This window comes from Pseudomonadota bacterium (assembly GCA_039033415.1).
GTDB lineage: Bacteria > Pseudomonadota > Gammaproteobacteria > Xanthomonadales > SZUA-38 > JANQOZ01.
Window position 1 is genome coordinate 57,672 of record JBCCCR010000023.1, and the last position, 57,413, is coordinate 115,084.

Here is a 57,413-nt window from a genome sequence, read left to right on the forward strand (position 1 = left end):
CTCGCCCGAGTTGCCGAGGACGAGGGCGAGCTGGGCCAAGCCGAAGACTACTGGCGACAAACCTACCGAGTGATGGCCAACACCTATTCAGCCGATCATCTGGTCACCGCTGGAGCCGAGCATGCCTTGGGTGAGGTCCTGCTGAGGCAGGGCAAACTCGACGAATCCTGCGGGCGCCTGGAAAACGCGCTCAAAATCCGCCTCACCGAACTCAGCGACGAAGAGAGACGAGTAAATCAATCGCGTGTGCAGCTCGCTTTGTGCCAGGCCCAACGCGGCGAGTTCGCCGCGTCAGCCCAGCACCTGACGGCGGCTGAGCCACATCTGACGTCCGACGCTGATCGAGCAGCGGCTGAACACGTTCGAAGCTTGCTCGCCGCTCGCCGGTAGGCTCTGGCTCAATGATGTATCCCTAGCGTCCGGGTGGTTGCGCTTCAAAGCCGTCACGAAAGATGCTTTCGGGATCTGCACTGCCCATGACCGATATCGGATCGGACAACTCAGACGTGTTGCCGTCGGCGTCAGTGGCGGTGGCCACGACCACATCCCCGACCATAACGGGCAGAAGCGGCGAGATCGCGATAGACCGCAGCGTCTGAGCGTCAGACAGCGGATAAGCGTCTCGCCCGAGAAGCCTGGCGCCCTCCTCCCCGTCTGCGTCGACCAGAAAGAACTCGACGGTCAGCGGGTAAGCGCTGTTGGCCGGAGCCGAGTCGACCAGGTAGCTGTAGGTGAGCAGCATGTCGCCGTCCCCAACCACGCTAGAGAACTCCGGGTAGTTCTGCAGATTGTTGGCGCCGGCGTCAGCGTCACCTGGGTCGTTGAGGTTGCGCCCGTCATTGCCGATGTCGATTTCCGCGGTCACGTTCCCAAATACCTGGTTGCCGAGAAGCGCGTTGTTCTGGCCTTCAATCTCAAGACCCAGATCACCGTTGAAGGCCACCACGTTGGCGTCTGTGAGCTCGCTACCGCCGATGGTATTGTCCCGCGTGTCAGAACCCGTATCGATGCCGTCAGCGCCATTGCCGAGCATGAGCAATCCGCTGCGGTCAGTGCCGACGAAGTTGCGGCGTACCCGATTGTCGAAGGAAACGTCAAAGAGCAAAATTCCGTCATTCGCGTTAGCGCTTACCACGTTGTCGGCAATCAAATTATCACTGGCGTCCTGAATGAAAACACCGTTGTTTTCGTTGCCGAGCGGCGTGATTCCGTCAGCACCAACCCCAATCAGGTTGCCGATAACGTCATTGCTGTTTGTTCGCTGAATAGAAATACCCTGCAGTCCATTGTCGGCCAGCACGTTACCCGCGCCCTCCGCAGGGCCTCCGACAACGTTGCCGGTCGTAAAAAGCGCAATCCCGGAGGCCCCATTGCCTCGCGGCAGCAAGCCGGTCGCGTCCGTTCCGATCAAATTCCCCTGAATGATCGTATCGTTGGCGTTATTAAAGACCTGGACACCGTCACCCTCGTTAGCACCGATCACGTTACCCTCGCCAGGTGCAGTCCCGCCGATACGGGTCCCTGGGGCATTGCTTAGAAGGATGCCTGGCCCAATACCGCCGCCCGACGGACCGAAAAACTCCACGTTGGGCACCGGGGTGGTTCCATCCGCACCGATGCCAATGAAGTTACCGATCACCAGGTTTTCGTTTGCCGGGTTAGCCTCAAGTACCAAGCCGGCACCACCATTGCCCACGATAATATTGTCGCGAACGACCGATCCGGTTGTTCCCCTGAGGTTGACACCAAAAACGGTGTTTCCCAACGCGGTGTTGCCGCTGATATCGGAACCCACCCGATTGCCCGCGATCAGCACATTGCTGGTGTTTTGCACAAACAGGCCGTCCAGGCCGCTGGCGGCGATAACGTTGCCGACGCTGCCGATGCTTTCCCCGATGACGTGGTCGCTGCCGCCCACAACACTCATTCCCAATTCGTCATTACCGATGCCCTGAGTGCCCGTCGCATCCGTGCCGAGGAAGCTGCAGGTGAGCGTAAAACGGTCTGAGGTTCGGACCCTGATCGCTTCCAGCGGCGCTGAGTACACGCTGAATCCTTTGATCGTTACGTCGTCACCCTGAACCAAAAATCCGACTCCGCCAGCCTGCATTGCATCGACCGATACGTTCAGGGTTGGCGGCCAGGCGCTGCAGTCGCTGCCTGGCTGGGTGCCGGCGTCGACGACGATCTCCCCTGCCAGCGTTGGCAACGCCCCGGCAAGCAGTATCACGTGCGGCCCCGACCCCGGTATCGCAAAAACCACCTCATCGCTGCCGGCAGCCGCGTTCGCGTCCGCAATCGCCTGACGCAGCGTCCCGGGGCCAGCGTCCGCGGTGCTGGTCACGGTGAACGTGGCCGCGTTGGTTAAGCTCGCCAGCGACAGCGCCGCCAGGCTGGTCAGTGTTCTAAAAATCCCGCCGGCCATCGCCTGGCTCCTCGCTTCAGTCTCTAGTGTTAGAGGCGAAAGCGGCAAAGAAACCGGATCAAGGTTGGTCCAGTTTTTTCGCCAACGGGGCGACGAAACCTATGCCTGAACGTGAGCCAATCGATTTCCAGTTGGGAACGGGCTGTGGCCGCGAGCAGGCCGTGCCCCGAAGGATTCCACGGGTCACTCAAAGCCGTCTCTGAAAACGGCGTCTCCGAGCAATACGATATCCACATTCCGAATCTCGACAGGGCCCAGCGGGGAAACCTCAATAATCTGTTCTGGAAAGTTCTCCGACACGACCGTCAGCTCGATCGGCGTTCCGGCCGTTACGAGCGAGCTATATTCGCCGCTCAGCGGATTTGAAGCGGTGATCTGATTGGTACTGGTAAAGATGACTGTTCCCACCGGTCCGCCATCACCATCACTGACGTTGCCGGTGATTCGCGCGCCGAGCTGATTGAATTCCGAAATGTTCATGAAAACGTCATAGGGAAACTCGTTGCCGTTTAACCCGAAACATTCACGGATGCGGATCAGCACCACCTCGCTGTTTTGAGTTACCCCAAGACCGGCGTCGACAATTTCTCGTCCGACCGGGATCGGTACGCCGTTGGGCGCGCACTCGTTGAATTCCGCCAGCGGTTCGGCGTTGGGATCGACAACGCGCGTCGCGTCAAAGATCTGCACATTCGGGGTGATCTGACTACCGTCACCGCAGATTCCTTCGCAGACATCAAACGCAAAGATACCGTTATTGAGCCGAAAGATGATCCAGTCCTCGTCGTCCTCTGCGTGGAACCAGTGTCGATCAGATCGTCGCGTCGTGTCAGCAGCGTTGCTGTCCGGAAACCGGGCCCTCAGCGGTGTATCGTCAACCTCGAAGCGATCGAGTTCAGGCAACGGCTGTCCGGTCGTCGTTATGACGAATCCGTCTCGCCGCCCGCCTGGACGGACGTCGTTCAATCCGTCGCGATAAACATCATCCTCAATTTCGAGTAGATAGGTTGCGGGCGTCGGGGCATTGACCGCCAAATCAAAAGCAATCGTACCGAGGGAGAGGTCGGGGATTTCAGGCCCACTGGCGACACCTTGGATCCGAATCGCCACGCCAATAACCTCGCAAGTGACAACGACGTTTGCAGGCCGCCCAAGACTCCCGCCGCACCGCGTTAGGCTGGGAACCAGATTGATGGTGTCAAACCGGATGAACGCTTCAAAAACGTCCACACCACTCCCGGTGCCTTCGTAGTCAACGTCGATGGATACCCGACTGCCGGGTTCTCCCTCCGTCGACCCGAGCTGGAGCGCCGGTGCCGCCGCCGCATCCTGCCGCCAAAACGCCATGGCCACCACCAGCACAACCGTCAGTTTGAACTTCACGGGAGATTTTTGAAGGGAGCTGACGGGTTGCACGGCCTGCCTGCGGATCGGTGGGCAGTCTTAAGATTTAGCACACCAACCCCGGGCTGGCGAGGCGAACGGACAGAAAACCTGCGATGGATGGAGCTGAAACAGGATTGCCCTTGCACTAAAATCCGAATACCGGTTTCTGCGGGCATCGTGATGCGGCGCCCGGCCCAAATTTTCATGCTACGGAGAATCCCATGAACCCATCGATCACCCTGACGCGAACCTGCCGTAGCCTCTTCGGGCTCTTGAGTCTGCTGGCTCTCACGCTTGGCGCTAGCCCGGTGCTGGCGGATTCGCATGCCGGCGGTGCTGCCGGAGACACCAAGATCGTCCTGATTACCGGCGCCAATCGTGGCCTGGGGCTGGAGTTTGCCAAACAGTACGCGGACGATGGCTGGACCGTGATCGGCACGGCGCGCAGCCCGGCAAAAGCCGACGAGCTGAAAGCCGTGGCTGCCGAAATGTTTCAGCTGGACGTCACGGACCGGGCCAGCATCGCGGCGCTGGCGAAATCCCTGGACGGTCGACCCATCGATATGCTGATCAACAACGCCGGGATTTTTCCGCGCGTGGGTGAAATCGAAAAGGTGGACGCCGATGACTATGCACGGACGCTGCTGGTGAACACACTCGGTCCGGTGTTGGTCACCCAGGCGCTGCTCCCAAACCTTCGCGCCGGTGACATGAAGCACATTGTCAACATCACCAGCCAGCTCGCGAGCATCGAAAACAACGGCGGCAACTTCTACGGTTACCGTGAAAGCAAGGCCGGGCTCAATATGTTCACCAAAACGCTGGCAGCCGAGCTGGAACCAGAGGGTTTTGTTTGCCTCGCGCTCCATCCCGGCTGGGTCCGTACAGACATGGGCGGGCCCAGCGCCACCCTGTCACCGGAGGAGTCGGTCAGCGCAATGCGTGATGTCATCAGCTCGGTGAGCACTGGTGATAGCGGTCAGTATCGCGCCTATACCGGCGCTGTGGTTCCCTGGTAGCCGCTCCCTGGATTGTCGCTAGGCTGAGCCTCTCGGCGACCGGTGGATGGGCCGGTCGCCTGCTCGGAGCTCGCTTCGGATTTTGTCCTAGCTTGCCCCTAGGGCAGCTGTAGGTCCGTGTCGCCCGTCATGGGCAACACGGTACCGCCCGGCTGGCGAAGCTGCCTGCCACTAGCGGTGCCGATCGCACCCGCCAACGTGCGCTCCACTCTAAGCCCAATAACCGGTAGCCCGCCAAGCCTGGCGACCATCCCCTGGCTTGGCCCGCTGGCGACCCGGGCATCGTCGAAAGCGAAACCGCCACGCTGACCGGTGCGGCTCGAATCACCGAAGTGGAGCACCATGCGCCCGTCGGCCCGGGCCTTGACGTCTTCACCGACGCGAAAGGCCGAATCCAGTACCGGATCAGCGCTCACGTTCAGCACCTGAACCGTCCAGGGCAAATTGACGGAAAAGAATACCGGCGGGACCAGCACGTCGCCGACGCTGTTGGCAATTAGCACGGGGACCCGGGTTGGCGCACCTCGCTCGTCGCTGTAGGTCGAGCGGAACGGTAAGATCGGCACCGGCTTGTCAGCTGGGGCAAACGCTTCGTCTTCGAAATAGCGCCGGGTTGGAAACACCAAGATGGCGTCCGTACTGATCTCCAGAGCCTCGCTGATCCGGTAGGTGGCCGCCAGCGAAGCCTGACTCAGCGCGGCGCTGACCGCTTCATCGCCGGATCGCCACAGCAGGTCCACAGACCCCTCGTCGGTAAAGACCGTTGAACGCACGCCGTCCGATTCCTGGCCGCTGTTGGCGTTGCTCAGCTCGGACTCCCCGACATCGGTTGGCGTGGAGTGCTGCTGCCGGGCGCTAAATTCTTTGAGTGCAACGGGCACATATTCGTAGCTGACCCCAGAGGCGGCATCAACCAGCATGGCGCGCCCTTCCAGGCCGCCAGTAGGCGGCAATAGATCGACAGAGGCGTCAATGCTCCAGAATCCGTTTGGCGCAACCCAGGCGGTATGGAGGCCGAAACAGGCGTGATCGTTGGCGAGTGCTGCCGCATCGCCGGTCAGCTCTCCCATTTCAAAAATCTCGGCATACCCCTCTCCAAGCCGGCGATCGACATCAGGGTCGTCGTTGATCAGGTCCGACTGGAGCGCAACACTCGGCGCGCCGTCTGGCAAGACTCCATCGTTTTGGGACAGGATAGACGGCACCGTGCAGGTCGAATCAACGGTACTGACGAAGGGTCGGCGACCGTCGGGTTCAGAACCCAGCAAAGCTGACCAGCTGTCGCCACCCCGGATATAGAGATTGAACTTCAGCACCGCCCGTCCTTGTTTGGCCTCGCGCACCACCACCTTGAGTGCCTTTGGGCGGCTGCTGCCGTTGGTTACGGAAACCACGGTGTCCATATGCCGCGTTGAATAGTAGGGATAGATCAGGACTTGTCCCGTCCCGTTGCTGCTGACCGAGACGGCCGCAGCTTTCGCTGGGAGCAGCAGGATCGCCAACGCGAGCAAAACCGGTTTCATGCCTTACCTTTCGTCAATGCTTGCCGAGTTGACGCGGCAGACGTGAAAAACCCTCCAATCCGCTCGCACGGGTGGAGGGTTGTGATGTCTGATGTCGCGGGCTGGCGACGTCAGCCTGGCAGACGACCTAGAGCTGCTCCATGATGCGAGACAGCAGCGAGTTGAAGTTGAAGATCTCGTCCTCCAATCCGCCCTCCAGGTCGTTGGCCATACCGACGACAACGTAGGGGTCCTCGCCGTTTCGCTCGAGCATCCACGCGTAGGTGTAGACCATCTGACCGCTGGCGCCGGACTCCAGATTACCGCCCTTAAACCAGATACGGTCCCAGCGTTCGTAGAGGTTAGGAAAGCCCGGGGTTGCGCCAAGGGCGCGCTCCACGACCAGCGCAGCGTCCGAACCGGGGTCGTGCTGTCGGTGCTGGGCAAACGCCCCGCAAACGTCCAGCGGACTGGCCTGCCACGTTCCGGTGACAAATTCGGGCTCGTTGAAAAAGCCGCCGCCGTTGGTGGCGATGGAGCCCAGCGGAACCAGCCTGTCCAGCAGGAACTGGCGCTGAAAATTTTCCGTCCCGTTGACATAGCTGGCCGCGTCAGCCGAGCTCACCGAGAACAATAGGTGGAACTGCTCGCTGATGTTGAGCTGCGGCGCCATGAGTTCGGGCCGGGAGTGGCCGTATTCGGCGTGTATCTCGTTGAGCCGGCCTCGACCCACCGCTTCATGAAGAATATCGGTCGCCGTGTTGTCGCTGATGCCCATCATCAGCAGCGACAGCTCGTCGAGCGACACGGCGCTGCCGATCGGCAGGTCCAGCAGCGGACCGCCGGGAGCCCGATCATTCGCGGTTACCGGCAGCAGCTGTTGACGAGTGAGGGACCCGTCGTTGAGCGCTTCGGCAACCCCGGCCAGAATCCAGATCTTGAAGATCGACGCCGTGGCGCGCGGCTCATCCTCGTTGCGGCCGACAACGGTTACGCACTGGTTATTCTGAATTCGAGCGACCAGCAGGCCGGGTGAGGCCGACAGGCTCGCGTATTCGTCTGCGGCCTGCTCGATACTCAGATTCTGATCGTCAGCGAAGACGATCGTGCCAGCACCGAAGCCAAAGTTTTGGTACGAAAAGCTGTTGATCAGACGCGAATTCACGTCGATCGAAAGATTGAGCGCCACCTCGCGACCGTTGGTGCCCGTCACCAGGCCGGAAACGGTCAGCGGAGTCGCGCTGGAGACGTCCGTCAACCTGGGCTGCGGCGCAAGCGACGCGATGTCAGCGAAGAACTCCCGCGTCTGCTCTTCCGAGAAGCTGGCAAACCAGACCGGCGCGAAGTTGTCGCGCAAGGCGGCGTCGCTGGTGTTGCCACCGGCGGTAACTTCGCCAAGCAGCCAAGTCGTGCGGCCGGTCGCATCGTTGTCCGGCAGCAGCACCTCTCCCGCCACGGTTGGCATGATTCGAGCGATCGCCGGATCATTGCAGACGTTCCCGCCGATCCCCACCAGCTGCTGAATCTGCAGGCGGAAATCCACAAAGTCGGCGTCCGTGGCGTCTAGGTCGGCGAAACCTGCGTCGCAGTTAAGACTGAAATTCACCCGTCCGGCCGGCTGACGATCGACGTCCGCTGGATCAAAGTTATCGCCAAACAGGCCGCCCACCGGCTGCACCATATCGAGCTGTACGCTGCCGTTGCCGATGTTGCCCGTGCCAATACCCACCATCCAGGCCTGGTTGCCGGCAACGTCGTAGGTAAACCAGTAGGCCAGCGGTGTCCCGTCTTCCAGCACCTCGACGGCGAACCCTTCGCCGTCGTTGACCGGGTCAAACCAGGAACCGCTCTTGGCAGGCACCAGCGGCTCGCTGGCAGCACCCACCTCCAGCGGCCGCGTGAGGCGCTCCAGGTTCTGGCTGCCGGCTTCCCCGTTGATCACGTAGTCGGCCCGTCCACTGACGTCGGAGGTGAAGGTCAGGGTCAGCTCACCCATGTCCTCACGCACAATGGCCGACGAGTCAAAGCTGGGCCCAAACACGCCTCCGGTCGGCATCAGCAGCTCGTCGATCTGCAGCACGTTACCGCTGGCTGAACCCAGGCCGGTAAACCAACGCTGCTCGCCGGTGCTGGTGTAGGTGAACCAGTAAACCACCGCGGACGCGTCGTCGATGAACTGCACCACAAAGCCCTCTCCATCTCGCGCACGATCGAACCAGGACCCACTCGCGGAGGTATCGGCGACCTTCGAGGCAGTTGGAGACGTCGCGATAACGCATGTGGTGGCGAGCAGGAATATGGCGGCAACGAAGACTGACTTCATGGGGTTCACCGTTGTGTCAGGGTCGGGACTCTACTTGAAGAAGCGCGATTGGCAGCCAATCGGGTTCAGGTGAGGGTCTCATCCCTCGGAGCGGCGGCGCGCCGAAGGCGGTCGTTGATCGCCTCTCCCAGGCCCTCGTCCGGAATTGCCATCACCGCAATCGCCTCAGCGCCCTGCCCGTCCAGTTCCCGCAGCATGCGGTACAGGTTGGCGGCCGCTTCAACCGTATCACCCGTTGGGGAGAGGTTCAGCCCCGGCGGGGCGGTGGGCCCAAAGCTCAGCAGCACTTCACCACGGCGACAGGTCGTGGCGTTCAGCCGCAGCGTGGCCGCTGGCGCGTAGTGGGAACTGAGCTGACCAGGCGCGTTGATGTCGGAAGACACTCTGTCCGCCAGCGGCCCCACCACGTTTTCCAGCGCTGAGCGGCTGATTGCGCCTGGCCGCAACAGCCGAGGTGAATCGTCAGGCAGCACTGAAACGATGGCTGACTCAATGCCGGCCTCGCAGGGCCCCCCGTCGACGACAAGCGCCACCTCATCGCCGAAGGCTCGCGCCACGTCAGCCGCAGTTGTCGGGCTCAGGCGTCCCGACGGATTGGCTGAGGGCGCGGCCAGCGGACCCCCAAACGCATCCAGAAGCTGACGCGTCACCGGATGACCAGGCACCCGCAGGCCGATGGTCCCTAGACCGGCACGCGCCAGCTCACAGCTTTTGCCCCCCTCGTTGGCCGGCACCACCAGCGTCAGCGGCCCAGGCCAAAAAGCGTCAGCCAGAGCAAACGCCCGCTCATCGAGACATCCTTCGGTCGCGGCCATCGCCAAGTCAGCCACGTGGGAGATCAGCGGATTGAACGACGGCCTCCCTTTTGCCGCATAGATGTGCGCCACGGCCTCCGCGCTGGCGGCATCTGCCGCAAGGCCGTAGACGGTTTCCGTCGGTATGGCCACAAGCCGGCCCGCGGCCAACGCGGCCAATGCCGGATTGATGCCATCGGTACCCTCAAAAACGGGTGGGGCGGACATGCGATGCTCGATCATGGGACTCGGGAGAGACTACCGGCAAGCGTCCGAAAATGTAACTCAAGACGCTTCAGCGCTGTTCGGCCCTGCCGGAGGAAAAGACCGGAAAAAGTGGGGTGCAAGTCGTCGGGAATTCGTTATGATGAGATTTCCAGGCCTGTTCGACCACGCCACCCCGAGGCGCATGAGTACACCTTCGCTAGACGCTGAAAACGAGCCCGCCAGGGCAACACCATTCGTCACTGATGACGGCTTCCAGGCAGTCGAAATCCACGACGAGCGAACGATCCCGATCGAGTTTACCGGCCAGGCTGGCGTCTATTTTCGGATCTGGATCGTGAACCTGTGCCTGACGCTGCTGACGCTGGGCATCTTTTCTGCCTGGGCCAAGGTCCGCAAAAAGCGCTACTTCTATGCCAGCGTTCGCATCGACGATTCGCCGATGCAGTACCTTGCGGAGCCGATCCCCATTCTGAAGGGTCGTCTGGTCGCTGCGACGCTGCTGTTTATCTGGTGGTTCAGCAGCAGCTTTTATCTGCCTGCCCTGCCCTGGGTGCTCGGTGCAGGGCTGATCATCGCTCCGTGGATCGTGGCCAGCTCAGCGGCCTTTAACGCGCGCTATTCCGCCTGGCGGAACCTGACCTTCGTCTTTCACGGAAACTATCTGGGCGCGGCGGTCACCATCTACTGGCTCGGCCTGATTCCGATCGTGATCCTGGGTCTTATGTTCGACGGTTCGGACTCGGGGATTATCGGGGAACTGGTTTCTGCCCTCGGGTGGCTCGCGCTGCTGGTGATTCTTGCGGCCGGCGTGCTCTTTCCCTGGTGGTTAAACCGCCTGAAGCGGTTCATCGCCACCAACACGTCCTACGGCACATCGCGCGTGGTTTACGGCGCTCGCGGCGGGCAGTTCTTCGGCGTGTATTTTATGGCTGGACTCATCATGCTCGTGTCCGCGATTCTGAGCGCAATGCTGGCCTTTTTTGTTGGCGGTATCGACCCCGATTCCAGCTCGCAATTATTCCTGCTGACCATTCCCGTCTATCTAGGCTACGTCTTTGCCTTTGCCTACGTGCGCGCCAATGTCACCAACCTGGTCTGGAACCAGGCGCACCTCGGCTCAGTGTCTTTTCTTTCGACGATGAAAGGCGGGGAGCTGTTTGCGCTTTACCTCACCAACGCGCTTGCCATCATTGCAACCGTTGGCCTGGCGATTCCCTGGGCAGTGATGCGCACGATGCGCTACCGCGTCGAACACCTTTCAGCCCGCACCGATCGGCCGCTGTCGGACTTTATCGGCGATGACCGCAGCAATGTTCGCGCGGCAGCAGCCGAAACGGGTGACTTCTTCGATCTGGATCTCTCGCTATGACGGTTCTTGGCGGCTACTACTGCGACGGCAAGAGCGCGTTGCGTCACCCGGCAGAGCTGGAGTTGGCCGGCAACGAGGTCCGCCTCAAACGAGATGAGGAGGTTCGCAGCTTTCCAAGCGCGGAGCTGCTGGTATCCCCGCGCACCGGCGCTCAAAGCCGTCTCCTTACGCTTCCCGACGGCGGGCAGTTCCAGTGTGACGATGTCGAGACGCTCAATCGATTGCCTCAGGTAAGCCCCAGCGAAGGGGTCGTCGCGTGGCTGGAGCAGCGCTGGGGTGTTGCGCTGGGTTGCGTGGTGCTCGTGGCGCTGGTGCTATTTGCCGGGCATCGCTATGGGCTGCCGGCCGCAGCCGAAAGCATTGCGCTGCGAATCCCAATCGAATCAGAGCAAAACCTCGGTGAGCAAGTCCTCGACTCCATGCACGAGTTCGGCTGGCTTTTTCCTTCGCAAATTGACGTGCAGCGCCAGGAAAAGATTCGGGCGCGTTTCAACCAGTTCCGGCGTGGTCAGACCTACGAAGCGTATCTGGACCTGCAGTTTCGCGCCTCTGGTGCCATCGGGCCTAACGCGTTTGCCCTGCCGGGCGGTACCGTTGTCATCACTGACGACCTGGTCCGGCTGGCCGAGACGGACGAGGAGGTACTGGCGATCCTGGCCCATGAAATCGGTCACATCGAGCGCCGGCACGTCATGCGCACCCTCATCCAGAACTCACTGGTGGCGGTGGCCGCGACCGCGGTGACGGCAGACGCGGCGACCCTGACCGCCGCCGTAGCCGGCCTCCCGGTGGTGCTTCTGCAGAGCGAATACTCGCGAGAATTTGAAGAAGAGGCCGACGCTTATTCCTTTGCCTTGCTCCAGGAGCACGGCATATCGCCGGACGCTTTCGCTGACATCATGGAGCGACTGCAGCTACGCTACCCCGATTCCGAAAGCGCACTCCTCAACTTCGTGAGCACCCACCCCCAGACGGAAAGTCGCATCAGCAACGCCCGGAAAGCCGCCGATAAAGACGAGTCGACTTCGGACCAACTTTAGGTTGGATGGTCTCCTCCAAATTAATCCCAGCGAAGCATAAGCCAGGCTTTCGGGACGCGGTCAGTCGAGCTCAGTCGGCGAGCTCAACTTAGTCGCCCCTGTTCTTATATCTGGCAGCACCCCAGATCAGGAAGGAAAAACGGTCACGGGGTCGCCGGTAACCCACCGCGGATACTTGGGCATCACCTGAGTAAACAGCTCGCTCTCGAGAAATCGGTCCAGCCAGCCCCGGACCCACGGTGGCGCCTCCCGGTCGAAGCGGGTGCGATCGATGAACGCAAACTGGCGGACAAACGGCAGGACCGCCATATCAGCGACCGTAGGTCGGTCGTAGAAGAGCCAGCTTGTGCCTTCAGGCGTTGCAGCGATCCGCTCGAGATAAACGTTGGCTTTGGCGCGCTCCTGCTCCGGATCGGAGCTGAAGCGATTGTCATATTTCGTGCGGTCAAGAGCCGCTTTGAAACCACCGTCGTTGTGTTCAATCAGCGCCCGGCCCGCCTCTGGCATATCGAGCCAGCCTTCCGGATCGTGCTGAGCCAGCGCCCAGTGTATGATTTCCAGGCTTTCCTCGAGCACCGCATCAGCGGTGACCAGGACCGGCACCGTCGCTTTCGGCGATGCCGCCACAAACTCCGGCGCCTTATCCTTGAGCACAATCTCCCGCAGCTCGACCTGCAGACCGGCGTAGACCAGCGCCAGGCGAGCGCGTATCGCGAAGGGACAGCGCCGAAACGAGTAGAGTACCGGCCGCTCAGCCACGGACTTGCCCGCGCCGCCGCAGCTGCTTGAATGCCCCCGCGACAACCGCGGCTTCAATCACGGACGAAAGCTGGCTCCCCATACGCCAAAAACCGCTGTGGCTGGCGCCGTCCATAAACAGCTCTTCCGGATTGTCGAACGCTGCGTCCGGTCGCGAGGGTGACTGCGGATCCAGCAGGTCCGCGACGAGCTGCGCAGTCATAAGCGCATTGCTGGTGGTGGGCTCAAAGGCTTCGGTGCCAAAGACCTGCGCGCCAGCGAAGCCCGCCGCGAACAAGCGATTTTTGGTGACCGACTGCGTATAGGTTGCCGGGGCCACGTTGCACGACACGAGCTGACCTTCCGCTCGAGCCACCAGCGACCGCCAACGCTGAATCCGCTTCGCCAGCGTGTAGTTGGGGCCCTGCTGAGTAATCAGGCTGTTGATGATGCCGTAACGTTTCCCGTTCTCCCCCGACACCATCTGCCGGACGTTCGGCGCAAACAGGCGGGATCCGCTGACACTGCGCAGCAGCGAACGGACGGACCGAACGCCCGACGACGCCTCATACCGTTCACGCGATGCGGCGGCGACAGCCTCTGGTACCGCATACACGTCCGTTGGGGTGAGCAAAAAGGCAAGCTGCACCGGATGCGCGTTGCGCTGCGAGACTTCGGCCATGATCGCGTCCATCGCCACGCTCACGCGGACAAAACCACTCCCGTCGCGGTATGCGTAGCCGCCCAGAACCAGCGGCCGATCGAGCTCGATCAGCCAGCGGGAAATCTCCGCTGCGTCGGTCAGGAGGTTTGCGCCGGCCAGCTCGGTCAGCTCCTGATCGGACATATCGTCGGTTTGAGGCTTAGCGAGGGGGAAAATCAGCGTCCCCGCTGAGCGTCGTGCCGCCGCCAGCAGCGGCCCCCAAATCGAACTCCGGTTGAGATCTACGGCAATGACGGTCGCGCCCAGCTCAAGCAAGGTCGCAAAAGGACCCATTTCGGCGCCCGCGCCAAGCAGTACAATCGGTGGGAGCTCCGAAACCCACTCAGGGTTTTCGAGCACGCGTGTGACCGCCTCAGCATGGCTACCTTCAATGATGCCCCGTTCCCGCCACTGCGCGAGCTGCCCCAGCAGATTCACCCCGGTCAGGTGTCGGTTTTGATGAAGCACCGTCAACGGACGACGGTCGGCACCACCGGTAAGCACGGCCGTCTCGAACCGGCGTTCGGTCGGGATCGACATCGCGTCGGACAGCGAAACCGCTTCGCCTTCCCCGGCAAATTGAAAGGTCGAATGAACGGCGGCCAGACCTGCTGCCGCCATGTCGTTTGCGTGGTCCGCTGATGCCATCGCCTGGGCGGTGAGCTGCTCAAAGTATTGAGGGTATCGCTTTCGCCAGTTGGACTCGGCCGATACTCGCGCGGACCCGGCCTCGTCGACGGCACGCATCGCCTCGGCGACGATCGCTTTGCCCGTCGCGGTGGTGCTGCGCCGGCCGCTTTCCAGCTCGGGAAACACCACGCCTCGCTCGGTCATTTCTCTTCCTCTCTCGATCGATTTATTGCGCAAACCGGCCGCTGAGGGCTGCGCGCAAGAACGCGATGATAAGGCATTCAGCAAGCAGGAACACCAGGCCAAAACTGCCAGCTAATTAACAGTTTGGACCTCGTCAGTCGCTACACTTTGCGAAGTGTCACGGGAGTTGATTATGGTTCGAGCTGCACTCGCGGCGATCCTCACACTGGGTACAGGCGGCATCCTCGGCGACGCGGCCGCCACCCTAGTTTTCGAAGACGGATTTGAAGGCGGACCAGTGCAGACCGTCAACGACGTAGTCACCAGCGAAGCAGACGCCTCGCGGTTTCTTAGCTACGCGACGTTTGGTCCCACCATGGACGAGATCACTGCGCTGAACGGCTCCTCGTCCTCAGCGTGGTTTCTCCAGCAGCAGGGGCGTACCCCCAGCAGCTACCTCGACTACGTGTTTGCCGCCCTGCAGGAGCCCGGAGCCACCGACGGTAGCGGACAGCCGACCTTTCAGGGCCGGCGTACGCCAAACCACGCGTTCTGGGAGCTGACAATCACCGGTCCTGATCAGCTGCGCCAGCGTATGGCCTTTGCGCTGTCGCAGATCCTGGTCGTTTCCAACGCGATGAACACTCAACTGTTCGATTGGCCAACGGCGGTGGGTTACTACCAGGACGTCTTGATGACGCACGCCCTGGGTAACTACCGGGACCTGCTGGAAGCGGTGACCTACGCCCCGGCCATGGGGTCGTATCTGACCTACCTGCAGAACACGAAAGGTGACGAGGCCAGCGGCCGGGTGCCGGACGAAAACTACGCCCGCGAGATCATGCAGCTGTTCACGATCGGCTTGGTGGCACTCAACCCTGACGGCTCCCCGATTCTTCAGAACGGCCAGCCGGTCGAGCTCTACGACAACAGCGACGTCACGGGACTCGCTCGCGTCTTCACCGGTCTGAGCCTCGACAGCAACGTGTTTTTCTTCGGCTTCAATGAGCTGAACTCGGGCGCACTGTTTCGACCGATGAAGATCTTCCCGGACTTTCACTCGCCGCTTGAAAAGTCGTTCCTCGGAACGACGATCCCGGCCGGAACCGGTGCCGCCCAGAGTATCGACACGGCCTTGGATCTGCTGGTCGATCACCCCAACACCCCACCGTTTCTGGCGCGTCAGCTGATCCAGCGATTTGTCGCCAGCAACCCACCTCCCGCCTACGTGGCGCGGGTCGCGCAGGCGTTCTCGAGCGGCCGTTTTGTGCTGCCTAACGGCAGCGAGACCGGTGACGGCCGCCGGGGTGATCTGGCCGCAACACTGGCGGCCGTTTTGTTTGACCCGGAGGCCCGCAACCTTCCTGAGACGCCCGACCAGGCCGGCAAGCTACGCGAACCGGTCCTGCGCTTTACGCAGTGGGCCAGAGCCTTTCGCGTCGCAGGCGTTGAGCCAACGGCCATCCCGGTGCTGGATTTCACCGGCGCTACGGAAGATCTGGCGCAGGCGCCCTTTCAGTCGCCTTCGGTCTTCAACTTTTACCGTCCCGCCTTTGTCGCGCCCGGCACTCTGAGCGGCGCTGAGGGGCTGACGATGCCGGAACTGCAAATCGTCAACGCCAACTCGGTTTTTGGCTACAGCAACTTCATGGGTTACTTCATCTCCGGCCAGGCCGCTAGGGATTCAGCCGGCGGCGGAACGGCAGCTTTCGAGCCAAATTACAGCGCGGAGCGGGCGCTGGCGGGCGACCCTGCTACGCTGCTGAACCGGCTAGATCTGCTGCTCAATCACGGCGCCACGTCCGCCGTCACCCGACAGCGCATCATCGCGTTTGTGGAATCCCTGCCGCTGACTCAACCGTCAGATCCTGGCTACGACGGGCCCCTGGAGCGAGTCGTAGCCGCCGTCCAGATGCTGATGACCTCTCCAGATTACCTGGTACTTAAAGCTGAGGAGAACACCGATGCCCCTTAAGCGACGACAGTTTCTCAGCGGGTCCGCTGGTCTGACCTTGGCGGGCTATACGGGCCTGGCGGGGCTCCCATTCACGCTGCCGGCGACGGCGGCGGAGGTGGGAGGCTACCGAGCGTTGGTGTGTTTGTTCCTGCTCGGCGGCCTGGATTGTCACGACACGATCCTGCCCTTCGATCAGGCGTCTTACGACGAATACGCAGGGATCCGGTCTGAGCTTCTCAATCAGTACGGCAACATCGGCGGCGGCTCAACCCGGGACCGCTCGCGGCTGCTGCCGCTTGCCACCAGCGGGGACTTTGGCGGCCGAGAGTTTGCGCTGCCCGAGGAGCTGGCCGGCATCAAGGGTCTCTACGATGCCGGAAACGCAGCGATTGTTGGCAACGTTGGGCCGCTGATCGTTCCGGTTACGCGCACCGAAGTGCTCGCCGAGACCGCGCCGCTGCCCAAACGTCTCTTCTCTCACAACGATCAACAGTCCACCTGGGCGTCCAGCGCACCCGAAGGCGCGCAGTTCGGCTGGGGCGGACGGTTCGCCGACGCGGTGCTCGCTGCCGGTGGCAACAGCCTGCAGCCTGAATTCAGCGCCGTCACGACACTGGCCGATCGCCTATTTGTCACCGGGGCACAAACGGTGCCGTATCAGGTTGGCGTTCGCGGCGCCGCCAGACTGCAGGCGCTTGAGGCGTTGCAGGGTGCTCGAGGCACCCCCGAAGGTGAGGCGCGTTATCAGCTGCTGCGCGAACATTACCTGGCTGCGGGTTTTTCCAGCAGCAATCTGCTGAGCACCGACTACCAGGACTCGATGGCGGGCGCGCTCGTCACCAACGAACTCTATGATTCAGCGCTGGCTGCCGCTCCGCAGCTCTCAACGCCATTTCCGCAGGGCAACCTCGGCGGCCAGCTCGGCGCGGTCGCCCGGAGTATCGCGGCGCGACAGGAGCTCGGCGTCACCCGGCAGGTGTTCTTTGTTGCTCTGGGGGGCTTTGATACCCATTCCAGTCAGGTGCTTCAGCTTCCGGCCCTGCAGCGGGAGATCGACGCGGCGGTGGTGGCTTTTTATGCCGCCATGGAGGAACTCCAGATTGCCGATCAGGTGACCCTGTTTACCGCGTCAGATTTCGGGCGGACGCTGGCGGTCAACGGCGACGGCACCGATCACGGCTGGGCAGGCCATCACTTTGTGGTTGGTCAGGCGGTCAACGGTGGTGCGATCTATGGCTCGATTCCGGAGGCAACCCTCGGCCACAGTCAGGACGCCGGCGGGGGGCGTCTGATACCAACTCACTCGGTCGAGCAGTACGCGGCGCCGCTGGGTCAGTGGTTCGGACTGAACGCGGCGGAAGTAGACGCTGCGCTCCCGAATCTCGCCGGCCAGGGCGGATCGAATCTCACCTTTATCTAGTATCCTGTCATGCTGTCGCGGTGAGAGATCTCGCGCCAGCCGGCGTGCCGTTGGGTGGCGATGACCAGGCCGTAGAGGCTCAAGCCATGGATACCCAGTGAACGAGCGACCCGAGCCGGCGAAGCGAAACCGACCGCGCGCTATGTGGGCGATCGGTGCGCTATGTCTGATTATCATTGCGCTCTCGCTAGCGCTGGGGGCTTATCACAATCTCAAGCCCATGCCGCCAGGCACTGATTTTGAGGGGCCGCTCCGTCCCGCCACCAGCGTCACGTTTCTGGCCGACACCAGCTGGATCGATCAAGCGGGTGACCGCCAGGTGGAACAGACCATCTTTGGCGAGGTGCTCAAGATCATCGATCAGGCAACACACTTCGTGTTGCTGGACATGTTCCTGTTCAACGATTTTCAGGGCGAGATACCTGAGCTCACCCGCCCCCTGTCCGAGGAGATCACCAGCGCGCTGATCCGACAGCGGGGTCGCCACCCGACGCTCAACGTGGTTGTTATCACCGATCCGGTCAACGAGCTCTATGGGGGCATGGAATCACCTTATCTGGCACGCCTGCGCGGAGCAGGAATCCCTGTGGTGACCACCGACCTGAATCGGCTTCGCGACAGCAATCCGCTCTATTCCGGCTTCTGGCGGCTGCTCGTCAAGCCTTTCGGCAACACGCGCGCGGAAACGGTCGCCAATCCGCTTGGCCCCGGCCGCGTGTCCCTGCGTAGCTATCTCAAGCTCCTGAACTTCAAAGCCAACCATCGGAAGGTCATCGCGGCCGACCTTGGCGACTCGGCTGTTGCGCTCGTGTCCTCCGCCAACCCTCATGACGGCAGCAGCGCGCACCGCAACGCCGCGATACGCTTTACCGGCCCCGCAGTGGCAGACCTGGTGACCACAGAAAACGCCGTGCTTCGCCTGTCGGGGGCACCCGAAATCGAGCTGGATCTTGCTGCCCTGCAAGCGCCAGCCACACCCGGCTCTGCTTCGGTTCAGGTGGTGACCGAGCGCAAGATCAAGCGCGCGATACTCAATATGTTGAGTCAGGCCGCCGCCGGTGATCGGGTCCAGCTGATGATGTTCTACCTGGCGGACCGAGACGTGGTGGCCGCGCTGCTCGACGCGCATCGCCGGGCCGTCGACGTGCGGGTGCTGCTCGACCCCAATCGGGACGCCTTCGGGCGTGAAAAAAACGGTATTCCCAACCGGCAAACGGCTCACGAGCTGGCGAAGGCGGGCATTCCCGTACGCTGGTGCAGCACCGCTGGTGAGCAGTGTCACGCCAAGCTGCTGCTCCTGGATCATGCGCAGGGCAGCACGCTGCTATCAGGCTCCGCGAACTTCACTCGCCGAAATCTGAGCAACTACAACCTGGAAACAGACGTGGTGGTTCGGGGCGGGCAGACCCTGCCAGTCTTTTCCGCGGTGCGGGCGCAGTTCGAGCTTGAGTGGAGTAACGCTGACGGGCGTCGCTTCAGCCTGCCATATGAACAGTTTGCTGACCCGTCACCATGGCGCCGCGGCCTTTACCGAGTCATGGAGTGGAGCGGGCTCAGCACGTTCTAGGCAGAGCAAAACGCGATCGGAGAAACTGGGCAATGCCGTCTTCGTCGTGATGGCCGATCACTTCCGTCGCCAACGCTTTGAGCTCAGCTTTAGCGTTGGCCGGGGCGTAGCTTTCGTCAGCCACGGAGAACATGCTTACATCGTTATCGCTGTCGCCGAAACAGATAACCTTCTCGACGCCGAGCATCTCCCGCAGCACCTCAACGGCACCACCCTTGCTGGCGTTGCTGTGGTGGATGTCGATCCAGTAAAGATCATTACCCTCAAAAGCGGGTCCCGAATAAGCCACCAAGTGATCCTCGTCAGCGACCAGCATCGCCACGTTTTCAATGGCGCGGCGCGGTCCGATGGCCGACACGTTGATGATATCCACGTCGGCCGGCAGCATTTCCACGGGGCTTACGGTCAACCCGCGACCCTCAAGGTAGAGACGCTTGAGGTTCTGCTCCGCCTTGCTTCGCAGCGGCGCGTGGTACACGCCATGCACGTCATCGTCTTCGAGCGTAAAGATAAAGGGCGTCACGCCCTGATCAATGCAGGCCTGATTGACGTGACTGAGCTCAGCCGCCGTCAGCACGTTGTGATGGCTGAAATGCGACCGGTCCGGATGCCAGATCACCACACCATTTTTGTACACATGCGGCAGCCCGAAGCCCTGACCCTCCAGCACGCTGCGCGAGGCGTGTAGCGTCCTGCCGGTGGCAACCGTGTAGGCAATGCCGCTGCTCGCCAGCAGCTGCAGCGTCTCGCGCGTGAAGTCGGATATCACCGACTCGCGGTTGAGCAGCGTACCGTCGAGGTCAAATACCACCAGTTCCATGGTTCCAGTATATCGTTGGGCGATGACGATTCTGTGTTTAGGCCGGCGAGATGCGTTGATTCCGGAAATCGATCGCTTAGGAACCAGAACCCGCTCAATGACGCTATGCTGGCTAGTCCGCGCGCAGCAAGTCAGAGCCTGCGATGACTCAACCAATCGACAAGCGTATCGACATCGCCGTCCCCCAGGACCGCGTCTTTGCAGCACTCACCAGCAGCGAGGAGATTCCCCAGTATTTCCCCCTTTCCCGCGTCGAAGCAGACTGGGCTGTCGGCGGTGGGATCAAGCTGTTCGGCGAGGCTGACGGCACTCCCTTCGTCGACCATGGCGTGATCGAGATCCTGACGCCGCCCACCGTTTTTCAGTATCGATATTGGAGCGACAACCACGGCACAGCCCGACAGGCTGACAACGAGGTCACCATTCGCTACGAAACGTCAGATCGCCAAGGGAAAACGCGGCTGACCGTGACCCAGTCCAACCTGCCCTCACTAGAGCTTCGGCAGATGATGGAGCAACAGGTCTGGGATTTTCTTTTGGGAGCCTTGAAACAGTACCTTGAAGGCTAAGGTGACCATCGGACGCAGGCGGGCAGCTCAATCCACAATCGCGCCGTAGACCATCGCTCGAACGTAGGCCTGGTCGTCGAGGCCCAGCGCCGGGAGCAGCTGCGTGATGTACACGACAATCAGTTCTTCCGCCGGGTCCACCCAGTAGGTGGAATGATAAGCGCCACCCCAGCCGTACTCGCCGACGGACCCAGGCACCCCTCGCGCGCCAACGTCTTCCACCACCCAGAAGCCCAGACCAAAGCCTCGCCCGTCGCCGGCGAAAAGCGCCCCCGTCCAGGGGTAGTGGCTGGTTGTCATCAGCTCAACGGATTTACGGCTCAGGATCCGTGCGCCGTCGAGCTCTCCGCCGTTGAGCAGCATCTGCAGAAAGCGGCCATAGTCACCGGCGGTGGACAGCAGCCCGGCACCGCCGGAGAAGCTCTTGCGCGGTCCGTTGAGATAGGCACCCTGCCCGGCGTCAGAGGCCCGCTCAATGCCTCCGCCCTCCTGCGCGGAATACACCACGGTCAGTCTGTCGGCCTTTTCTTTGGGCAGATAAAAATGGGTGTCATTCATCTCGAGCGGCTCAAGAATCTGCGACCTAAGAAACGCGTCCAGGCTCATGCCGCTGACTTCTTCCACGACAACGCCAAGAATATCGGTGGAGTAACCGTAGACCAGTCGCTCACCCGGCTGCGCGTCGAACGGCAGGGACGCCATCTTGGCGACAGTCTCGCGGATCGGCTCTTCGCGGTCGGCAAAGTACCAGCCCACGATACCGGCCTTCTGCCATCGATCGGCTGCCGGCCCTACGCCGTAACCGATGCCGGAATGGTGGGTGAGCAGATCGCGCAGCGTGATTGGCCGGCTTGCCGGGACCACGTCGTAGCCACCGCTTTCTCTTGTCACCGCAACGGTTGTTGTACGAAACTCCGGCAAGTATTTGTACAGCGGATCGGCGATGACCAACGCACCGCGCTCCTGGAGCATCATGATCGCGACAGAAACCAGCGCCTTGGTTTGGGAGGCAATCCGAAAAATATCGTCTTCTTTCATAGCCGCGCCAGCCTCCCGGTCTCGAAAGCCGAATGACTCCAGGTAGGCCACCTTGCCGCGCCGGGCAACCAGCGCCACACCGCCGCCCAGCTCCCCTCGATCAACATAGCCTTGAATGGAGTCGCTCAGCGCCTCGAGTCCGGCTCCCGAAAGGCCGGCGTCAGCCGCGGGCATTCGCCCAAAAGACTCCGCAAGCGCGACGCTCCCGCCGACAATCGTCACGCTCAGCGTGGCCAGGGCAGCCCACAACCATAAGCGAGGCAGGTTTCGTTCAGGCTTAGTAGGTCTGGTCGTGCGGTGGGTCAGAGTGGACGTCATGGGTTGTGCCTTTCGCCGATAAGACCCGGCAACTGACCGGGCAGATCGTCGCATCCTACCTCACCCGGCGCTGGGTGACGCGGCCTGCAGCCGGCGACCTGCAAGCCAGACAATCGCGACGTTGGCCATCAGCCCCCACGCGCCCGACTCAACCCCCAGCGGGGAATCGCTCGCCAGCCAGCCGACGCCGGATGAAACCCGGAGCAACAGCACCACCGCGAGCCCTGTCGCCAGGCCGCGGAGCACCGCGCCGCCGCTTGGCGGATGCCGCTGAACCGCGCCAAGGATGGCGGGTGCCGCCTGGCAGAGCACCTCCAGCTTGACCACCGTCAGCTGCCAGATGGTCTGCGGCAGGTGGATGGCCAGCGTGGCCATAGCGGCCATCACCAGCCAAGAAAAAACCTTGCCCGTCAGCGTCAGCTGGGCCTCGGACGCTCCGGGTCGCCAGCGTCGGTAAAAGTCCTGCGTAAACAGCGAAGACAGCGCTAGAAGCGCTGAATCGATCGTCGACATGATGGCGGCCAGCGCCGCCGCCAGAAACATGACAAACAGCCAGCGCAGCGTCGGCACCGCTTCGATCAGATCCGCCAGCAGCGCCAGCGTAATGCCCTCGCTGGCGGCCCGGTCGAGGCCAGGAAGGACGGCCGCTCCGGTCAGGCCGATAGCGAGCACCAGGGTGATCGTGAGCAGGGGCATGACCAGCATCAGCTGGAGCGAGCGACGCAGGACTGCCGGGCTTTTCGCCGAAAAAATCCGCTGCAATGCCTGCGGATAGACCGCGGCGCCGAAGGCCACCACCAGTATGATGCTGGCATAACCGGCAAGCCTGGTGGCATCGGGTGGCTCCCAAAACTCCGGCCGCTGTTCCTTTAGCAGCTCCAGCAGCCGGGGCACGCCGTCGTAGTGCATATTAATCGCCACGAAAAAGGTGATGCAGCCAAGCAGGAGCAGTAGTCCCTGAATCGCGTCAGTCCAAGCGACCGACCGCATGCCGCCGAGTGACTCGTAGATCACCATGATCAAGGCCGCCATCCAGATGGCGCCGGCAAGGCTGACGTTCCCGTCGGTGACGGCGTAAAGCACCTGACCCACGGCCTTGAGGTTTGCCAGGATATAGCTCGCCAGAACCACCACAAAAACGACGTTCAGCGTCGCCAGCAGCGCCTTATGACCATACCGGTCGCGAATCAGATCACCGGGCGTGAGGTAGCGACGATGCGTCGAGAGGCGCTGCAGGCGCGGTGCGAAGAGCCAATAAACGCCGACGATACCGAGCATAAAGGTGATGGCGCTGAAAAAGGTAAAGCCCTGGCGATAGGCGTTGGCCGGATAACCGACCAGCGCGTTGCCGCTGTATTGGGTGGCGTACAGGCTGAAAAAGAGCGTGGGCAGGCCCAGGCCGCGCCCGGCGAGATAGAAGTCTTCCAGACTGTTATCGCGACGCGCCCGTCGGCCCAGCCAGCCGATCAGCAGCAGCGATGCAAGATAGCCCAGCAGAAATGCCTGGCCGGAAGTGCCGAGCATCAGGGCCGGTCTGACCGATCGACGACCGGACTGGGTTCATCGTCACCGCCATCGTTCCAGTGGCGCTGCAGCAGCCATCCAACGACAACAGCGTAGACCACCGATGCCAGCAGCGAGAACGCTGCCCAGGCGGGTATACCGGCAACTTCGCCATTCAATCCTGGCCACCATGGGACGGTCAAAAGCAGCAGCGCAACGGCGGCCATCGCTCGGGGACCAAAACCAAGTCCGCGATTCTTCATGTCACTGGGCCCGAGGCGCTGCGCGCAAGTCTGTGCCCTCGATGTCCTCTACGAGCTGGACGAATGCCGGATGCTTCCGGGCGCCGTCGTAGAATGGCAGCTTCGGCTCCATGAACGAATGCTCGCGGTTGGGTTGGACCATCGCTTCGCGCAGAAACTCGACGACGTCTTTCGCGGCGCCTGCGATGTAAAGGGCCGCCGTGCGAAAGACCTGGCGACGGGAAAGCTCTCGAAAAAGCCCCCGCCCCGCGGACACCTGCTCACTCATGGCGGCCATGATAGGGTAAATGTAATCCTGAGTGTTGGAGTAGGGCCGCGATAGTCGTAACCTTGGGCGTGTTAGCAAATCATAGGAATCTGTCCGTGACGATGAAACGAAACATGACCGTAGCGGCTGCCGCCTTACTTGCGCTCCTGATTTCCGGCTGCGGAGATTCCGGTGGCGGTGACGCGCCCGCTGAGACTGCGGCCCCGGCGAACGAGAACGACGCGTCGGCTCAGGCCTCGGCCCCGGCGCCCGAGGAAACCACGCCAACAGCCCTGCCACGGACACCGGCGCCGGAGGGAGCCCGCGCGTTTATCGTCGAGCCGGCCGACGGCGCCGTCGTTTCGTCACCGGTGAAGATCGTTTTTGGGGCAGAAAACATCCAGGTCATTGCCGCCGGTAACGATGCACCGGGCAGCGGGCACCATCACCTGATCATCGACGCACCGCTGCCCGACCTCGATAAGCCGATTCCGGCCTCGGACAATTACCGGCACTTTGGGGGCGCACAGACGGAAGCAACCGTCGAGCTGGAACCCGGCCAGCACGAACTTCGGCTGCTGTTTGGAGACTACCTGCATATTCCGCATGACCCGCCCGTCTATTCGGAGGTAGTGACGATAAGCGTACAGTAAGCGGCTTTGGATGCATTCCCGCCAGCAGCACCGAACGCCATCGGGGTTAAGGATTCGAGTTAAGCCGGCGTTGAATGACCCTGGCAGTCGCGCCGACTACCAGGTCTCCGCCGGCTGAGTCTTTTCCCCAGGCATTGGCCAGCGTCGCGTGGTGGACCACTCCAGACGAGACGGGTTTCCGGGCCTACGCCGCGGCTTGGATCGTGCTACAGCATTGCCAGATAGTCGGGCAGCTTGACGGCTGCCAACACCACCGACACCACCAGGCAAGCCAGTAAAATCCCGTTGCGCCAGCCGCTGGCCGTGTGTTCACCCATCACGGCCTTTCGATTCAGCAGGATCATCATGGCGATGATCACCATCGGGATCACCAGCACGTTCACTCCCATTAGAAGCACCACCTTGAGCAGCGCCGGAAAGTCCCAGACCGGCGCCAGGATCGCTGACGCAAGAGTCACCACCACAACCAGCCGGCGATAGAGCTTATTCTGTGGCGTGTACGACCAGTCCTTATCGAGCATATCCAGGGTGAGATAGATCACCACCTGTACGCAAATCACGAGCGTAGTCATTGCCGCGATAAACAGACCAAACGTGAAAATCGGAGGCCCCATAAAGCCAAGGACCGCCGGGAAGGCCTGGGTCAGAACCTGGCCCGCCGCGTTTACGGTCTCAATTTGAGCGTGATCGGCCAGCGGGTAGAGCGCAAAGCCACCGGCAATCAGGATGAACATGGCGTAGGCGCCGAAAATCACGCCAAGGTTGAGCACCGACTTTCGCAGGTCGGCCTTTAAGGTTGTCGCGCTGCCGCCGGCGTCGGAGCTCAGGTACGGAATTGCGAGCAATGCGCCGGGAGCGATGGCGGCTCCCACGATGGCGATGATGGAGCTGGTGCTCATGCGGACCCGATCACTCTCGCCAACGGGCAAGTCATCAGGGATCGTGGGAACAAGACCCACCACTATGTCGCCGAACTCGCTGAAACTGCGCAGGGCGATGAGCAAAAAGCAGAAAAACATCAGCACCATGAACCCCGTCATGGTTTTCTGTAGACGATCGTAACCCTGCGACAGCACCAGCCACAGCAGCAGCAGCGCAAGTCCAACGCAACCGCCCCATTCGAACTGCTGATATCGGGCCAGCACGCTAGGAGCAGCATCAGCACCCGGTGGGTGCATGCCAAAGAGCGACAGAAAAGCTGACGTCATGACCGAGAACTGCCCCATGGCGACCAGCACGTGTATCGGAACGTTGATCAGCAGAAAGAGCCAAGCGACCGTCGGGTGAAGCTGCCGGCGCACCAGCGTCATCATCCCCACGCCGCGATTGACGCTGCCAATGCGCGACGAGGAGTCGACGGCCACCACGAACAGTGGCAGCATGAACAGAACGACCCACAGCAGTTCGTAGCGAAACCAGGCGCCTGCCAGAATCAGGGAAGCCACCGCACCGGCCCCCATCGTGCCGGCCGCAATAACGGCGGCTGGACCGACAAGGCCCTGGAACAGCCGGTAGATTGCGTTCATGAAGGATGGAACATGGTCGCGGCGGCTTCGGGTCCGGCTAAAGAACCGCACGAGTCTACAGGCTCACCCGGTGCCGGACACCGCAATTGCGCGGAAAGCAACAAAATGAAACAGCTCACGTCATGTTGCCGAATCGACGTGTCTGTAAACATACGGTGCGGACGTTTTTTTCATGAAAGGATGACTACGATGACATCACTGTCCTTTAAACGTATCGATCATGTGTCTCTGACGGTTGCTGAGCTTCAGCCCGCCATCGATTTCTATACAAAGATATTCGGCGCCGAGCTTGCGTACGAAATGGGCCCCTTCGACGCCGCCGAATCACCCGTGATGGATGACGGGAGAGACTGGACCGAAGCTCATATCAACGTGCCGGGTGCCCGGCTTAGCATCGCGATGCTGAAGATGCCTTGCGGCCTGGGCATGGAGCTGTTTCGCTATGACAAGCCGGACGACGCGGCCAATGCTCCGCCACGCAACTGCGATATCGGCAGCCGCCATCTCTGCATCGAGGTGGAGAATCTGGATGAGTCGGTGGCCTTTTTGACCGAAAATGGCTGCACCCCGATGGCGGGGTCCATCGACATGGCCGGAGCGCCCTGTCCCGACAGCCGGTCGTACTATGTGCTGGATCCCTTCGGTCATCAGCTCGAACTCGTCCAGTACAGTTAGGAGAACAAGATGACACGCGAAGCCATCAATCCCGAGTCGCTCTACGGCAGCGTTCAGTACGGCTTTTCTCACGCCGTAAAGTCCACCGGGGGCACCACCATTCACTGCGCTGGCCAGGTGGGCTGGGACAAGGACTACAACCTCGTCGGCGAGGGTGACGTCGGCGCCCAGGCTCGTCAGGCGCTCAGCAACCTCAAGGAGGTGCTGGCGGCATCCGGTGCGGGTCCCGCGGACGTTGTGCGAATCCGCACCTACGTGGTCAATCACAGCCCGGAGATGATCGATCCAATCGGCGCAGCGCTGGGCGAGTTTTATGGCGATATCGTCCCGGCCGCCAACACGTGGATCGGCGTTCAGTCGCTCGCGCTGCCAGGCTTTCTCGTCGAAATCGAGGCGACCGCGGTCGTCGCGTAAGTTCACTCGCGAAGCAGGTTGGCTCGGGCCCCGGCGGTCACGGATCGATGACCGACGTTGACGTTGCGGTCATTGGCGGCGGCCTGATCGGCTGCGCCTGCGCCATGCATCTGGCCAAAGGCGGCGCCAGCGTCGCCTTGCTCGAACGGGGCCAGCTCAACCAGGGCGCGTCCGGTCAGAACGCCGGATCGCTGCACTTTCAGCTAGAACATCGCCTTCTGCAGGACATCGACGGCCAGCGCCGCGAGCTCGAACACTATGTTGGCCTGACACGGATCGCCATCGACCAATGGCGTCACATCGACGACGAGGTCGGCTGTGAAACCGAGCTGCACATGAATGGCGGCATCATGGTCGCCGAAACGGCGGAGCAGGTCGCGCTGCTCGAGCGTAAGGCTGAGATCGAACAGAGTCAGGGCCTGGAAGTCGAGCTGCTCGACGGACCCGAGGCGCGTCGACGGGCACCCTACCTCTCCGACTCGGTGCTGGCGGCGCTCTACTGTGAGGTGGAGGGTCACTGCAATCCCCGACTTCTGACGCCGGCTTACGCCGCCGCTGCGGGTCGTCATGGCGCACGACTGATCAGCGGCGCGTTGGTCAATACGATTCGCCGCAAAAACGGCGTCTGGTGGCTGGGTTTCAACCGGACGGCAGACCGCGGGGCTACGGAAACCTTGAGCGCGAACGCCGTGGTTAACACGGCGGGGGTAAGCGCGCCGGCGATTGCCGCGCTGGCAAATCTGCACCTGCCGCTGTTCCCCGTGGCGTTACTGATGAACTGCACCGAAAAGGTCGATCCGCTGCTGCCCCATCTGGTGCAGCATGTCGGGCGGAAGCTGTCTTTGAAACAAACGCACGCCGGCAATCTGCTGATCGGCGGCGGCTGGACAGCCCGCCTTCGCCAGAGCGCCGGAACCTGGTCCAGCACCTCCCCACCGGAGCTGTCGCTGGACTCGGTGATCGGCAACCTGCAGACGGCAGGCGACGTGGTGCCCGTCGTCAAGTCGCTGCGCCTGCTCCGGAGCTGGACCGGCATGACGGCGATCACCGCCGATCAGCTGCCGATTATCGGTGAGGTGAGCCTGGCGCCGGGATTCTACGTGGCCGCCGGCGGCTCAGGGTTTACCTATGGACCCACCTACGCACAGCTGCTGAGCGAAGAGATCCTGACCCAGAGGTCCTCCTTTCCGCTCGACCCCTACAGCCCCAACAGATTCCAGGGGCTGAACGCTTTTATGGGGGCCTAGACATGCCGCGCAGCAGCTCTACCGACATCACCCGCGGCGAGAACCTGGAGCTGACGGTCGATGGCCGGCGCATCCGGGTTTGCGCCGGGGAAACGCTGGCAACCGCCGTGCTCGCGAGCGATACGCTTACCTTCAATCGAACCGGCGGTCAGCAGCCGCGATCTGCTTACTGCAACATGGGCACCTGCTTTGAATGCCAGGTGCGCGTCGCGCCGGCGCCAGGCACACGCTTTCGCTGGCAGCGCGCATGCATGGTGCCCGCGCAGGCAGGCATGGTGGTGCTGACGGGCGTCTCCCGCCAATCCACTGGCGAGGAACATGACGGCTAGGGGCGCAGAGACCGAACTGGCGATTGTCGGCGCGGGCCCGGCCGGCATGGCTGCTGCCGTCGTCGCGGCGGAACACGGCGCGAGCGTTACCGTCATCGATGAGCAGCCGGCCGCCGGCGGGCAGTATCTGCGACAGCCGCCGCGGGAGTTTGGCGTCCGCAACTGGCTTGGCGGGCCAACCTATGAGGCCGGGAAAACGCTGCTCGAGCGGGCGGAATCCCTGACGAACGTAAGTTGGCATCTGCGTACAAGCGTCGCCGGTTTGCTTCGACGGGAAATGCCGGACCGCGGTTTTGAGGTGATCCTGGACCGTTATCCGATCGGCGACCAGGATTCGCTCACCACGCTCGAGGCCGAAACGGTCCTGCTGGCACCGGGCTGTTTTGACATGCCCGTGATGTTTCCGGGCTGGAATCTGCCTGGCGTGATGGCCGGCGGCGGCATTCAGGCGTTTATCAAAAGCCAGCAGTTTGTTCCCGGCAATCGGTTTCTGTTTGTCGGCAGTCACCCGCTGCAGCTGATCATCGCAGACCAGATTCTTCAGGCCGGCGGTGAGGTTGCAGGGGTGCTGTTTTCGCAGAGCCGTGCCAGGGCCCTCGCGTTGCTGGCTCACCCTGGAGTAATGCTCGCCAACCGCGACAAACTCTGGCAAACCGCGGAGATCATCGGGCGCCTGAAGAAGGCCGGTGTCCCGGTGGAGTTTAGTCAGACCCTGGTGTCCGCCAATGGTGCGGAAAAGCTGGAAAGCGTGACCGTAGCGCCGGTTGCGCGTGATGGTACCGTCCGCGCAACGCAGTCGAAACCCATAGCGTGTGATCGACTGGGCGTCTGTTTCAGCTTTCTGGCCTCCTCCGAGCTTGCCCGAATGGCCGGCGCGAGGTCGCGCTGGCACGCAAGCCGGGGTGGACTCATCGCTGAAGCCAGCGCCGAGCAGTGCAGCTCGATTGACGGCCTGTACGTGGCCGGCGAGATCACGGGGGTGTCCGGTGCTGAGGTAGCGGCGCTCGAGGGTGAGGTCGCCGGCTATCACATCATGGCCAGCCTCGGAAAACTGCCGCCCCAGCGGGCGCAGTCTTTGGCCGGTTCCGTGCAGCGACGGCTGAAAAAGGCCCGGGGCTTTGCCGACCTGCTCAACCGTCTCGCCTGGCCGGGCCAGGCGCTGCTCGATAGCCTGATGAAAGCTTCCGTCACCTTGTGTAAATGTGAGGAGGTGACCGTTGGCGATGTGGAGACGATGCTGACGGCCAATCCTCATATCCGCACCGCCAACGCCGCCAAGCTCCTGTCCCGGACGGGCATGGGGCTATGCCAGGGTCGCTACTGCCATGCTGCGCTCACCCGACTAATCGCGCGCCACCGCGGGATACCGGAGGACGCGGTCGGCGAGTTCACCGCCCGCTTTCCGAGCAAGCCGGTTGGAATCGATCAGCTGATCGAGCTGGGGCGATCGCAGGACAACATGTCCACGGACTGACCTTCGAACGTCAAGCTGCCGGGAGAAACGGCATAGTGGCCTCAATCTTTTGCAGAAGACGGACGGCTGCCACCGGCAGCTGCCGACCCAGGCGAGTGATGACGCTGGCGCTCGTGTGCATCAGCGCCGGGTGGTCGATAAGCACCGCGGTCAGACGACCCTCAGCGACCTCGGTGTGGGCGGCAATGCCCGGCAGGAGGGTGATCCCGTTGCCGGAGCGGGCAAACTCCTTCAGAACCATCAGTGAATTGCTCTCGAGGACCGGCTGAAAAAACACGTGCTCCTGAGCCTCCACCTCGCTCAGGACCTGGCTGATCCGAAAGGCGGATTCCGGCATGGCGATGCGCTCGTCCACGAGGTCCTGGAGCGTGACGCTGGAGCGCTTGCTGATTGCATGACCTGGGCTCGCAATGACCTTGATTGGCTGATCCGAGGACGCGCGAACCCGGATTTTTGCGTCCGGCTCCGGCTGGAACACCATGCCCATGTGGGCCTCGTCTTCCTGCACCAGTCCGACCACCTCCGCCGTTCCTCCGGTGCGGACGACCAAATGAATATCCGGATACTGCGCCATGAATCGGTCCAGCACGTTGGACAGCAGATCGCCAATCAACGCCTCGCCCACCGCGATCTTCACCGTACCGCCCTTGAGGTGATTCAGATCGCGGATCTGCGACACAAATGCCTCCTGCTGCATCGTGAACTCGCGGTAATAACGCAGCGCCAGCTCACCCGCTTCGGTCAGCTTGAGCGGGCTGCGGTTGCGTTCGATGAGCGGCGCGCCCAGCTCCTCCTCAAGCTGAGCGATCTGACGGCTAATCGAGGAAGGCGCCACGTTCAGGTTTTCGCTGGCGGCTCGCATGGTGCCGCCGCGCACCGCCTCGGCCAGTGATCTCAATCGGTTGTCGTGAAGTCGAGACATGCCGCCTACCTGGAATCTGTTGGGCTCGCGCGACCGGCGAGCCTGCGTGTTGCGCTAATCGCAACAGATTTCAATATAACTTGTTATTGATAGATCATTCAACCGCTCGTAGCCTGAAGAACGATCAATAAACATGTTAAGCGCTGAGCAAAAAATCCCTAGCTATCCGACCGTTACAAAGGGCTGACTCTCAACAGTGGATCGAAACTCCGTTTCTTGGCGCGGCTACCTGCCGGCGATCACCACACCGTTCGACGAAGACGGTGCGCTCGACCTGAACGCGCTAAAACGTCTTCTGGAGTGGCTCGCTCAGGAGGGGATGCACGGGCTCATTGTCGCCGGCACAACCGGCGAGTGGTTCAGCATGGACAGCGGCGAGCGAGCGCAGCTTTTCGGCTGCGTCGGTGAGGTTCTCAACGGGGAGATGCCGCTCATCGCGGGCTGCAACGCTTTCACCGCAGACAAGGTGCTGGCCAACGCCGACACGGCGGCTCGCTGCGGCTTTGAGGGCATCCTGGTCACGCCGCCACCCTACGTTCGCCCCTGCGAGCGGGAGGTGATCGCCTTCTACGAGGACATCAATCGGCGCTCGCCGCTACCCATCTGTGTCTACAACTGGCCGCCGGGTACCAACCTGGATCTGAGCAAAGCCACTCTTCGAGCACTGGCGCAGCTCGACAAGGTGGTCGCAATTAAGAACTCAACCGGCGATCGCGATCATTTTCTCGACGTGATGCGAGCCCTGCGCGACCAGGTTCGAATCTTTGGTATTCCAATGAACCAGGACGGTGCTCAGCTCGTGCTGGACAACGAGGCTGACGGGACCATGGGTGCCGCCGGCGTTCTCGGCAGCGCTCAGCCCGATTTCTTCAACGCGCTGTGGGCCGGTGATCGCGAGCGCGGCCTGGCCGCCGCTGCCCAGGACGCTCGGATCATGAGTGACTGGTTCAACATCGACTACACGGCGAAGTTCGGATCGGCCCAGGCCGTTTTCAAAACCGCCCTGAATCTGCAAGGCCTTCCCGGCGGCTGTCCACGCCGGCCGATTCTGCCGCTGTCCGATGAACACACCGCCCGCGTACGAGAAACGCTCGCAGACCTTGGGAGGCTGTAGACATGATGATCACTCCCGTCCTATCAATCTTCCGACGAGTCGCCGTCATTCCATACCGAGTGTCGCTGGCGCTGCTGACCGCGGCCACGTTTGCCGGCACCGGGTGTAGCCGGCAGGACAGCGCCGAGCAAATGCCGGCATCCGCACAGACGGAGCTCGCGGCACCGACGGCAACCGACGCAATGTCGCAGCTGGATACGCTGATCGAACAATTTGTCGAGAGCCAGTCCGACAGCGACCAGGAGATTGGGCTGCGGCCCGTGACCGCTGAGGCCTTCGAAGCGGAGATCGACGAAATGCGCACGCTCCTGGCCGCAGTCCGGGCGGTCGATCCAGCGGGGTTAAGTTTTGAGGCTAGCATCGACCAGCGAGTGCTGATCGGGATGCTCGATACCGACGCTTTCGCGGCGAGCGATCGGCGGCTCTGGGAAATCGACCCATCGATTTATGTACCCGCGGGCCAGGTGGGCCGGCTGCTGGAGCCCGAGTCGATTCAGTCTCCGGCCGAACGAGCCGAGGCGCTTGCGGCCGTATTGGCCGACATACCCGAACACGTCAGACAGGCGAGGATCAACCTCAAAAATCCGCCGCAGCGGTTCACCGAAAGCGCCATCTTCAAGACCGCAGGCACCATCAAGAGCCTGACCGAAGACGCTTCGACCCTGGCCACTGACGCTCCGGCTGGGGTGGATGCGTTTAACGATGCACTCAGGGAAGCCATCGAGGCCCTGGAAAGCTTCCAGGCGTACCTTGAGACAGAGCTGTTGCCCGCTGCGAACGGATCGTGGGCGGTCGGCAAGAATCACTACGACTATATCCTGAAAAATCGCTGGTTCTTTGATCTCGACGCCGACGACATTTTGGCGCGCGGCCAGTCTGGCTTCGCCGAGACGGAAGCACTGGCACAGCAGGTCGCAAACCGTATCGAGCCTGGCAAACACTGGGCCGAGGTTTACGAGACCCTGAAGGACGATCACCCGCCGATTGACGGGATCAAGGCGGCTTATCAAGCATCGATCGACGAGGCTCAGGTATTTATCCGCGAAAACCAGATCGTCACCCTGCCGGATGGGGAGCGGGTTGTCACGCTCGACACGCCGCCGGCCATGCGACGTTCCTCTCCCTTTGGCACGTTTCAGTCGGTAGATCGTTTCGGCACCGACCTCGAAGGCAAGCTGCTGCTAACGCCGATCGAGGGCTGGATGTCCGAGAGCCAGCAGGCTGAGCGGGTACGTTCACACCACAACGCCTGGATACCGGTAATCGCTGTCCATGAGGCGTATCCGGGCCATCACACCGACGCGCTTAAGACCCGAGAAAACCCTCGGCTCCTGCGCAAAGTTGTGGGCGAATCGATCTTCGCGGAGGGCTGGGGCCTGTTTACCGAAGAGCTTATGTACGAGCTTGGCTTTCTTCAGGGAGATGATGTTCGCCTGACACAGCTGCGCAACAGGCTTTGGCGAGCGGCGCGGGTGATCCTCGACGTGAGCCTCCACACGGGTCGCATGACCTTCGACGAAGCGGTGGATTTCCTGGTCGAAAAGGTGCGCTTCGAACGCTATGCGGCCGAGCTGGAAGTTGGCATGTACACCGAACGGCCCACGTTCGTGCTGGGCTACCTGATTGGCATGCAGGAAATCATCGACATTCGCGCAGACTGGATCGCCCGCTACGGCGAGCCTGACCCGCCTTCCGAATTTTATGACGCGCTGCTGAGGATTGGATCCATTCCGCCAGTTCTGGTTCGCGAGTCGCTTCTGGCCAGGGACGAGCCACCGTCAGCGCAGGCTGATGGACCTTAAACCCAAACTGACCACCAGGCAGTTCCCAATTGAGGAAGAAACCATGAAACGCAAAAGAGCAACGACGCAAGCACGACGAAGCACCCGCGCGCCCCGGCGGTTGTCCTGGACTTCGGTCCTGCTGACGCCCGTGGTCGGTCTCGTTGCCGCGCCCAGCTTCGCTCAGGACGACAGCGAGCTATCACTGGAGGAGGTGGTCGTAACGGCCCAGCGCCGGGATCAGAATCTGCAGGATGTCCCCATCGCGCTCTCAGCGTTCACCGCAGACAGCATCGAAAAGTTTCGGTTTGACGACGTGGGTGATTATGTCACTCAGGTTCCCAACGCCAGCTTCATTAGCAACGGCGCGCGATCACGGCGACAGATCAGCATTCGCGGCGTCACCAATTTTCTGGGTTTTGTCGGCACCTCTACCACCGGATTTTATATCGACGACTTCAGCATCGCAGGCAGCACGATCAATCCGCCAATCATGGATATCGAGCGAATCGAGATTCTTCGGGGTCCACAGGCCACCTATTTCGGGCGTAACGCGCTCGGAGGGGGAATCAGCATCACGTCGAAGAAGCCTACCGACGAATTTGAAGGGTCGCTCATGGCCGACCTGTCCAGCTTCGATACGATTGACGTGGAAGCGGTGGTCAACATCCCGATCAGCGACACCATCTCAACCCGGTTCAACGCCAAGAGCATTACCTCTGACGGCAATATCGAAAACATCAATCCCGTCGGCGGCGGTAACGACTCTGACTATGAGTACATCAAGGGAGCGGTCCGCTTTACCCCGTCCGAAAACCTGACCATCGACGCCTCCTATCTCTATGCCGGCGAATCGGTTGGCATGCGTGAAGGCGTGCCGTCTGGCGTATTTTCCAACTTTGCCGGCAACGTCCTTTACTCCGGTCAGTTTCCGGATCGCGATGGTGACGGTGCCTCAGATCCGTTTGTGGATGAGGTCGGTTTTTTCCCAGGCAACCGGGATCGGACCAACTTCAATGCGGACCAGAAGGTGGGCACCACCGTCCGCAACGCGGTGTTTCGCGTCGACTACACTCGAAACGATTTGCTGTTCACGTCGATCACCGGCTTTGTCGATTCTGACTTTTTCTTAAACGGCGACATCGACGGCAGCAGCCGAGACTTCTTTAACGAGTTCCGCAACCTGGAACGCGAGAGCATCAGCACTGAATTTCGCGTCCAAAACACCAACCCCAACCGACTCCAGTGGAATCTGGGTTTTCTCTATGCCGAGGACGACGGCAAAGACACGAACCGGACCTTTGTCGGCGCCGAGCAGGTTTTTGGACTCCCGGAGTTCTTCCTGATCGACCGCGAAGACTCCACCAGCGCGTCTGACACCTGGGCGATCTTTGGCCAGCTTGACTACGATGTAACCGACCGCTTGACCGTCTCTGTCGGCGGCCGCTACAGCGAAGAGACCAAGCGATCTGACATTTCCGGATTCTCCGGTGGATTTCAGCAAACGCTCTCGGTGGAAGATACCTTTGACGACTTCTCCCCGCGTCTCGCCGCCACTTACCAGGCCTCGGACGACATGACCTTTTACGCAACCATCTCTAAGGGGTTCAAATCCGGCGGCGTGCAGATTGCGCCGAACCCGGACGCTGAGACCTTCGATCCGGAGGAGCTGTGGAACTACGAAATTGGCATGAAAGCCGACTTCTTTGACAGTCGGCTGCGTCTCAATGCGGCAGCGTTTGTGATGGATTGGGAAGACCTGCAGGTGTCATTCCAGGAGAACCTGATCGACGATAATGGCGACTTCATCCTGTTTGGCGGAGTTAACAACGCAGAGTCCGCCACCTCGCGGGGGGTCGCAATCACCACCACAGCAATCCTCAGCGACAGCCTGCTTGTGAACGTCAACCTCGGCTATCTGGACGCCGAATTCGACAGCTTCACCGCCTTGATTGACGGCGCGAACCGGGTCCTGGACGGCCGGGTGATACCCAATTCTCCCGAACTGACCGCCAGTGCCGACGCTGAGTACAACTTCGATTACAACGCGGAGTGGTCCGGATTTGGGCGTCTTGAGTGGGTGTATCGCGACGAAATCAAGCCAAACACGACCTCGCTCATCTACGAGGGATTTCCATGGGATGTGCCCAGCTACGATTACTTCAACCTACGGGTCGGCGCCGAGCGCGGCAACATCCGGATCGTGGCCTACGCGGAGAATCTGTTCGATAGCAACTTCTACACAAACGCCTACCAAAAGGCGTTTGCCGGCGGCCTGTTTATCGAGCCATCGTTCCGGCGTGTCGGCTTGCGGGCAACCTATAGCTTCTAGCCCGCCGTCGTTTTGCGCCGCAGGCATGAGCTGAAAACCAAGAGGTACTCGGGATGACCAATAACGCGGATCACACCCCACAACGCCGCCTATTTGCCTGGCAGCTCCCGGGCATTGTCGTCCTGACACTGGTGCTGAGTATTGCCTCGGCGCAGCCTGCCAATCGTTTCGCCCTGGTCGGAGGCACCGTCGTCGATGTTGACGGCGGTGCCACCACCAAAAACGCCGTGATCCTCATTGAGGGCGAGCGGATTGCTGCCGTCGGTCCTGCTGACGAGGTTGAGGTGGCAGACAACGTGCAGCGTCTCGACGTCAGTGGTCATTGGCTCATTCCCGGGATGATGAACATGCATGTCCACCCGGGGCTCAAACTGCCGGGCAGGATGCAGGCTGCGCTGGCCAACGAGTCGGAAGGCGCACTGACGCTTCGAATGGCAAAAGCGGCCCGGGAGTCGCTACAGGTAGGCGTTACGACCATTCGCATTCCGGGGGACGAGAGGCACGGCGACATTGCGCTGATGCGATCGATCAACAAAGGGGAATCCGACGGCCCCAGAATCTTCAGCGCGGGCGAAGCGATCGTCATCACCGGCGGCCACGGCTCCGAAGCCGGTCTCGAGTACGCTGACGGGCCTTACGAACTGGTCAAGGCCGCGCGACGCGAACTCAGTGCCGGTGCGTCCTGGGTGAAGATTCTGATCTCCGGAGGCATCGCTACCGAGGGCGGCGGCATCGCGGAAGCGTTGATGACACCGGAAGAAATTGGTGCCGTTATCGACGCGGCGCACCGGTTTGGCGGCAAAGTAGCTGCCCACTCGGGTTCACCAAAGGCTACCAACATTGCGGTCGACGCCGGAATCGACAGCATCGAACACGGCTATTTCCTGGACCGCGCAACCCTTCGGAAAATGAAAAAGAACGGCACGTGGCTGGTGCCCACCATCGTGGTCAGCCAACCCGCAACCGCGCCGTTTTTTGAGCGAATCGGTTCTCCGTCATGGTATCTCGCGCGCCGAAACTCCGTGGGCAAGCTGCATTGGCAAGCGCTGGAAATGGCGATCGAGGAAGGCCTGAACATTGCCCTGGGCACTGATCAGCTGCCCAGCGAACCCAACGACGGTACTTTTGCCACGGCGCGAGAAGCGCAGTACTACGTAGAGGCGGGCATGACGCCGCTGCAGGCGCTACAGTCTGCCACCATCAATCCGGCCAGGATGCTGGATGCCGAAGCCAGCATCGGCTCGCTCGCGGAGGGCAAATACGCGGACATCGTGGCGCTGCCGGCAGACCCCACCGAGGACATCAAGGCGCTGCGTGACGTCCGCCTAGTGATCAAAGGCGGCAAAATTTACCGCAACCAGCTGGCCGATGACTAAAGCTTTTGCTGGAAGTAGCTGGCGATCTTCGTGTACACGTGCTGCCGCGCGCCCTCGATGCCGTGGTGTTCGTTGGGATACACCATCATGTCGAACTGTTTGCCCGCCTTGATCAATGCGTCAGCAAACTGCAGCGTAAACGCCCACTTGACGTTCTCATCCCCGGTGCCGTGAATCAGCAGCAAATCGCCTTCGAGACGGTCGACAAAATTGATCAGGTTGACCGCGTCGTACCCCGCCTGGTTCACGCCTAGCTGGTCCATCCAGCGCTCAACGCCCACCGCCTGATAGTTCTCCAGATCGATGACCGGGGCAACGCTGACCCCAACTTTGTAGTGCGGCGAGCCTTTGGTCATCATTGCCGCCGTTAGGTAGCCTCCGCCGCTCCAGCCCCAAAATCCGAGCCGCTCCGAATCAATAAAGGGCAGCTTTTCGAGATATCTCACGCCCTGCAGCTGATCGAGCACGGCCCATTTGCCGTACTCGCCGTAGGTGAGGTTCTTCGCTTTCTTGCCGCGCCCCGCGGTCGTACGATTGTCCATGCAAAAGACGATAAACCCCTGGGTGGCCATGTAGCGATGCCACAGATCGCGCTGCACGCCCCGGGAGCTGCCCCAGCGGTTGACCACCATCTGCGAGCCGGCGTTACCGTAACCGTACGCGACCACCGGATACTTTTTGCTTGGGTCAAATTCCGGCGGCTTGATCATGTAGGCGTTGAGCGTGATGCCGTCGTCGGTGTCGAACTGAAAAAACTCGGGGTTGGGGACCGCGTAGCGCTCGAGCCCGGCGGGCGAATTTTTGAGCAGCAGGCGGCCGGATGAGCTCGTCGGCGTTTTCAGAGTAAAGGTCCACGGTACGCTGGCGCTCGAATACTCTTGAACGACGTGGCTGAAATCTGGCGACGGACTCCAGTCATACCATCCCGGCTTATCGGTCAGCTTTTCTGTCGGTCCGCCATCCAGCCGGACCCGGTATACGTGCTGATCAATAAAGGAGTCCTTCTTAGCGGCAAAATAGAGAAATCCCGCAGACTCATCGAGCCCGATCAGCGAACTGATTTCCCAGTCACCTTCTGTAAGCTGCCGCTCACTCCCCTGGTAGTCGTACACGTACGCGTGTCGGTAGCCGCTTTTCTCAGAGGTCCAAACAAACCGATCGCTGGCGTCAAAAAACGTAAGGTCTGTCGTCACATCGACCCAGGCCGGGTCCTTATCGGTTACCACCACTCGCGACTTACCCGTCGCGGTATCGGCGAACAGCAGGTCGAGCCTGTCGTGATCCCTAGTAAGCCGCTGGATGGACAAGGTTCCCGACGAGCGTGTCCAGTCGATGCGGGGCAGATAATCGTTGGGGTTGTCACCGACATCCATCCAGGTGGTTTCCTTCGATTCAAGGTCGTAAACCCCCAGCTGATAGACCGCGTGTTTTTCATCGGTGTTGGGATATTTGAGGGGTCGAACCTCCGGATATTTGCCGAGCTCGTCAATCATGTACCAGACTTTGACGTCGGTGACGTCGAGTCTCAGGAACGCCAGCTTTTTGCCGTCCGGCGACCACTTCCAGGCGTCCAGGAAGCCGAACATGGTGCTGCCGTAATCAAAAATGCCGTTAAACACGTCAGCGCTTCCGTCCGTTGTGACCGCTACTGCCGCACCATCCGCCAGCGAGGCGATATAAACGTTGTTGTCCAGTACATAGCCAACGTGAGTGCCGGAGGGCGACAGAGCCACGTTGCGAAGACCCGAGTTTCCGTCGGCCAGCGCCAAGGTAGAACCATCCGTCATGCGATGAATAAAGTGAGGCGCCTCGATGACGCTATCCCAGGTTCGTGACTTTGGGCCGCTGATCAGCAGATGACTCTGGTCTGCGGTCCACTCAAACGAAGACATCGCTACGGGACTTCCGTCATGCATCACGGCGTCGGCCGACAGCCGCCGCGTCTCGCCCGCGCGATCGATGCGCTGCTCGATGATCTCCAGCAAACCGCTGTCCGGATCGGGGCGCGCAAAGCTAAAAGACTCACCATCCGGGTGCCAGCGCAGATTGTTTATTCGCTGCATCGCAAAATCTGGACCCGAAAAAATGCTCTCCAATGGCAGCCCCGGATTCTGCTGCGCAAACACGGCAGATGAGGTCAGGAGGAGACAGGCGGCTAGAAAGCGTTGAAGGTAGGTCAAGCTCATGGCGGCGTCCTGAGGCTGAAGCAACACTGAGTCAACCCAAGATAGTGAACGCCCGACGGGCCCGCAATTGCCCGCTAGCGTCGATCTTATTGCGCTGCCCGCAACGGCCTTGTCGCCACGACTGATTGCGGTGAACATAAGGGAAGATACGCGAGGATTAGGTTATGAAGTTAAGGCTCTACGCTGCGCTTCGGGTCTTGGCCCTAAGCGTGCTCGGCAGCACCGCCACTGCCGTTTTGGCGGACAGCCCGGCTGGCGCCTCCCTTGCGGACCAACCACCCGTCGACGCCTTCGAGGGCACCATCACTTTTCTGTACTACGACGACCTGGCAGCCGCTACTCATTTCTACGGGGAAACCCTGGGCCTGAAGCTCACGATGGACGAACCCTGGGTAAAGATCTTTCGGCTCACCGAAGGATCCTCGGTCGGGCTGGTGAAAAACGGCCACGGGTTCCACGAGGTGAAACCGGACAAACCCGTGATGCTCAGCCTGATTACTTCGGAGGTTGATCGTTGGTACGAGCTGCTCAAGCGCGGCGGCGTGCCCGTGATCAAACCACTGCCGGCGCCTGACGCCGGCCCCGATAGCACCGGCGCCCCGATCCGCGGATTCATCGTGAGCGATCCTGGTGGTTACACGGTTGAGGTTTTCAGCTGGCGGCAGCCCGACGCCGGCTGACCCGCAACTCACCGGGATTGCACCGGGCGCACGACCTGCGCTGCCGCTATGCAACGACCGGTCCCCTATAGTTGGCATGAACAACCGACCGCGGCCGCTGAGGCGCAGCAAAGGTAATCATCGCGATGAGACATCTGACAGTCCTTCAATCGACCCTGCTGATGATGTTTGGCCTCGGGCTCTTGTCCTGCAGCTCCGAACCTGACGCAACCCCGCCAGCGTCCCAGCCGGAACCTGCCACTGCCGAACCGCCCGCCGGACAGAAGATGCCGGAGACCATCGCGAGTCTGGAAGCAAAGACGAGCGGCCTCTGGCGCTACACGGGGCTTACAACCCGCGACGGCACCGACCTGCCCCTCACCGGCATATTCCTTTTCAAGGACGGCTTGTTTCTGCAGCAGGCGGTTTTTAACAGTGAACCGTTCGACCAGGCAGGATCTATGGCCCACGCCGGTCCGTATCGGGCGGAGCCGGAAACCGGTTCGATGCACCTCGTGGCCGAGCAGACCATCAGCCTTGACCCAACTACCGCCAGCCCGATCTCGTTTACGCCGGACACCGATCACGACGTTACCGTAACCCGCGCGGACGAACGCCTGACCCTCATCTTTGGCATGGGAACCAGCACGGTTCAGGAGTTCAGCAGGGTAGGCCCTGGTGAGGGGCAGCTTTACCGACTGGAAAACGGGGCGCTGGCATTGGTCGACAACCATTTCATCCTGGTCGACGGCAGCGAGAATCAGGTCACGAGCGGTTATGGCACCTACGAGCAGGAGGGTGAAAGCTTAAGCCTCCAGGTCATCCGCTGGTCCGAGGCCGAGACCGACTCCGCCACCAACCTGATGGACGTGGCGCTTGAGGCCACGTTCGACGGACAGTCGCTGGTTCTGGCGGACGGCCGCGCTTTCAGAGTTTCCGAAGAACCCTGATCCGGAGCCTGTCCCTATTGCTCCCCATTGCTCAGGGCAGAATTGGGTCCTTAACGCCCGTCATTTCCCAGCGTCCGAGCGTGATGGGAATGCTGTCGATGCGATTCAGCTCGTCGAAAAACGTTTTCATGGAAAACGTCGCGCCGCGCTCTTCTTCAACGCGGGCATAGTCGGCTAGCGTTTGCTCGAGCAGGTATTTTCCGGTCACGTAGCTGGTGCCGTAACCCGGCTGACGAAGATAGAGGTGCTGCTCGAAGATCAGGAGCTCCTTTTCGGTTTTCATCCAGCCTCGGGGTGTCCACTTCATGTGCACGCCCCCGGCCTCCTCCATGGTCATCTCGTTGGCATGCGCGTAAAGCGACCCAAGGCCCCGCGCCGCCCGCTGGGCCAGCAGGATCCACACCAGCTCGCGTGAGCGCGGACTGTCTTCGTAGAGCCCCGCATGCATAAACATCTCCTCAACGCCGGTCGCCGTGCCTTCGTTTCGGCTGTCAAAGATGTTGTACAGCAGCGCACCCTGGCGCACCGGGCTGGGGTGAGGCGTGCGGTCCATCCGGGCCAGCTCCCACCAGTGGTAGAAATGAGTGAACAGCGGCGCCGGATCGTAGTGTGCGGTGATCCAGAAAAAGTTGCGTGTCTCCTTGGGGACAAATTTGCCCAGGTGTGCGCGCAGGGCCGGGGCCATGTAGTCGGTCACGGTCACGATCTCTTTGCGCTCCACAAAATTCATGATGCGCTGAACGGCCTGCTCAGCCTGGGCGTTGTATTCCTCCGGGTTGCTCGCAGCGCTGAGGGGCGGAAGGCCCAGGTTGCGCTGTTCTTCGAGCCGCAGCGACGACCAGGCGCGCGCGAGCTCTCGCTCAAGCAGACGGACTTCGTCTTCCCAGGAAAGCGGAACGAGATGGACGTTTTGCAGGTACCAGGTGTAGTTTTCTTTGCCGATACCCGACGGGCCGGTCTTGGTCAGGGCCTGCGCTTCCAGCCAGGTGATCAGGTCACTAGTGGCTGACCCGGCTTGATCGATGACCGTCCTTAGATCTTTGCTGGCGCTGTCTCCCAGCCGAAACTTGAGACTTTCGAGCGCCGCACGCTGCGCGCGAATATCCCGGATCCCGGTAATCCACAGATCGCGGGCATTGCCCGTCAGGTTGTCTTTTGCCTGCTTCATCAGCGGGGGTATGACCGCCAGCTCCCGGGTCAGCCGGTCCTCCTCAGCCGTAGACAGCGGAAACTCATAGGTCCACAGCTCAACAACCGCGTGATGAGTTGGCCCTTCGTGGGCAGGAACGTCACTGCGGTATAGCCAGATCGATTTATAGAAGGCTGGGTCACGTGCCCAAGGCTTTAGCACGCGCTGATTGAAGTCATAGCCATTCATCTCAGCGCGAACGAGATGCCAGTCCACCTGCTGGGGGACTGGCCATTGTTCGATCGTAAACTCGTTGAGCCTTGCCTGGAGCGCCCGAAACTGCGGGTTCCGAGCGTCGAAGCTCGCGGCCGTGTAGTCCGGGGCACCGCTGAGCACCGGCGGAGACTCGAACTCCCGCCACTGCTGGAATAAGGTCAGGAGCTCGTCATAGCTCGGCGTCGACTGCGCCATAGTGGCCTGGCAAAGGAGCAGCAGCCAGGCCGAAATCAAGAGTCTCATCGTGGTTCGGTTCCTAGTTTTTGATGACCGCGCAGGGTCCGTCAGAGCCTGGGGTCGGCTCATTGGCGAAACCGTCCAGCGCCGCCAGCCAGTTGCGCTCCATAATCGCCAGCGTCTGGCGACCCTTCTCAGCCGTTGCCAGCGTCGGGTCTCCTCGAATACCGCTTCCTGGTTCACCCGACAGCTGGCGCGCAGGCAGTTTGCCAGGGCGGTAACCTGGGTAGGTTTTGGGTGGAGCGCCCATCTCTGGTGAGGCTTTCGACATATCGACCTTGTCGGGCTGAAGCACCAGGTTTACCGACGTTTCGATCTCGTCAGCATGCCCGCCCCACTCCTGCTCCTGGAAGCGCTCGACCTCGCTGGTTTCCAGATCATCCCAGGACACCACCAGCGCCGGCACGCCACAGCCGGCGCGGATTTCCCGCGCGGCCACGGAAATCGGCAAACCGGTGGCCTGGCGAATGCCGGTATTGAGAAACACCACCCGCTGGGCGCCGCTGGCAACCAGCGACTTGGCGGCGAGATACATGTACTGCTGAAAGATCGCCGGGTCCTCGATTTCGGTGCTGGGAAACTCGCGAAAGGCGGGGAACCATCCATAGAGGATCGGGGGGGCCGCGACCACGTCTCGCTGGCTCACGGCAACAGACACCAGATGTTCCAGCACGACCCGATCCGCGTTCATCGGCAGATGCCTGCCGTGTTCTTTTGCTCCGCCGGCAAACGGCAGGATGACCAGCGGCGCGCTGACTAAACGCTCGCGGGCCTCAGGCCAGGCCAGGTCCCCCAGGTAGACACCCTGAGCGTTAGCGCCGTTCATTGATAGCAGCAGCGCCAACGCGAGCGAAGCCGCAGTGCGGGTCATGCTTTTCATAAGCAAACTTCCTTGGGTCATCGTTGCGCAGACGGCGTGAAAAGCGTGCTGCCAATGGGGCTACTGGCGATAGGAATCGTCCTGGCGATCGAGCTTGCGGAGCAGTCCCGGCCAGACAAGGTCGGCACCCAACCCTTTGGTCACCTGCTCAGCCTGTGCCTGAATGCCGGCAACAATCGGCGCCGGCACGTCGACCAGCGGCTCTCCGCCCGACTGGGCCAGCAGCTGAATCTGGCACGCCGTTTCCAGCAGATACATCTTCAGAAACGCGTCCGCCACGCTGGTTCCAACGGTCAGCAGCCCGTGGTTGCGAAGAATCAGGAAATCGTTGTCGCCGAGATCGGCCGTGAGCCGCGGCTTTTCCTCGTCGTTTAACGCCACGCCTTCGTAGTCGTGATAAGCGAGGGACGAATACGGGAATAGGGACGTCTGCGACAGGGGTCGGAGCCCGCTTTCTTGCGCTGAAACCGCGACCCCCGCCTTGCTGTGGGTGTGCAGGACGCACGCTGCGTCATGACGAACCTCGTGCACAGCGCTATGGATCACAAATCCGGCCGGATTGACCGGCCAAGGGCTGTCAGAGAGTTTGCTACCGCTGGCGTCTACCTCCACCAGACAGCTGGCGGTCATTTCCTCGAACATCATCCCGTAAGGATTGATCAAAAACGTCTCGCCGTCCGGCATCCGCGCCGATACGTGAGTAAACACCAGATCGTCCCAGCCATAGAGCGCAATCAGCCGGTAGCACGCGGCAAGATCGACTCTCAGCTGCTCACTTGGATGGGTCACCGAATCGTCCTCTCGAAGTTTGGATGATCAAGCGTTCACCCGGCCTTCGGACGGGTGCTGCATATCGCCTAATCCTAACCCAATTATCCGCCTTGACGGCTACGCCCGGTGAGTCAAAGCCAATGTTTATTGAAAATGATTCTCATTTGTAATAATCTAGTGTCATTCCGCCGTTGGATCAGGAGCACCGCGCATGTACCTACTTGGCCGATCCCGTCCCGAGACCCGACATCGATGGTTAGTGCGGCTTGGGCTGGCGGTTGGCGTTCTTTCGGCCTACGTCTGGTCTTGGACCTGGGTTCTGTAAGAGCCCACCCATTCAAAAACTGCGCACCGCTGACGTCGGAGCCACATGATCAATACCGATCGCGCGGCCGGCTAGTCTGCCGATTGCAGCCATCGGACGCGACCGGGACAATGGAGCCCGGATTCCAACGCGTTTTCCCATGGACAACTCAAGCAAACCCGTCGCCTCGGCGCTCGAGGGGCTCAGCGTCGACGAGCTTCGCCGGCTCGGCTACCGGGTGATCGACATGATTGTCGAGCACCGAGAGGAGCTCCGGGACAAACCCGTTCATCGCCAACGGTCGCGGAAATCGTTGGACGACGCCCTACCCCAGTCGCTGCCGCGCCAAGGCACCGACCCGGACACCGTCCTCGATCTGGTGGCAACGGAGATTCTCACCGCCATCGCCCACACCGACCATCCGCGCTTCTTTGGCTATATCCCCAGTCCAAGCAACTACATCAGCGTACTCGCTGATGCCCTGGTCTCAGGCTTTAACATTTTCGCTGGCCACTGGATCGCCGGCTCTTCCGCTGGGGCCGTCGAGGCGACAACCCTCAAATGGCTGGCAGAAATCATGGGCTTTCCGGCCAGCGCCGGGGGCGTTTTTCTCAGCGGCGGCTCTATGGCTAACCTCAGCGCCATTCATGCGGCGCGAAGCGCATTGACTGGCCCCTCCGCCGGTCACGACAGCCAGCTCACGCTCTACGCCACCGGCCAGGCCCACTCCTCGATCAGCAAAGCCTGCCACATCCTCGGTTTCGCCCCGGAACAACAGCGGACGATACCGGCGCAACCCGATCAGACCATGGACTGTGCGGCACTGGAAGCGACATTGTCGGAAGACGTCGCCGCGGGTCGACGACCGCTGCTGGTAGCAGCCACGGCAGGCACGACCAATACCGGCGCGGTGGATTCCCTGCGTCGGATCCGGGAGATTTGCGATCGTTATCAGCTCTGGATGCACGTCGACGGCGCTTACGGCGCGGCCGGGCGGGTCTGCCCCGAGCTTCATGAAACGCTGGATGGTATCGAGCTGGCAGACTCCCTGACCCTCGACCCACACAAATGGTGGTTTCAACCTTTCGAAATCGGCTGTCTGCTGCTCCGAGACGGCAGCCTGTTAAGGAACGCTTTTACCGTGCAGGCGGAATATCTGCGCGAATCGCACGCGGCCGCCAACACCGGTCCGGGTGACCCCACCCGGACGCTCGAAGACGAAATCAACTTCTATGAGTACGGCCCCCAGCTTACTCGCTCCTTCCGCGCACTCAAGCTTTGGATGTACCTGCTCACTCAGGGCGTCGACCGTATCGGCGAGATGATCCTGCAGGGGGTCAACGCGGCACAGGAGGCGGAGCGGCTCATCAGCCAATCTCCGAGCTTCCGGGTGGTGACGCCGGCGAGCCTGGGCATCGTGACCTTTGCACCCAGCGATCCTAAGCGGAGTGAGAAGGCGCCGATCCAGGCCGCGGTGAAGGCGCTGCTGGCCGACGGTCATGCGCTGATCATGACCACCGAGCTGGATGATCAGACCGTCTTTCGTTTCTGCCCGATTCACCCCGACACGACATTTGAGGACATGAGAGGCAGCCTAGACCGCCTCGCAACCTACCTCGATACCGATCGACCGGCCGACGAGGCCTGAACACTCAGCGCTTAGCAGCGTGTCGAAAAACGCAGATTATCGACACGCTGCGTTCGGCACATGGATGTGCCGGCATTTTCGATGGCTAAGAGCCATTGAAAATGTGAGCCAAGTGAAAATCGCATTTTTCACTTGGCGTCGTTGCCATCTGAATGATCATGGGCCATGGATGGCTTTTTCAACATCCTGCTAGTCCGACAGATAGCGCTTAAGCCATCCGTTCACCGCGTTATGCCATTGGATGGAATTGTTGGGCTTCAGCACCCAATGGTTTTCGTCAGGAAAGTACAGAAACCGACTCGGAACGCCTTGCCGCTGGGCGGCGGTGAAGGCGGCGATTCCCTGGGTGACCGGCACGCGGTAGTCCAGCTCGCCATGGATGACCAGCATCGGCGTTTGCCAACGATCGACAAAATTGAGCGGATTAAAGGTTTCGTAATTTTCTGCAACCTCATACTGCGGCCCGCCGTTTTCCCACTCGGGAAACCACAGCTCCTCCGTTGCGTAGTACATCATCCGGGTATCGAACACCCCGTCGTGATTGACCAGGCAGCGGAACCGATCGGGCCAGTTGCCCGCAATCCAGTTCACCATGTAGCCGCCATAAGACGCGCCCAGCGCGCAGACCTTGTCACCATCCAGAAAATCATAGCGTTCCAGCGCAGCCGCCAGACCCAGCTTCAGGTCCGTCAGCGGCGCGCCACCCCAGTCACCGCTGATGCTGTCTGTAAACGCCTGACCGTAGCCCGTGGAACCGTGAAAATCGATAAACACTGCGGCAAAACCCTGGCCGGCATAGGTCTGCGGATTCCAGCGGTAGTGGAAGTGATTGCCGAAACTGCCCTGGGGCCCGCCGTGGATCAGGAAAGCCACGGGATACCGCTTGCCGCGCTGGTAGCCAGCAGGCTTCACCACCCAGCCGTAGACCGTCTCGTCCCCAGCGCCGGCAAAGCTGAACTGCTCATACTCCCCCATCTCCACGTCAGCGAGCTGCGGCTGGGAAAGCCGGGTCAGCTGACGGGGTAGGGATTCACCATCCTTAAGCGCATAGATTTCGCTCGGCGAAGCCAAACTGTCGCTGGCAAAGACGGTCATGCCGGGGCCCACGTCAACAGCGCTGACGTAGCCGGGCCCGGTCAGCTTGACCGGATCACCGCCGCTCAGATCGATGCGCCAAAGCGTCTTGTTGCCCACGTCGGTGGCGTTCGCCAGCAGTGACTGGCCGTCAGCAGCAAAGGTCAAAGACGAGGGCGAACGATCCCAGCCCGGTGCCAGCTCGCGCGTTTTGCCGCTAGCCAGGTCTCGAACCATAACGTGGAGTCGATCCGCCTCAAAGCCGGGTCGCTTCATGGCCAGATAGAACAGCGACTTGCCGTCCGGGCTCAGCACCGGCTGCGTATCCCAGGCGCGATTGTCTTCCGTGAGGTTTCGCGTTGCGCCATCACCATTCATCGGCGCGCTGTAGATATCGAAGTTGGTCGACGTGGGCTCCTTGGCATCGCGGAGACGCGCGGCAAAGTACAGCGTTGAGCCGTCCGCGGAGACAGCGTATTCCTCGCTGCCACCCCAGACCCGAGACGGCACGTCAGCGTCCACCGCGCCCGTCAGCAACACCGGCTCCGCGTCGGCGGCGACCCCGTCGCTCAGCGACACGGCAAACAGGCGCGAGCGCTTTTCGCTCAACCAGTAGTCCCAGTGGCGCATAAACAGCTGATCGTAGGCCTGGCCACTGGTGGGCAACTGATCGGCAGCGTTGTCCCGCTCGACCGTGCAGGCCAGCGTTTCACAGTCGAGGTAAACCTCTGTGGACACCACCAGCTTGCGGTCATCCGCCGCCAGACGAAACGTCCCGACGTCCAGGGCCAGGTCCGTCACGGGCTGCGCTTCGCCGCCGCCGACGGCAATCCGCCAGACCTGTGACGACCCGCTGCGGGACGAGAGAAAGTACACATATCGACCGTCCTTCGACCAGGCCGGGCTCGAGTCGGACGCCTCGTGAGACGTCAGCCGGCGCGTCTCCTCCCGATCCGTTCGTGCAAGCCACAGGTCGTAGCTGCCTTTATCCGCATCCATATCGGTGCTGCGTAGCGCAAACACCACGTGACCGGCATCCGGGGACAGCTGCGGCGCGCCCACCCGCTTGAGCCTCACCAGATGCTCCACGGAGAACGGTTCGGCCATCGCCAGCAGCGGCTGCAGGAGCAGACTCAGCGCCAGCACCAGCACCCAATACAGTTGTTGCCTAGAGAGACTTTTCACTTGACCTGCCACCTCTTGTGTTCAAATTAAATTCGCCGCACTGGCCGGTCTCAACCGGTCCGGGGCGTAGCCCGCCATTACGCGACAGCCTGCGCCACGCGTCAACCGGGCCGGAGCTCGTCTATGCGTCTCCCCGCTCCAGGGTGAGGCAGCACACCGCTTCCCCATCCACCTGCCAGATGCCGGGTTCCTGCAACGACACACGGTCCACACTGGACCAGCGCAAACGCCAGGTGCGGTCAACCCACCGCTCGGGCAAAACAAAGCGCTGCAGATGGTGCTGACCGTTGATGATCAGCGCCAGACCGTCAGCCATATCCCCTGACTCGTCCGAGGTCCCGCGCAGCCAGCTGAATGCGCGTAGTCCGTGCCATTGGTCCGCCGCCAGTACGTCACCCTCGGGGCTCAGCCACCGGATCAGCTCGGGCTCGTGGCGATACTCGTTGTCCTGTAGCGGCACCAGCTGGCGTCTCAGGTGGAGCAAACGACGGACACTGGAGAGAAACGCCGGGTCATCATCGCTTCCGTCCCAGCTGACCCAACCGATCGGGTTGTCCTGGGCATAGGCGTTGTTGTTCCCCTGCTGCGAATTGCCAAGCTCGTCCCCCGCCAGCAGCATCGGGACTCCCTGCGCCAGCAGCGTGGTGGCTAGCAGATTTAGGCGACGTTGACGCCGCGGTTCGGTGAGCTCCTCCGCCGGCCCCTCCACGCCGAAGTTGTCGCTGAGGTTATGCTGATGACCGTCTCGATTTTCCTCACCATTCGCCTCGTTGTGTCGCTGCTGGTACATCGTCAGATCAGCCAACGTAAAGCCATCGTGGCTGGTGACATAGTTGATGCTCGCATGGGCGCCGCGGCCGCTGTCTTCGAACAGGTCTGCCGAACCGTGGAGGCGACGGGCCAGCTCGGCCGCCGTGTCCCGGTCGCCCCGCCAGAACGCCCGCAGCGTATCCCGAAAGCGGTCGTTCCACTCCCGAAAGGGCGGAGGGAAGCCGCCGAGCTGATAGCCGCCTGGACCCACGTCCCACGGCTCGGCAATCAGCTTCTGGTGACGCAAAACGGGGTCGGACGTCATGGCTTTTAGCAGCGGATGATCAGGTCGAAATCCGGCAGCGTCTCGACCCAGCGTCGAGGCGAGGTCGAACCGAAAACCGTCGACGCCCATCACCTCGCTCCAGTAGCGGAGGCTGTTTAGAACAAGATCACGGACAACCGGGTGATCGACGTTGAGCGTATTGCCGGTCCCGGTGTCGTTGATGTACTGGCCGGAGTTATCGGGATGCGTCCGGTAGTAGGCCAGATTATCGATACCGCGGAAGCTGAGCGTTGGCCCGTCGGTGCCCCCCTCGCCAGTGTGGTTGTAAACCACGTCCAGGATGACCTCGAGACCGGCGTCATGCAGCGCGTCGGTCATCGCCCGGAAACCCGACGGCGCTTCGCCGCCGAGATAGCGACAGGCCGGCGCAAAATAATTGATGCTGCTGTAGCCCCAGTAGTTGGTCAGCCCCAGCGGAAACAGGAAAGGCTCATCAAAGATGGCATGAACCGGCAACAGCTCCACCGCCGTGATGCCCAGTGCCTTCAGGTACGCCAATACCTGCTTGTTGCGAAGGCCGGCCACAACACCGCGCTCGCGTTCGCTGAGCTGGGGAAACTGCATCGTGAAACCACGCAGGTGCATCTCGTAAAGGATGGACTCCGACCAGGGCGTTGCCGGCCGACATACCGGCGTCATGTCAGGCGGTTGCGTGACCAGCGACTTGGGCACAAAGGCTGCGCTGTCGTGCGCGCAGCGTTCACCCGCAGACGACAGCGTCCTGAGCGTTGGCGACCAGACGGCTTCTGCGGTCAGGGCACGGGCATACGGGTCGATGAGCAGCTTGGCAGGATTGCAGAAGAGCCCGCGGTTGGGATCAAAAGGACCGTGGACGCGATAGCCGTAGGCCTGACCCGGCTGCACGCCGGCCAGATACCCATGCCAGCGTCCGCCGGTCGTGCTGTGGAGCTGGAAACTTTGCTGCGGTTCGCCGCGAGGATCAAACAGGCACAGCTCAACAGCCTCAGCGCAGGTCGAAAAGAGCGAAAAGTTGGTGCCGCTGGCGTCGGCTGTCGGGCCAAGCGGGCCGGCGCTGCCGGTCTCCAGATTGAGCTTGCGGTGAGTCAAGATGACTGAAGCCAAAGCCCCGCGAGCGGCGGCACGGTCAGGACCAGGCTGTGATCACAGGAATCACAGGGTTCAGCAAGTGACGCCAGCGGCCGGTTGTAGAGATTGCTGCCGCCGAACTCCTCTCGATCGCTGTTCAGAATTTCCCGATAGGTGCCGGCGATGGGAACGCCCAGTCGATAGTCGTGCCAGACCATCGGCGTAAAGTTGAACACACAAACCACGGGTTCGCCGGTGTCACCCTGGCGCCACCAGGAGAAAACGCTGCGATCACGATCCTGCCAGTTGATCCAGCTGAATCCGTCCGAGCGGCAGTCTCGCTGATGAAGCGCCGGCAGATCCCGGTAGTGCCGGTTGAGCACACGGACCAGCGCCTGGACCCCGCGCGGCCCCGCTTGCGCTAACCGCCCCCAGTCAAGCTCATGATCGTGATTCCACTCGGCTGCCTGGGCCAGCTCGCTGCCCATAAACAGCAGCTTTTTGCCGGGGTGGGCAAACATGAACGTGAGGTACGCCCGAAGACTGGCCAGCTGCTGCCACTCGTCCCCGGGCATGCGGCCGAGGAGCGAGCGTTTTCCGTGGACAACCTCGTCGTGCGAGAGCGGCAGGACAAACCGCTCGTCAAACGCGTAGACCAGCCCAAACGTCATCCGGTCGTGGTGATGCGACCGATAGAGCGGGTCCTGCCCCATGTAGCTCAGCGTGTCGTTCATCCACCCCATATTCCATTTGGCGGTGAAGCCGAGCCCCCCGTCGGCCACCGGGTGTGACACGCCGGGCCATGCGGTGGACTCCTCCGCGTGGGTTTGAGCGCCGCGGCTCTGCACCGCCTGATTCACACGCTGCAGCAGCGTGACAGCCGCCAGGTTCTGGTTGCCGCCATGCTCGTTGGGCACCCACTGACCGGCTTCTCGGGAATAGTCCAGGTAAAGCATCGAGGCCACTGCGTCGACCCGCAGTGCATCGATATGAAACTGCTCGACCCAGTAAAGGGCGCTGGCGATCAGGTAGTTTGCCACCTCGGTACGGGTGTAGTTGAACACCATCGTGCCCCAGTCGGCATGTTCACCCATCCTGGGGTCCGCATACTCGTACAGAGCGCTGCCGTCAAAGCGGCGCAGGCCGTGATCATCCTTTGGAAAATGGGCGGGCACCCAGTCCATGATCACGGCGAGGCCCGTCTGATGAAGGGCGTCCACCAGGTGGCGAAAATCATCCGGCGAACCCCAGCGAAAGGTCGGGCTGAACAGGCCGATCGGCTGATAGCCCCAGGACCCTTCAAACGGATGCTCGGTTACGGGCAGGAGCTCGACGTGGGTAAATCCGAGCTCCGTGACGTACGCTGGCAAAACGTCAGCAAGCTCACGATAACCCAGCGGCCTGCCGTCCGGGTGGCGCCGCCAGGACCCAAGGTGCACCTCATAGACGCTCATCGGCTGATCCAGCGAAGTCCGGTGTGGGCGGGTTTTGATCCAGTCCTGATCGTGCCAGCGGTAGGTGCTGCGATAGACGCGCGAGGCATTTCCAGGCGGCCCCTCGTGACTGGCCGCCAGCGGGTCGCTTTTGAGCGGCAGCACCCGGCCCTCCGAGTCCATCACCTCATATTTGTAAAGCTCGCCGTGACCGATGCCCGGGATGAAGATTTCCCAGATGCCAATCCCGACATGGTGCCGCATCACGTGGCGCCGACCATCCCAGAGGTTGAAGTTGCCGACCACGCTGACCCGCCGCGCGTTGGGCGCCCAGACGGCAAAGCGCGTGCCCGCGGTCCGCTTCACGCTCATGAGCTGCGACCCGAGAACATCATAGAGACGCTCGTGAGTGCCTTCGCCCAGCAGATGCTGATCCATCTCACCCAGGGTCGAGGGGAAGCTGTAGGGATCATCCATCGTCATGCTGGCCCCCGCTTCGTCGGTGCAGCGCAGCCGGTAGCGCCGGCGACGGGGTGGCAACGTCGCCTCAAAAAGCCCCCCGGGGTGAAGCCGGTCCATCAAGGCCAGGACGGCCCCATCAAGACCCAGCAGCTCAACCTGAACGGACTGCGGCTGGAACGTTGTGACAATCCATTGTCCCTCCCGCTGGTGTGGGCCGAGCACCGAAAAGGGATCCCCGTACTGACCCTCGGTCAGCGCTTGGAGCGCAAGCTCTTCCTGGTGGTTTCTCAATGTGTTCCGTGTGGTTCGTCGCCGGAGCTGCGCAGTGTCGCCCGCCAGCGCGCGCTTGACCAGTCCGGCGAGACGGCGGTCAGACTCCCCGCATGCCCGACCGTTTCTTGCTCAGCCTGCCAGCAGTTCCGTTAGCCTCTTCCGGGCCGTGAACAGTCGGCTGGCGACGGTGCCTTCGGGTATCCCGAGCAGTCCGGCCACCTCTCGGTGTGACATTCCTTCCACCGCGACCAGGCCAATGATCATGCGGGAGGTCACGGGCAGCCGCTGCAGCGCGTTGATCAGGTCGATCGGAATGGGTGCGTCAGCTCGGACTTCAGTGAAGCTCGGTTCGCGGACAGGACGGCGTCGCGCAAGCCAGCGGGTGGCCACGCGCAAGGCAATCCGGTAGATCCAGGTGCTGAGGCGCGCATCACCGCGAAAGGCCCTAAGGCCACGAAACACCGCCAGAAAAGTCTCCTGACTGATGTCCTCAGCATCCGCCGGGTTGCACGCCATGCTGAGGGCCAGGCGATAGACCTGCGGATAGTGCTCCCGGAAAACCTGGTCCGGATCGAGGGCGTAGGTCTCGACAGTTTCCAGGCCTGTGGTGCTACTGGTCATCTGCGATCAGTTCCAGCTCTCGCCTGAGCGACGGTCGCACCACCAGCAGCTGATACAGGGCATAAACCCAGATCAGTAGAGCCGTCACCAGGTAGATCCATCCGCGATAGTCGACAAGCCCGTGACGCCATAGAACCCAGGCCGTCAACAGGCTGAACTGAAAGGCCACCAGCTGGGCCAGCAGCGTCTGCCGCAACTCGCGACCCACATCCGAGCGCCAGCGGGTCAGCATCTGCCGGGCTGATCCCAGCTCCGCCAGCTCGCGCGCCTCGCGCGAAAAACGTAGGGCCGTCCACGCCAGCAGCACGGTGGTAAAGGTCAGCGCAAAATAGCCAAACGGGTCTCGCTGCGCGATAAAAACCCCGGTTGCCAGCGCCGCCACAGCCGTGGCGACCAGCGCCAGGAGCACCACCCGTCGACGGCCGGCCAGCTGGCGTGAAACGCCGCTGCGGACCCGCTGCGCCGCCGTTTCGGTCGTGACGTTGCGCAGCTGCTCGAGCTGCGTCTCCAGGGCTGAGTCTTGTCGTTCGCTCATCGTTCCATCTCCTGTTTTACCGTTAGAGACGAGCGCGAGCGAATTCTTTCATCGGATTGGCATGTCGCCGCAGGACTATGTCGATAGCCAGGGCGGCAAACGCCGAGCCGCCGGTGTTCGATCAGGCGATAAAGCCACCGGACTGGCGTTGCCAGAGCGTTGCGTAGAGCCCCTCCTGGCTGACCAGCTCCTCGTGACTGCCCTGCTGAACGATCGAGCCATCTTCGATCACAATCAGGCGATCCAGGGCGGCGATGGTGGAGAGCCGATGCGCGATGGCAATCACGGTTTTGCCGCTCATCAGTTCACTTAAATTTTCCTGGATCGCCGCCTCGACTTCCGAGTCTAGCGCCGAGGTGGCCTCGTCGAGCACCAGGATCGGCGCATCCTTTAGAAACATGCGCGCGATAGCAATACGTTGCCGCTGACCACCAGAAAGTTTGACGCCGCGCTCGCCGACGTGCGCCTCATAGCCCGCGCGGTCGCTGGCGTCGGTCAACCGTTGAATAAATTCATGGGCGTTCGCCCGCCGCGCCGCTGCCTCGATTTCCTCTTGGGTTGCCTTGCGCCGACCGTAGGCAATATTGTCACCAATCGAGCGGTGCAGCAGCGAGGTATCCTGGGTCACCACGCCAATCTGGCGTCGCAGCGATTCCTGATCTACCGCCGCGATGTCCTGTCCGTCGATTCGAATCTGCCCACCCTGCAGGTCAAAAAGCCGCAGCAGCACATTCATCAGCGTGGTTTTGCCTGCCCCGGAGCGACCGACAATGCCCACCTTTTCGCCCGGCGCAATCGACAGATCCAGCGCCTCGAAAACACCCGCGTCCTTGCCGTAGTGAAACCGTACCTGATCGAACTCAATACCTCCCTGCTCCACCACAAGCTCCGGAGCGTCGGGTTTGTCTCGTACGGTCTGCACCTTGGCAATGGTGCTCATCCCGTCGTGCGTCATGCCCAGATTTTCAAACAGCTGGGACATCTCCCACATGATCCAGTGAGACATCCCATGGACCCTCAGGACAATCCCGACGGCCACAGCCACCACCCCGGCCGTGGCCCCGCCACCCTGCCAGGACCAGATGGCGGTGAAGGCCACCGCAAACAAAAACAGCGCATTGATGATCTGCAGGGACACTTCCATTTTGGTCACCAAACGCATCATGGCGTGCACGGTGTCCATAAACCCCACCATGCTGTCTTTGGCGTAGCGTTCCTCCTGGCCCGCGTGAGCAAACAGCTTGACGGTCATGATGTTGGTGTAGCTGTCGACGATGCGACCGGTCATCATCGAACGCGCGTCAGCCTGCGTTTCGGCGACCTTGCCCAGCTGGGGCAGCAGGCGCGCCAGCAGCGCAACATAGGCCAGGAGCCAGCCCACAAACGGGGCGGCCAGCCAGAGGTCAAAGCTGGCCACCAGCAGCAATCCGCCGACAAAATAGACGCTGACATAGACCGTCACGTCTGCGAGCTTCATAACCGTCTCGCGGACGCCCAGGGCCGTCTGCATGACCTTTGTGGCGATGCGACCGGCAAACTCGTCCTGGTAGAAGCCGAAACTCTGCCGTAGCAGGTAGCGATGTGCCTGCCAGCGGATCCTCATCGGGTAGTTGCCGATGATCGTCTGGTGATGGATTAGACCGGCCGCCAGCGACAGCAGCGGCAGGGCCAGCAGAACCACGGCGGCGTAGAAGATCAGGCGGGGTTTTTCGCGTTCCCAAAACGTGGCGCGGTCGGCGTCCGCCAGCCAGTCGACCAGATTGCCAAGAAACGCAAACAGGGCCACCTCCGTCAGCGCGGTCAGCGTTGCAATCGCCGACATCAGCAGCACCCACGGCCAGACGCCTCGGGTGTAGTGTAGGCAGAATGCCAGCAGGGTCGACGGCGGGCGCTCGGGCGGTTCCGGCGGAAATGGTTTCAGCAGATTCTCAAAGTAGGAGAACATCGGGCGAGCGTCCTGGGTCAGCCGTCAGGTAGTTTAATCGTTTCTAGCCAACCGGCGTGCCGCGGCTGCCAGCAGTCCGCGGGAATAAATCTTGTGAAAGCCAAGCAGCGCTGAGAAGACCCAGCCCAGGGTCGAACGCCCGCGGTCGCGATCGACTTTTGGCAGCACGGCCGAGCCAAACCACAGATCGGTGCCGCCGCCGGCAGCGCTGACGCGGAGCCAGGAACGAGTCCGGCCGCCAAGGTCTGTCAGCAGCAGCTCGTGCTCGCGGCGCGCCTCAACCGTCCAGACCGCAAAGTCTTCCCGCTGCGCGGCCGCGAGTTCGGCGACCTGCTGGTCGGTGGACGGTCGCCGAGCCGCGAGCCGAATCAGCCAACGCTCAAGCCGGAATAGCGGGCTGGTGTAGAACGCCCGGACGTAGTCTTCCAGGGAAACCGACTTCGCACAGCGCAGGACGAAGCAGTCGGTGTAAGGCGGTTTACCGGGCTTTTCCCAGCCGTTCGCATAGCGCTGCAGCAGCGCGTCATCCGGCAGCGGTCGAAGCTCGACGCTCATAACGTTCAGGCCCTCGTGTCGGTCATCAACACGCTGCTAGTGTCCTGTTTGGCAAGTTCATTGTATTTCAGCGCGTGTCCACAAGGCCCTGGAGTTAGGCGCGAGCCGCCGGCCAGGGTGATTCCCTGGCCAAGGCTCGCAACGCCGCTCCAGGCCTTGTGGTGCGCGCCCGAAGGGAGCCCCCTTGGGCACCAATAACCGCGTTGCATCGCTTGCCAAGGGCTACGGCCATTGCCGGCGCGATGCGCCTTGTTCTTGGCGC

General features: G+C 61.6%; 46 protein-coding genes (1 of these 46 only partly in view). 21 read left to right on the forward strand and 25 right to left on the reverse strand.

Features of this window, described 5'->3' with window-relative positions; genetic code table 11:
* A protein-coding gene (locus AAF358_18210; GenBank protein MEM7707497.1) for a serine/threonine-protein kinase crosses the window boundary here: on the forward strand, nt 1–390 show its 3' portion. Its footprint begins 2,052 nt before the window's first position; the window shows 390 of its 2,442 coding nt (coding positions 2,053–2,442); its start codon lies beyond the left edge, outside the window; it ends in the stop codon at nt 388–390.
* Nucleotides 391–412: 22 nt separating this feature from the next.
* Here AAF358_18210 and AAF358_18215 read toward each other — a convergent pair whose 3' ends face one another.
* Together AAF358_18215 and AAF358_18220 are read right to left on the reverse strand one after the other, a co-directional pair.
* A complete protein-coding gene (locus tag AAF358_18215) occupies nt 413–2,425 on the reverse strand; it encodes a right-handed parallel beta-helix repeat-containing protein (protein ID MEM7707498.1) in 2,013 nt (670 codons plus the stop codon).
* 183 nt (nt 2,426–2,608) lie between these two features.
* The gene (locus AAF358_18220; protein ID MEM7707499.1) at nt 2,609–3,808 is read right to left on the reverse strand and encodes a hypothetical protein; all 1,200 of its coding nucleotides are present in this window, start codon (nt 3,806–3,808) and stop codon (nt 2,609–2,611) included.
* Between the two features lie 224 nt (nt 3,809–4,032).
* Between AAF358_18220 and AAF358_18225 the strand changes: the two genes are divergently transcribed.
* Nucleotides 4,033–4,830 carry an SDR family oxidoreductase gene (locus tag AAF358_18225; GenBank protein MEM7707500.1) on the forward strand — a complete coding sequence of 266 codons (798 nt, stop codon included), beginning with the start codon at nt 4,033–4,035 and terminating at the stop codon, nt 4,828–4,830.
* 98 nt (nt 4,831–4,928) lie between these two features.
* Here AAF358_18225 and AAF358_18230 read toward each other — a convergent pair whose 3' ends face one another.
* From AAF358_18230 to AAF358_18240, 3 genes are all read right to left on the reverse strand, one after another.
* Nucleotides 4,929–6,353 carry a hypothetical protein gene (locus tag AAF358_18230; protein ID MEM7707501.1) on the reverse strand — a complete coding sequence of 475 codons (1,425 nt, stop codon included), beginning with the start codon at nt 6,351–6,353 and terminating at the stop codon, nt 4,929–4,931.
* A gap of 127 nt (nt 6,354–6,480) precedes the next feature.
* Nucleotides 6,481–8,655 carry a serine hydrolase gene (locus AAF358_18235; GenBank protein MEM7707502.1) on the reverse strand — a complete coding sequence of 725 codons (2,175 nt, stop codon included), beginning with the start codon at nt 8,653–8,655 and terminating at the stop codon, nt 6,481–6,483.
* Nucleotides 8,656–8,720: 65 nt separating this feature from the next.
* Nucleotides 8,721–9,677: an L-threonylcarbamoyladenylate synthase gene (locus AAF358_18240; GenBank protein ID MEM7707503.1), complete on the reverse strand. Its 957-nt coding sequence runs from the start codon at nt 9,675–9,677 to the stop codon at nt 8,721–8,723.
* A 136-nt stretch (nt 9,678–9,813) separates the two neighbouring features.
* On the opposite strand from AAF358_18240, the gene AAF358_18245 reads away from it, so the two are divergent.
* Nucleotides 9,814–11,046, forward strand: a complete 1,233-nt coding sequence (locus tag AAF358_18245; GenBank protein MEM7707504.1) for a YjgN family protein — start codon at nt 9,814–9,816, stop codon at nt 11,044–11,046.
* A complete protein-coding gene (locus tag AAF358_18250; protein ID MEM7707505.1) occupies nt 11,043–12,086 on the forward strand; it encodes a M48 family metallopeptidase in 1,044 nt (347 codons plus the stop codon). Before AAF358_18245 ends, AAF358_18250 begins: the two co-directional genes overlap by 4 nt.
* Nucleotides 12,087–12,212: 126 nt before the next feature.
* On the opposite strand, the gene AAF358_18255 is transcribed toward AAF358_18250, so the two are convergent.
* Nucleotides 12,213–12,845, reverse strand: coding sequence for a glutathione S-transferase (locus AAF358_18255; protein ID MEM7707506.1), 633 nt, complete (start codon nt 12,843–12,845; stop codon nt 12,213–12,215).
* Entirely contained in the window at nt 12,838–14,361 is a 1,524-nt protein-coding gene (locus tag AAF358_18260; GenBank protein MEM7707507.1) for a hypothetical protein, read from the reverse strand. Before AAF358_18260 ends, AAF358_18255 begins: the two co-directional genes overlap by 8 nt.
* 172 nt (nt 14,362–14,533) lie before the next feature.
* Between AAF358_18260 and AAF358_18265 the strand changes: the two genes are divergently transcribed.
* The 3 genes from AAF358_18265 to AAF358_18275 all read left to right on the forward strand — a co-directional run bounded on the left by AAF358_18265 (nt 14,534) and on the right by AAF358_18275 (nt 19,284).
* Nucleotides 14,534–16,315, forward strand: a complete 1,782-nt coding sequence (locus AAF358_18265) for a DUF1800 domain-containing protein (GenBank protein MEM7707508.1) — start codon at nt 14,534–14,536, stop codon at nt 16,313–16,315.
* On the forward strand, nt 16,305–17,717 hold the full coding sequence (locus AAF358_18270) for a DUF1501 domain-containing protein (GenBank protein ID MEM7707509.1): 1,413 nt from the start codon (nt 16,305–16,307) through the stop codon (nt 17,715–17,717). Before AAF358_18265 ends, AAF358_18270 begins: the two co-directional genes overlap by 11 nt.
* Nucleotides 17,718–17,814: 97 nt before the next feature.
* Nucleotides 17,815–19,284 (forward strand): phospholipase D-like domain-containing protein, encoded by a 1,470-nt coding sequence (locus AAF358_18275; GenBank protein MEM7707510.1) that lies wholly within the window; start codon nt 17,815–17,817, stop codon nt 19,282–19,284.
* Here the strand turns inward: AAF358_18275 and AAF358_18280 are convergent.
* Entirely contained in the window at nt 19,271–20,104 is an 834-nt protein-coding gene (locus tag AAF358_18280) for an HAD family hydrolase (protein ID MEM7707511.1), read from the reverse strand. The two genes, AAF358_18275 and AAF358_18280, sit on opposite strands and share 14 nt — an antisense overlap.
* A gap of 143 nt (nt 20,105–20,247) precedes the next feature.
* On the opposite strand from AAF358_18280, the gene AAF358_18285 reads away from it, so the two are divergent.
* Nucleotides 20,248–20,673 (forward strand): SRPBCC family protein, encoded by a 426-nt coding sequence (locus tag AAF358_18285; protein MEM7707512.1) that lies wholly within the window; start codon nt 20,248–20,250, stop codon nt 20,671–20,673.
* 27 nt (nt 20,674–20,700) lie between these two features.
* Here the strand turns inward: AAF358_18285 and AAF358_18290 are convergent, their stop codons facing one another.
* From AAF358_18290 to AAF358_18305, 4 genes are read right to left on the reverse strand one after another with little or no spacing between them, the layout of a single operon-like run.
* Nucleotides 20,701–22,029 (reverse strand): serine hydrolase domain-containing protein, encoded by a 1,329-nt coding sequence (locus AAF358_18290; protein ID MEM7707513.1) that lies wholly within the window; start codon nt 22,027–22,029, stop codon nt 20,701–20,703.
* A 60-nt stretch (nt 22,030–22,089) separates the two neighbouring features.
* The gene (locus AAF358_18295; GenBank protein MEM7707514.1) at nt 22,090–23,553 is read right to left on the reverse strand and encodes a sodium:solute symporter family protein; all 1,464 of its coding nucleotides are present in this window, start codon (nt 23,551–23,553) and stop codon (nt 22,090–22,092) included.
* Nucleotides 23,553–23,795 carry a hypothetical protein gene (locus tag AAF358_18300; protein MEM7707515.1) on the reverse strand — a complete coding sequence of 81 codons (243 nt, stop codon included), beginning with the start codon at nt 23,793–23,795 and terminating at the stop codon, nt 23,553–23,555. The genes AAF358_18295 and AAF358_18300 overlap by 1 nt, the downstream gene beginning before the upstream one ends.
* Nucleotide 23,796: 1 nt before the next feature.
* Nucleotides 23,797–24,072, reverse strand: coding sequence for a hypothetical protein (locus AAF358_18305; GenBank protein ID MEM7707516.1), 276 nt, complete (start codon nt 24,070–24,072; stop codon nt 23,797–23,799).
* Nucleotides 24,073–24,164: 92 nt separating this feature from the next.
* On the opposite strand from AAF358_18305, the gene AAF358_18310 reads away from it, so the two are divergent.
* Nucleotides 24,165–24,695 (forward strand): DUF4399 domain-containing protein, encoded by a 531-nt coding sequence (locus tag AAF358_18310; protein MEM7707517.1) that lies wholly within the window; start codon nt 24,165–24,167, stop codon nt 24,693–24,695.
* 206 nt (nt 24,696–24,901) lie between these two features.
* On the opposite strand, the gene AAF358_18315 is transcribed toward AAF358_18310, so the two are convergent.
* Nucleotides 24,902–26,221 carry a divalent metal cation transporter gene (locus tag AAF358_18315; protein ID MEM7707518.1) on the reverse strand — a complete coding sequence of 440 codons (1,320 nt, stop codon included), beginning with the start codon at nt 26,219–26,221 and terminating at the stop codon, nt 24,902–24,904.
* Nucleotides 26,222–26,410: 189 nt separating this feature from the next.
* Here AAF358_18315 and AAF358_18320 point away from each other — a divergent pair, with 189 nt between their 5' ends.
* The 5 genes from AAF358_18320 to AAF358_18340 are packed head-to-tail and all read left to right on the forward strand — an operon-like array spanning nt 26,411 to nt 30,360.
* Complete coding sequence (locus AAF358_18320; GenBank protein MEM7707519.1) at nt 26,411–26,896, forward strand: VOC family protein; 486 nt, start codon at nt 26,411–26,413, stop codon at nt 26,894–26,896.
* 9 nt (nt 26,897–26,905) lie between these two features.
* Nucleotides 26,906–27,310, forward strand: coding sequence for a RidA family protein (locus AAF358_18325; protein ID MEM7707520.1), 405 nt, complete (start codon nt 26,906–26,908; stop codon nt 27,308–27,310).
* 47 nt (nt 27,311–27,357) lie between these two features.
* Complete coding sequence (locus AAF358_18330; protein ID MEM7707521.1) at nt 27,358–28,557, forward strand: FAD-dependent oxidoreductase; 1,200 nt, start codon at nt 27,358–27,360, stop codon at nt 28,555–28,557.
* Between the two features lie 2 nt (nt 28,558–28,559).
* Nucleotides 28,560–28,886: a (2Fe-2S)-binding protein gene (locus AAF358_18335; GenBank protein ID MEM7707522.1), complete on the forward strand. Its 327-nt coding sequence runs from the start codon at nt 28,560–28,562 to the stop codon at nt 28,884–28,886.
* Entirely contained in the window at nt 28,876–30,360 is a 1,485-nt protein-coding gene (locus AAF358_18340) for an FAD-dependent oxidoreductase (GenBank protein ID MEM7707523.1), read from the forward strand. The genes AAF358_18335 and AAF358_18340 overlap by 11 nt, the downstream gene beginning before the upstream one ends.
* 10 nt (nt 30,361–30,370) lie before the next feature.
* Here the strand turns inward: AAF358_18340 and AAF358_18345 are convergent, their stop codons facing one another.
* Entirely contained in the window at nt 30,371–31,282 is a 912-nt protein-coding gene (locus AAF358_18345; GenBank protein MEM7707524.1) for a LysR substrate-binding domain-containing protein, read from the reverse strand.
* Nucleotides 31,283–31,478: 196 nt separating this feature from the next.
* On the opposite strand from AAF358_18345, the gene AAF358_18350 reads away from it, so the two are divergent.
* From AAF358_18350 to AAF358_18365, 4 genes are read left to right on the forward strand one after another with little or no spacing between them, the layout of a single operon-like run.
* A complete protein-coding gene (locus AAF358_18350) occupies nt 31,479–32,396 on the forward strand; it encodes a dihydrodipicolinate synthase family protein (GenBank protein ID MEM7707525.1) in 918 nt (305 codons plus the stop codon).
* A gap of 2 nt (nt 32,397–32,398) precedes the next feature.
* Nucleotides 32,399–34,198, forward strand: coding sequence for a DUF885 domain-containing protein (locus AAF358_18355; GenBank protein MEM7707526.1), 1,800 nt, complete (start codon nt 32,399–32,401; stop codon nt 34,196–34,198).
* Between the two features lie 43 nt (nt 34,199–34,241).
* Entirely contained in the window at nt 34,242–36,509 is a 2,268-nt protein-coding gene (locus AAF358_18360; GenBank protein MEM7707527.1) for a TonB-dependent receptor, read from the forward strand.
* A 53-nt stretch (nt 36,510–36,562) separates the two neighbouring features.
* On the forward strand, nt 36,563–37,885 hold the full coding sequence (locus AAF358_18365) for an amidohydrolase family protein (protein MEM7707528.1): 1,323 nt from the start codon (nt 36,563–36,565) through the stop codon (nt 37,883–37,885).
* Here the strand turns inward: AAF358_18365 and AAF358_18370 are convergent.
* A complete protein-coding gene (locus tag AAF358_18370) occupies nt 37,882–40,071 on the reverse strand; it encodes a DPP IV N-terminal domain-containing protein (protein ID MEM7707529.1) in 2,190 nt (729 codons plus the stop codon). The two genes, AAF358_18365 and AAF358_18370, sit on opposite strands and share 4 nt — an antisense overlap.
* 164 nt (nt 40,072–40,235) lie before the next feature.
* Here AAF358_18370 and AAF358_18375 point away from each other — a divergent pair, with 164 nt between their 5' ends.
* Both AAF358_18375 and AAF358_18380 read left to right on the forward strand, forming a co-directional pair.
* Nucleotides 40,236–40,751: a VOC family protein gene (locus AAF358_18375; protein ID MEM7707530.1), complete on the forward strand. Its 516-nt coding sequence runs from the start codon at nt 40,236–40,238 to the stop codon at nt 40,749–40,751.
* A 125-nt stretch (nt 40,752–40,876) separates the two neighbouring features.
* Nucleotides 40,877–41,680 carry a hypothetical protein gene (locus AAF358_18380; protein MEM7707531.1) on the forward strand — a complete coding sequence of 268 codons (804 nt, stop codon included), beginning with the start codon at nt 40,877–40,879 and terminating at the stop codon, nt 41,678–41,680.
* Between the two features lie 31 nt (nt 41,681–41,711).
* Here the strand turns inward: AAF358_18380 and AAF358_18385 are convergent, their stop codons facing one another.
* The 3 genes from AAF358_18385 to AAF358_18395 are packed head-to-tail and all read right to left on the reverse strand — an operon-like array spanning nt 41,712 to nt 44,991.
* Nucleotides 41,712–43,328, reverse strand: a complete 1,617-nt coding sequence (locus tag AAF358_18385; protein MEM7707532.1) for a hypothetical protein — start codon at nt 43,326–43,328, stop codon at nt 41,712–41,714.
* A gap of 13 nt (nt 43,329–43,341) precedes the next feature.
* Nucleotides 43,342–44,202, reverse strand: coding sequence for a creatininase family protein (locus tag AAF358_18390; protein ID MEM7707533.1), 861 nt, complete (start codon nt 44,200–44,202; stop codon nt 43,342–43,344).
* A gap of 60 nt (nt 44,203–44,262) precedes the next feature.
* Nucleotides 44,263–44,991: a class II aldolase/adducin family protein gene (locus AAF358_18395; protein MEM7707534.1), complete on the reverse strand. Its 729-nt coding sequence runs from the start codon at nt 44,989–44,991 to the stop codon at nt 44,263–44,265.
* Nucleotides 44,992–45,437: 446 nt separating this feature from the next.
* On the opposite strand from AAF358_18395, the gene AAF358_18400 reads away from it, so the two are divergent.
* The gene (locus AAF358_18400; GenBank protein MEM7707535.1) at nt 45,438–46,925 is read left to right on the forward strand and encodes a pyridoxal-dependent decarboxylase; all 1,488 of its coding nucleotides are present in this window, start codon (nt 45,438–45,440) and stop codon (nt 46,923–46,925) included.
* Nucleotides 46,926–47,114: 189 nt separating this feature from the next.
* Here AAF358_18400 and AAF358_18405 read toward each other — a convergent pair whose 3' ends face one another.
* The 7 genes from AAF358_18405 to AAF358_18435 form a co-directional block, all read right to left on the reverse strand.
* Nucleotides 47,115–49,184 carry a S9 family peptidase gene (locus AAF358_18405; protein ID MEM7707536.1) on the reverse strand — a complete coding sequence of 690 codons (2,070 nt, stop codon included), beginning with the start codon at nt 49,182–49,184 and terminating at the stop codon, nt 47,115–47,117.
* Nucleotides 49,185–49,305: 121 nt separating this feature from the next.
* The gene (glgX, locus tag AAF358_18410; protein MEM7707537.1) at nt 49,306–51,348 is read right to left on the reverse strand and encodes a glycogen debranching protein GlgX; all 2,043 of its coding nucleotides are present in this window, start codon (nt 51,346–51,348) and stop codon (nt 49,306–49,308) included.
* Nucleotides 51,345–53,513: a 1,4-alpha-glucan branching protein GlgB gene (glgB, locus tag AAF358_18415; GenBank protein MEM7707538.1), complete on the reverse strand. Its 2,169-nt coding sequence runs from the start codon at nt 53,511–53,513 to the stop codon at nt 51,345–51,347. Before glgB ends, glgX begins: the two co-directional genes overlap by 4 nt.
* A 111-nt stretch (nt 53,514–53,624) precedes the next feature.
* Nucleotides 53,625–54,116, reverse strand: a complete 492-nt coding sequence (locus AAF358_18420; GenBank protein MEM7707539.1) for a sigma-70 family RNA polymerase sigma factor — start codon at nt 54,114–54,116, stop codon at nt 53,625–53,627.
* Nucleotides 54,106–54,651, reverse strand: a complete 546-nt coding sequence (locus AAF358_18425; GenBank protein ID MEM7707540.1) for a hypothetical protein — start codon at nt 54,649–54,651, stop codon at nt 54,106–54,108. The genes AAF358_18420 and AAF358_18425 overlap by 11 nt, the downstream gene beginning before the upstream one ends.
* A 121-nt stretch (nt 54,652–54,772) precedes the next feature.
* The gene (locus tag AAF358_18430; protein ID MEM7707541.1) at nt 54,773–56,596 is read right to left on the reverse strand and encodes an ABC transporter ATP-binding protein; all 1,824 of its coding nucleotides are present in this window, start codon (nt 56,594–56,596) and stop codon (nt 54,773–54,775) included.
* 33 nt (nt 56,597–56,629) lie between these two features.
* Nucleotides 56,630–57,151 carry a hypothetical protein gene (locus tag AAF358_18435; GenBank protein MEM7707542.1) on the reverse strand — a complete coding sequence of 174 codons (522 nt, stop codon included), beginning with the start codon at nt 57,149–57,151 and terminating at the stop codon, nt 56,630–56,632.
* Between the last annotated feature and the right edge of the window lie 262 nt (nt 57,152–57,413).

Coding starts and splice junctions, on each gene's coding strand:
- AAF358_18400 (MEM7707535.1), top strand. CDS start 45,438: ATGGACAACTCAAGCAAACCCGTCGCCTCGGCGCTCGAGGGGCTCAGC.
- AAF358_18325 (MEM7707520.1), top strand. CDS start 26,906: ATGACACGCGAAGCCATCAATCCCGAGTCGCTCTACGGCAGCGTTCAG.
- AAF358_18340 (MEM7707523.1), top strand. CDS start 28,876: ATGACGGCTAGGGGCGCAGAGACCGAACTGGCGATTGTCGGCGCGGGC.
- AAF358_18385 (MEM7707532.1), bottom strand. CDS start 43,328: ATGAGACTCTTGATTTCGGCCTGGCTGCTGCTCCTTTGCCAGGCCACT.
- AAF358_18225 (MEM7707500.1), top strand. CDS start 4,033: ATGAACCCATCGATCACCCTGACGCGAACCTGCCGTAGCCTCTTCGGG.
- AAF358_18315 (MEM7707518.1), bottom strand. CDS start 26,221: ATGAACGCAATCTACCGGCTGTTCCAGGGCCTTGTCGGTCCAGCCGCC.
- AAF358_18335 (MEM7707522.1), top strand. CDS start 28,560: ATGCCGCGCAGCAGCTCTACCGACATCACCCGCGGCGAGAACCTGGAG.
- AAF358_18365 (MEM7707528.1), top strand. CDS start 36,563: ATGACCAATAACGCGGATCACACCCCACAACGCCGCCTATTTGCCTGG.
- AAF358_18305 (MEM7707516.1), bottom strand. CDS start 24,072: ATGGCCGCCATGAGTGAGCAGGTGTCCGCGGGGCGGGGGCTTTTTCGA.
- AAF358_18290 (MEM7707513.1), bottom strand. CDS start 22,029: ATGACGTCCACTCTGACCCACCGCACGACCAGACCTACTAAGCCTGAA.
- AAF358_18420 (MEM7707539.1), bottom strand. CDS start 54,116: ATGACCAGTAGCACCACAGGCCTGGAAACTGTCGAGACCTACGCCCTC.
- AAF358_18230 (MEM7707501.1), bottom strand. CDS start 6,353: ATGAAACCGGTTTTGCTCGCGTTGGCGATCCTGCTGCTCCCAGCGAAA.
- AAF358_18265 (MEM7707508.1), top strand. CDS start 14,534: ATGGTTCGAGCTGCACTCGCGGCGATCCTCACACTGGGTACAGGCGGC.
- AAF358_18375 (MEM7707530.1), top strand. CDS start 40,236: ATGAAGTTAAGGCTCTACGCTGCGCTTCGGGTCTTGGCCCTAAGCGTG.
- AAF358_18435 (MEM7707542.1), bottom strand. CDS start 57,151: ATGAGCGTCGAGCTTCGACCGCTGCCGGATGACGCGCTGCTGCAGCGC.
- AAF358_18250 (MEM7707505.1), top strand. CDS start 11,043: ATGACGGTTCTTGGCGGCTACTACTGCGACGGCAAGAGCGCGTTGCGT.
- AAF358_18380 (MEM7707531.1), top strand. CDS start 40,877: ATGAGACATCTGACAGTCCTTCAATCGACCCTGCTGATGATGTTTGGC.
- AAF358_18240 (MEM7707503.1), bottom strand. CDS start 9,677: ATGTCCGCCCCACCCGTTTTTGAGGGTACCGATGGCATCAATCCGGCA.
- AAF358_18295 (MEM7707514.1), bottom strand. CDS start 23,553: ATGCTCGGCACTTCCGGCCAGGCATTTCTGCTGGGCTATCTTGCATCG.
- AAF358_18320 (MEM7707519.1), top strand. CDS start 26,411: ATGACATCACTGTCCTTTAAACGTATCGATCATGTGTCTCTGACGGTT.
- AAF358_18355 (MEM7707526.1), top strand. CDS start 32,399: ATGATGATCACTCCCGTCCTATCAATCTTCCGACGAGTCGCCGTCATT.
- AAF358_18260 (MEM7707507.1), bottom strand. CDS start 14,361: ATGACCGAGCGAGGCGTGGTGTTTCCCGAGCTGGAAAGCGGCCGGCGC.
- AAF358_18215 (MEM7707498.1), bottom strand. CDS start 2,425: ATGGCCGGCGGGATTTTTAGAACACTGACCAGCCTGGCGGCGCTGTCG.
- AAF358_18360 (MEM7707527.1), top strand. CDS start 34,242: ATGAAACGCAAAAGAGCAACGACGCAAGCACGACGAAGCACCCGCGCG.
- AAF358_18310 (MEM7707517.1), top strand. CDS start 24,165: ATGAAACGAAACATGACCGTAGCGGCTGCCGCCTTACTTGCGCTCCTG.
- AAF358_18425 (MEM7707540.1), bottom strand. CDS start 54,651: ATGAGCGAACGACAAGACTCAGCCCTGGAGACGCAGCTCGAGCAGCTG.
- AAF358_18235 (MEM7707502.1), bottom strand. CDS start 8,655: ATGAAGTCAGTCTTCGTTGCCGCCATATTCCTGCTCGCCACCACATGC.
- AAF358_18285 (MEM7707512.1), top strand. CDS start 20,248: ATGACTCAACCAATCGACAAGCGTATCGACATCGCCGTCCCCCAGGAC.
- AAF358_18430 (MEM7707541.1), bottom strand. CDS start 56,596: ATGTTCTCCTACTTTGAGAATCTGCTGAAACCATTTCCGCCGGAACCG.
- AAF358_18330 (MEM7707521.1), top strand. CDS start 27,358: ATGACCGACGTTGACGTTGCGGTCATTGGCGGCGGCCTGATCGGCTGC.
- AAF358_18270 (MEM7707509.1), top strand. CDS start 16,305: ATGCCCCTTAAGCGACGACAGTTTCTCAGCGGGTCCGCTGGTCTGACC.
- AAF358_18390 (MEM7707533.1), bottom strand. CDS start 44,202: ATGAAAAGCATGACCCGCACTGCGGCTTCGCTCGCGTTGGCGCTGCTG.
- AAF358_18280 (MEM7707511.1), bottom strand. CDS start 20,104: ATGGAACTGGTGGTATTTGACCTCGACGGTACGCTGCTCAACCGCGAG.
- AAF358_18345 (MEM7707524.1), bottom strand. CDS start 31,282: ATGTCTCGACTTCACGACAACCGATTGAGATCACTGGCCGAGGCGGTG.
- AAF358_18300 (MEM7707515.1), bottom strand. CDS start 23,795: ATGAAGAATCGCGGACTTGGTTTTGGTCCCCGAGCGATGGCCGCCGTT.
- AAF358_18370 (MEM7707529.1), bottom strand. CDS start 40,071: ATGAGCTTGACCTACCTTCAACGCTTTCTAGCCGCCTGTCTCCTCCTG.
- AAF358_18245 (MEM7707504.1), top strand. CDS start 9,814: ATGATGAGATTTCCAGGCCTGTTCGACCACGCCACCCCGAGGCGCATG.